This window comes from Peteryoungia rhizophila (genome assembly GCF_004912145.1).
GTDB classification, from domain to species: Bacteria; Pseudomonadota; Alphaproteobacteria; order Rhizobiales; family Rhizobiaceae; genus Allorhizobium; species Allorhizobium rhizophilum.
In genome coordinates, this window is record NZ_STGT01000006.1 from 170349 (window position 1) to 228019 (window position 57671).

The 57671-nt window shown below is 61.7% G+C and carries 54 protein-coding genes and 1 tRNA gene (2 of these 55 cut by a window edge); 30 read left to right on the plus strand and 25 right to left on the minus strand.

What is annotated here, in order from left to right:
* Window positions 1-911 carry the 3' portion of a lipid A biosynthesis lauroyl acyltransferase gene (locus E9677_RS22025; protein WP_408014771.1) on the plus strand. It extends 13 nt beyond the left edge of the window, so 911 of the gene's 924 nt are visible here — the last part of the coding sequence; the start codon falls outside the window, past its left edge; it ends in the stop codon at window positions 909-911.
* Window positions 912-1140: 229 nt separating this feature from the next.
* Complete coding sequence (locus E9677_RS22030) at window positions 1141-1872, plus strand: PAS domain-containing protein (protein ID WP_136560208.1); 732 nt, start codon at window positions 1141-1143, stop codon at window positions 1870-1872.
* 73 nt (window positions 1873-1945) lie between these two features.
* Here E9677_RS22030 and E9677_RS22035 read toward each other — a convergent pair whose 3' ends face one another.
* Window positions 1946-2446, minus strand: a complete 501-nt coding sequence (locus E9677_RS22035; RefSeq protein WP_136560209.1) for a hemerythrin domain-containing protein — start codon at window positions 2444-2446, stop codon at window positions 1946-1948.
* A 278-nt stretch (window positions 2447-2724) separates the two neighbouring features.
* On the opposite strand from E9677_RS22035, the gene ccoN reads away from it, so the two are divergent.
* The 11 genes from ccoN to E9677_RS22090 all read left to right on the plus strand — a co-directional run bounded on the left by ccoN (window position 2725) and on the right by E9677_RS22090 (window position 14599).
* Complete coding sequence (gene ccoN, locus E9677_RS22040) at window positions 2725-4368, plus strand: cytochrome-c oxidase, cbb3-type subunit I (protein WP_136560210.1); 1644 nt, start codon at window positions 2725-2727, stop codon at window positions 4366-4368.
* A gap of 14 nt (window positions 4369-4382) precedes the next feature.
* On the plus strand, window positions 4383-5114 hold the full coding sequence (ccoO, locus tag E9677_RS22045) for a cytochrome-c oxidase, cbb3-type subunit II (protein ID WP_136560211.1): 732 nt from the start codon (window positions 4383-4385) through the stop codon (window positions 5112-5114).
* A 10-nt stretch (window positions 5115-5124) separates the two neighbouring features.
* Window positions 5125-5277 (plus strand): cbb3-type cytochrome c oxidase subunit 3, encoded by a 153-nt coding sequence (locus E9677_RS22050; protein WP_136560212.1) that lies wholly within the window; start codon window positions 5125-5127, stop codon window positions 5275-5277.
* A 3-nt stretch (window positions 5278-5280) separates the two neighbouring features.
* Entirely contained in the window at window positions 5281-6147 is an 867-nt protein-coding gene (gene ccoP, locus E9677_RS22055; protein WP_136560213.1) for a cytochrome-c oxidase, cbb3-type subunit III, read from the plus strand.
* A gap of 169 nt (window positions 6148-6316) precedes the next feature.
* Window positions 6317-7903 carry a cytochrome c oxidase accessory protein CcoG gene (gene ccoG / locus E9677_RS22060; RefSeq protein ID WP_136560214.1) on the plus strand — a complete coding sequence of 529 codons (1587 nt, stop codon included), beginning with the start codon at window positions 6317-6319 and terminating at the stop codon, window positions 7901-7903.
* Window positions 7900-8388, plus strand: a complete 489-nt coding sequence (locus E9677_RS22065) for a FixH family protein (RefSeq protein ID WP_136560215.1) — start codon at window positions 7900-7902, stop codon at window positions 8386-8388. Before ccoG ends, E9677_RS22065 begins: the two co-directional genes overlap by 4 nt.
* A gap of 2 nt (window positions 8389-8390) precedes the next feature.
* On the plus strand, window positions 8391-10700 hold the full coding sequence (locus E9677_RS22070; protein WP_136560216.1) for a cation-translocating P-type ATPase: 2310 nt from the start codon (window positions 8391-8393) through the stop codon (window positions 10698-10700).
* Window positions 10697-10852 (plus strand): cbb3-type cytochrome oxidase assembly protein CcoS, encoded by a 156-nt coding sequence (gene ccoS / locus E9677_RS22075; protein WP_136560217.1) that lies wholly within the window; start codon window positions 10697-10699, stop codon window positions 10850-10852. The genes E9677_RS22070 and ccoS overlap by 4 nt, the downstream gene beginning before the upstream one ends.
* Before the next feature lie 96 nt (window positions 10853-10948).
* Window positions 10949-12370: an NADP-dependent phosphogluconate dehydrogenase gene (gndA, locus tag E9677_RS22080; RefSeq protein WP_136560218.1), complete on the plus strand. Its 1422-nt coding sequence runs from the start codon at window positions 10949-10951 to the stop codon at window positions 12368-12370.
* A gap of 75 nt (window positions 12371-12445) precedes the next feature.
* A complete protein-coding gene (locus E9677_RS22085) occupies window positions 12446-13297 on the plus strand; it encodes an MBL fold metallo-hydrolase (protein ID WP_136560219.1) in 852 nt (283 codons plus the stop codon).
* Between the two features lie 132 nt (window positions 13298-13429).
* Window positions 13430-14599, plus strand: coding sequence for a GGDEF domain-containing protein (locus tag E9677_RS22090; RefSeq protein WP_136560220.1), 1170 nt, complete (start codon window positions 13430-13432; stop codon window positions 14597-14599).
* Between the two features lie 49 nt (window positions 14600-14648).
* Here the strand turns inward: E9677_RS22090 and E9677_RS22095 are convergent, their stop codons facing one another.
* Window positions 14649-15680 carry a LacI family transcriptional regulator gene (locus E9677_RS22095; RefSeq protein WP_235883067.1) on the minus strand — a complete coding sequence of 344 codons (1032 nt, stop codon included), beginning with the start codon at window positions 15678-15680 and terminating at the stop codon, window positions 14649-14651.
* A 447-nt stretch (window positions 15681-16127) separates the two neighbouring features.
* Between E9677_RS22095 and E9677_RS22100 the strand changes: the two genes are divergently transcribed.
* From E9677_RS22100 to E9677_RS22140, 9 genes are all read left to right on the plus strand, one after another.
* Window positions 16128-17363, plus strand: a complete 1236-nt coding sequence (locus tag E9677_RS22100; protein WP_136560221.1) for an ABC transporter substrate-binding protein — start codon at window positions 16128-16130, stop codon at window positions 17361-17363.
* Window positions 17364-17532: 169 nt separating this feature from the next.
* The gene (locus E9677_RS22105; protein WP_136560222.1) at window positions 17533-18435 is read left to right on the plus strand and encodes a carbohydrate ABC transporter permease; all 903 of its coding nucleotides are present in this window, start codon (window positions 17533-17535) and stop codon (window positions 18433-18435) included.
* On the plus strand, window positions 18428-19372 hold the full coding sequence (locus tag E9677_RS22110; RefSeq protein ID WP_136560223.1) for a carbohydrate ABC transporter permease: 945 nt from the start codon (window positions 18428-18430) through the stop codon (window positions 19370-19372). Before E9677_RS22105 ends, E9677_RS22110 begins: the two co-directional genes overlap by 8 nt.
* Window positions 19373-19376: 4 nt before the next feature.
* Entirely contained in the window at window positions 19377-20465 is a 1089-nt protein-coding gene (locus tag E9677_RS22115; RefSeq protein WP_136560224.1) for an ABC transporter ATP-binding protein, read from the plus strand.
* Between the two features lie 63 nt (window positions 20466-20528).
* The gene (locus E9677_RS22120) at window positions 20529-22988 is read left to right on the plus strand and encodes a beta-mannosidase (protein ID WP_136560225.1); all 2460 of its coding nucleotides are present in this window, start codon (window positions 20529-20531) and stop codon (window positions 22986-22988) included.
* Window positions 22989-23051: 63 nt separating this feature from the next.
* Window positions 23052-23813, plus strand: coding sequence for a sugar phosphate isomerase/epimerase family protein (locus E9677_RS22125; protein WP_136560226.1), 762 nt, complete (start codon window positions 23052-23054; stop codon window positions 23811-23813).
* Window positions 23814-23839: 26 nt separating this feature from the next.
* On the plus strand, window positions 23840-24973 hold the full coding sequence (locus E9677_RS22130; RefSeq protein ID WP_136560227.1) for a Gfo/Idh/MocA family protein: 1134 nt from the start codon (window positions 23840-23842) through the stop codon (window positions 24971-24973).
* Window positions 24974-25145: 172 nt separating this feature from the next.
* Complete coding sequence (gene mgrA, locus E9677_RS22135) at window positions 25146-26198, plus strand: L-glyceraldehyde 3-phosphate reductase (RefSeq protein WP_136560228.1); 1053 nt, start codon at window positions 25146-25148, stop codon at window positions 26196-26198.
* Between the two features lie 198 nt (window positions 26199-26396).
* Window positions 26397-28004 carry a glycoside hydrolase family 43 protein gene (locus E9677_RS22140; protein WP_136560229.1) on the plus strand — a complete coding sequence of 536 codons (1608 nt, stop codon included), beginning with the start codon at window positions 26397-26399 and terminating at the stop codon, window positions 28002-28004.
* A 443-nt stretch (window positions 28005-28447) separates the two neighbouring features.
* Here the strand turns inward: E9677_RS22140 and fghA are convergent, their stop codons facing one another.
* The 10 genes from fghA to E9677_RS22190 all read right to left on the minus strand — a co-directional run bounded on the left by fghA (window position 28448) and on the right by E9677_RS22190 (window position 35706).
* The gene (gene fghA, locus E9677_RS22145) at window positions 28448-29281 is read right to left on the minus strand and encodes an S-formylglutathione hydrolase (RefSeq protein WP_136560230.1); all 834 of its coding nucleotides are present in this window, start codon (window positions 29279-29281) and stop codon (window positions 28448-28450) included.
* Window positions 29282-29306: 25 nt separating this feature from the next.
* A complete protein-coding gene (locus tag E9677_RS22150) occupies window positions 29307-29951 on the minus strand; it encodes a DUF1345 domain-containing protein (protein WP_136560231.1) in 645 nt (214 codons plus the stop codon).
* 49 nt (window positions 29952-30000) lie between these two features.
* On the minus strand, window positions 30001-30447 hold the full coding sequence (locus E9677_RS22155) for a YaiI/YqxD family protein (protein WP_136560232.1): 447 nt from the start codon (window positions 30445-30447) through the stop codon (window positions 30001-30003).
* Between the two features lie 4 nt (window positions 30448-30451).
* Window positions 30452-30709 (minus strand): BrnA antitoxin family protein, encoded by a 258-nt coding sequence (locus E9677_RS22160; RefSeq protein ID WP_136560233.1) that lies wholly within the window; start codon window positions 30707-30709, stop codon window positions 30452-30454.
* Window positions 30675-30974, minus strand: coding sequence for a BrnT family toxin (locus E9677_RS22165; RefSeq protein WP_235883075.1), 300 nt, complete (start codon window positions 30972-30974; stop codon window positions 30675-30677). Before E9677_RS22165 ends, E9677_RS22160 begins: the two co-directional genes overlap by 35 nt.
* Before the next feature lie 63 nt (window positions 30975-31037).
* Window positions 31038-31496, minus strand: coding sequence for a GNAT family N-acetyltransferase (locus tag E9677_RS22170; protein WP_235883068.1), 459 nt, complete (start codon window positions 31494-31496; stop codon window positions 31038-31040).
* Complete coding sequence (locus E9677_RS22175; protein ID WP_136560234.1) at window positions 31493-32620, minus strand: S-(hydroxymethyl)glutathione dehydrogenase/class III alcohol dehydrogenase; 1128 nt, start codon at window positions 32618-32620, stop codon at window positions 31493-31495. The genes E9677_RS22170 and E9677_RS22175 overlap by 4 nt, the downstream gene beginning before the upstream one ends.
* Window positions 32621-32721: 101 nt before the next feature.
* Window positions 32722-33339, minus strand: coding sequence for a GNAT family N-acetyltransferase (locus E9677_RS22180; RefSeq protein WP_136560235.1), 618 nt, complete (start codon window positions 33337-33339; stop codon window positions 32722-32724).
* Window positions 33340-33398: 59 nt separating this feature from the next.
* On the minus strand, window positions 33399-34670 hold the full coding sequence (locus E9677_RS22185; protein WP_136560236.1) for a zinc metalloprotease: 1272 nt from the start codon (window positions 34668-34670) through the stop codon (window positions 33399-33401).
* Between the two features lie 103 nt (window positions 34671-34773).
* Entirely contained in the window at window positions 34774-35706 is a 933-nt protein-coding gene (locus E9677_RS22190; protein WP_136560237.1) for a DMT family transporter, read from the minus strand.
* A gap of 279 nt (window positions 35707-35985) precedes the next feature.
* On the opposite strand from E9677_RS22190, the gene E9677_RS22195 reads away from it, so the two are divergent.
* Window positions 35986-36423 carry a helix-turn-helix domain-containing protein gene (locus E9677_RS22195; protein WP_136560238.1) on the plus strand — a complete coding sequence of 146 codons (438 nt, stop codon included), beginning with the start codon at window positions 35986-35988 and terminating at the stop codon, window positions 36421-36423.
* A gap of 10 nt (window positions 36424-36433) precedes the next feature.
* Here E9677_RS22195 and lipB read toward each other — a convergent pair whose 3' ends face one another.
* Window positions 36434-37150 carry a lipoyl(octanoyl) transferase LipB gene (gene lipB, locus E9677_RS22200; protein WP_136560239.1) on the minus strand — a complete coding sequence of 239 codons (717 nt, stop codon included), beginning with the start codon at window positions 37148-37150 and terminating at the stop codon, window positions 36434-36436.
* A gap of 214 nt (window positions 37151-37364) precedes the next feature.
* On the opposite strand from lipB, the gene E9677_RS22205 reads away from it, so the two are divergent.
* A tRNA-Leu gene (locus tag E9677_RS22205) sits at window positions 37365-37449 on the plus strand.
* A gap of 55 nt (window positions 37450-37504) precedes the next feature.
* Here the strand turns inward: E9677_RS22205 and E9677_RS22210 are convergent.
* Both E9677_RS22210 and E9677_RS22215 read right to left on the minus strand, forming a co-directional pair.
* Window positions 37505-38005, minus strand: a complete 501-nt coding sequence (locus E9677_RS22210; RefSeq protein WP_136560240.1) for a BON domain-containing protein — start codon at window positions 38003-38005, stop codon at window positions 37505-37507.
* A 67-nt stretch (window positions 38006-38072) separates the two neighbouring features.
* Window positions 38073-38567, minus strand: coding sequence for a peptide deformylase (locus E9677_RS22215; RefSeq protein WP_136560241.1), 495 nt, complete (start codon window positions 38565-38567; stop codon window positions 38073-38075).
* Between the two features lie 183 nt (window positions 38568-38750).
* Here E9677_RS22215 and mgtE point away from each other — a divergent pair, with 183 nt between their 5' ends.
* Window positions 38751-40163: a magnesium transporter gene (mgtE, locus tag E9677_RS22220; protein ID WP_136560242.1), complete on the plus strand. Its 1413-nt coding sequence runs from the start codon at window positions 38751-38753 to the stop codon at window positions 40161-40163.
* 108 nt (window positions 40164-40271) lie between these two features.
* Window positions 40272-40664: a MerR family transcriptional regulator gene (locus E9677_RS22225; RefSeq protein WP_040299962.1), complete on the plus strand. Its 393-nt coding sequence runs from the start codon at window positions 40272-40274 to the stop codon at window positions 40662-40664.
* Window positions 40665-40692: 28 nt separating this feature from the next.
* Here E9677_RS22225 and E9677_RS22230 read toward each other — a convergent pair whose 3' ends face one another.
* The 3 genes from E9677_RS22230 to E9677_RS22240 all read right to left on the minus strand — a co-directional run bounded on the left by E9677_RS22230 (window position 40693) and on the right by E9677_RS22240 (window position 42959).
* Window positions 40693-41169: a methyltransferase family protein gene (locus E9677_RS22230; RefSeq protein WP_136560243.1), complete on the minus strand. Its 477-nt coding sequence runs from the start codon at window positions 41167-41169 to the stop codon at window positions 40693-40695.
* A gap of 14 nt (window positions 41170-41183) precedes the next feature.
* Window positions 41184-42158 (minus strand): heparan-alpha-glucosaminide N-acetyltransferase, encoded by a 975-nt coding sequence (locus tag E9677_RS22235; protein WP_235883069.1) that lies wholly within the window; start codon window positions 42156-42158, stop codon window positions 41184-41186.
* Between the two features lie 108 nt (window positions 42159-42266).
* Window positions 42267-42959: a DUF599 domain-containing protein gene (locus E9677_RS22240; protein ID WP_136560245.1), complete on the minus strand. Its 693-nt coding sequence runs from the start codon at window positions 42957-42959 to the stop codon at window positions 42267-42269.
* Window positions 42960-43554: 595 nt separating this feature from the next.
* Here E9677_RS22240 and E9677_RS22245 point away from each other — a divergent pair.
* From E9677_RS22245 to E9677_RS22260, 4 genes are all read left to right on the plus strand, one after another.
* A complete protein-coding gene (locus E9677_RS22245) occupies window positions 43555-44955 on the plus strand; it encodes an L-serine ammonia-lyase (RefSeq protein ID WP_136560246.1) in 1401 nt (466 codons plus the stop codon).
* A 260-nt stretch (window positions 44956-45215) separates the two neighbouring features.
* Entirely contained in the window at window positions 45216-45653 is a 438-nt protein-coding gene (locus E9677_RS22250; RefSeq protein WP_136560247.1) for a DUF1489 family protein, read from the plus strand.
* Window positions 45654-45776: 123 nt separating this feature from the next.
* Complete coding sequence (locus E9677_RS22255; RefSeq protein ID WP_136560248.1) at window positions 45777-46868, plus strand: DUF1176 domain-containing protein; 1092 nt, start codon at window positions 45777-45779, stop codon at window positions 46866-46868.
* Window positions 46869-47106: 238 nt separating this feature from the next.
* Window positions 47107-48021 (plus strand): alpha/beta hydrolase, encoded by a 915-nt coding sequence (locus E9677_RS22260; RefSeq protein ID WP_136560249.1) that lies wholly within the window; start codon window positions 47107-47109, stop codon window positions 48019-48021.
* Between the two features lie 12 nt (window positions 48022-48033).
* Here the strand turns inward: E9677_RS22260 and E9677_RS22265 are convergent, their stop codons facing one another.
* The 7 genes from E9677_RS22265 to E9677_RS22295 form a co-directional block, all read right to left on the minus strand.
* Window positions 48034-50037 carry a CocE/NonD family hydrolase gene (locus E9677_RS22265; RefSeq protein WP_136560250.1) on the minus strand — a complete coding sequence of 668 codons (2004 nt, stop codon included), beginning with the start codon at window positions 50035-50037 and terminating at the stop codon, window positions 48034-48036.
* A gap of 176 nt (window positions 50038-50213) precedes the next feature.
* Window positions 50214-51845, minus strand: a complete 1632-nt coding sequence (locus tag E9677_RS22270) for an ABC transporter ATP-binding protein (RefSeq protein ID WP_136560251.1) — start codon at window positions 51843-51845, stop codon at window positions 50214-50216.
* Window positions 51838-52665, minus strand: a complete 828-nt coding sequence (locus E9677_RS22275) for an ABC transporter permease (RefSeq protein WP_136560252.1) — start codon at window positions 52663-52665, stop codon at window positions 51838-51840. Before E9677_RS22275 ends, E9677_RS22270 begins: the two co-directional genes overlap by 8 nt.
* On the minus strand, window positions 52662-53669 hold the full coding sequence (locus E9677_RS22280) for an ABC transporter permease (protein ID WP_136560253.1): 1008 nt from the start codon (window positions 53667-53669) through the stop codon (window positions 52662-52664). The genes E9677_RS22275 and E9677_RS22280 overlap by 4 nt, the downstream gene beginning before the upstream one ends.
* Before the next feature lie 102 nt (window positions 53670-53771).
* Window positions 53772-55355 carry an ABC transporter substrate-binding protein gene (locus E9677_RS22285; RefSeq protein WP_136560254.1) on the minus strand — a complete coding sequence of 528 codons (1584 nt, stop codon included), beginning with the start codon at window positions 55353-55355 and terminating at the stop codon, window positions 53772-53774.
* 117 nt (window positions 55356-55472) lie between these two features.
* Complete coding sequence (locus tag E9677_RS22290) at window positions 55473-56255, minus strand: carnitinyl-CoA dehydratase (protein ID WP_136560255.1); 783 nt, start codon at window positions 56253-56255, stop codon at window positions 55473-55475.
* Between the two features lie 4 nt (window positions 56256-56259).
* Window positions 56260-57671, minus strand: the 3' portion of a protein-coding gene (locus tag E9677_RS22295; RefSeq protein ID WP_136560256.1) for an acetate--CoA ligase family protein. Its footprint extends 649 nt past the window's final position; the window shows 1412 of its 2061 coding nt (coding positions 650-2061); its start codon lies beyond the right edge, outside the window; its stop codon occupies window positions 56260-56262.

Sequence of the window (57671 nt, forward strand, 5' to 3'; positions counted from 1 at the left end):
GCATCGTGCTCGCGCTGCGCAAGTTCTATCACTGGTCCGTGGCGCAGATCGCCTTCGGTTTTCTGACCGCGCTCAAGATCTTTCCGGCCCATGCCGCGATCAACTTTGCCGATAGGCTGATGCGCTGGTTGGGCCCGAAGACCAAGCGCCACAGGCTGATGCAGGTCAACCTGCGCAACGCTTTTCCGGAGAAATCCGAGGCCGAGCGCGAGGAAATTGCGCTGGCCAGCTGGGGCCATATGGGTCGGCTTGCCGCCGAATATGTCTTCCTCGACCAACTCTTCGACTTCGATCCGGAAAAGCCGGGCGAGGGCAGGGTGGAGGTCTCGGGCGTCGAACAGTTCCTCGACCTTCGCGACAATCCGCGTCCGTTCATCGTCTTCACCGGCCATACCGCGAATTTCGAGCTGCTGCCGGTTGCGGGTGCTGCCTTCGGCCTTTTCGTCACGGTGCTGTTCCGTCCGCCGAACAATCCCTATATCGCTGAAAAAGTCTTCGAATTCCGCCGCAAGCGCATGGGCAATCTCGTGCCGTCGCATGCCGGTTCGTCCTTCGCGCTCGCCCGCCAGCTGGAGCAGGGCGGTGGCGTCGGCGTGCTGGTCGACCAGAAGTTCTGGAAGGGCGTGGAAACACAATTCTTCGGCAATCCCGTCCGCACCAATCCGCTGCTCGCCAAGCTCGCCCGGCAGTTCGACTGCGAGGTCTATCCCGCCCGCTGCATCCGCTTGCCCGGTAACCGGTTCCGGCTGGAGATCGAGCAGAAGGTCACCCTGCCGCGTAACGACAAGGGCCAGATTGACGTCAACGCGACGGCACAGATGCTGAACGACAAGGTCGAAGCCTGGGTGCGCGAGTATCCGGAGCAGTGGCTCTGGTATCACGACCGCTGGGACATCAAGCGTACGATCTGATTCGCGTCGTTCCGCGCGCCAATTTCATCTGCTGAGGCAGCCGACGAGGTATGCCTGCGCGTGCCCCGATTTTTCATCTCTCATTTCATCCGGTCACGGTGGTATTTTTTGGGCTGAGCCGCAGCCGGACACCCGCAGCAATTGAAGGTGACGCGACCTCATGTTAGGGACGCCACCATGAGTGTGACGCGCTCGTCTCTTTTGTCACACCCCAGGGATGAGGTTGCTGATGTCTTTTGGCGAATTCCGTGATTCGAATCTGCGCGCGATGTTCGAAGCGGTTTCGGTAAAAAATCTTCAGTTGCAACAGGCGATCCGCAGCGGCAATGACCAGCTTGTCCGGGTGCTCGACCGCGAAATCGATCCACTGATCTCCGCATTGATCAGCTATCGGGCTGTCGATCTCGACGACATCTATCTGCAGATGCGGCTCCTCACCAAGTTCCTGCGCGAAGACGCCGACGACCGCTCCTGCGTGCTGCGTCATGCGTCGATGCTGTCCTTGCTGGTGGAGCGCTATTTCGGGCCGAAGCGGATGCACGAGACGCCGATGCCGCAGATCAGTGAGCATCATCAGCGATATGGCGGTGACGACGAGCAGCTGAACGAGGCGATCCTCAACAATCTGCCGGAACGCGTCGCGGTCGTGACCTGCGACTATCGCTACCTCTTCGCCAATACTGCCATGGCCGGCATGCTCGGAAAGCGGCAAATCGAGTTGATCGGCCGGAGCGTCTTCGACCTCGGGCTTGCGTCTGGCAACGAAGAGGGCCTGCGCCATGCGCTGGATGCGGCGTTCGCAGGACGGTCTGGTTCGTTTGTCACGAGAATGTCGGTTTCGATGGAGGTGTGCAGCGTGCCGGGCCGTTTCAGCCCCTTGCGTGCCGCAGACGGCAGCATCAGCGGTGCCATTCTCACGCTTGGTGAACCGGAAACCGTGTTCGGAGGCGTCGCCGCCTGAAGCGGCTGAAGAACCTGTGGTCATGGCGGGCTCAAGTCTGCCTTGAGGGCAACCAAGCCCTGCCGCTTGACTGTCAGTGGTCCGTGAAGCCCTGGAGCAGATGCTCCCTTTCAAATGCGATGTGGCGCCGCATGCCTTCGAAGAAGCCGCGCAACATGTATCCGACGGCCTCCATGTTGACGCGTTCGCCGGAGCCGAGCTTCAGAAGAGCATCGGTGAGCTCCTCGGCGAAACACTCGTCCTCGCAATGCTCGAATTTCAGGCGTTCGATCGTCGACCCAAGGCGTACGGTTGCGCCCGGATTGGCCTGAAGCATGGGGAAGAGGACGGTTTCCTCGTAGTGATGGATGCCCTTGATGAGGGGGCCGAGCGCCTTGGCTGCATAGATGCATTTCTGGCGGTTGATGTTCGCCGGCAGTGAGTCTGCGATCCCTTCCAGTTCCCTGCAGAGGGCGAGTTGCTCACCATGCGCGCGGTTGAGCCAGGACAGGTCGCGCTTTCCCGAGTCGAGCAGGAGGTTGCCCGTCTGGGTGGCGCCGCTGTCGGCAGAGCCGTTCTGAATATTCGTTAGCATGTCCGTTTTCTCCAACGGGGTCTCTGCCGTATGGCACCCCGGCACTCCTAGACACGCGCAGCCGGCTTTGCGCCATGCGGTTCCGAGTCTTGGTGCCCGACGTTTCGCGAACCCGATTGCTGCCCCGAACCTCGCGAATTTTAGAGGGCGCCGCATTGACTTGGATCAAGGTGGTTTGGGTGCCCCAATGCGATTGGTGCATTCGACGCGGGAGGACTCTTCCCCAGGGCCGGGCTCCCCCTCGCGATGAGATCAGCAAGCGTTGGGGGATACCAACAATGAATTATACGTTCGAGACACTGGTGATGGCGGTCTTAGCCTTTGCCGCGCTGCTCGGGGTGGCTTTTGCCCATGACAGCCTTTTCGCGGCCCATATGTGGGTCGCCTTTTTCGTGCTCGCGGGGGGCACGATCATCATGCTGCGCCGGATGCAGTTCGCATCGACCACGGCATCCTCCTCCTCTTCCGGCCAGTCCAAGGCAAGCCAGTCGGAGTATTTCGACGAGGTGGTGCGTTACGGCGTCATCGCCACCGTGTTCTGGGGCGTGGTCGGCTTCCTTGTCGGCGTGGTCGTCGCGCTGCAGATGGCCTATCCGCAGCTCTATATCGAGCCCTGGTTCACCTTTGGCCGGCTTCGTCCCCTGCACACCTCTGCCGTCGTCTTCGCCTTTGGTGGCAATGCGCTGATCGCCACGTCGTTCTACGTCGTCCAGCGGACCTCGCGGGCGCGCCTGTTTGGCGGCAATCTCGGCTGGTTCGTCTTCTGGGGATACCAGTTCTTCATCGTCATGGCGGCGACCGGTTATCTGCTGGGCATCACCCAGGGCCGCGAATATGCTGAACCGGAATGGTATGTGGATATCTGGCTGACCGTGGTCTGGGTCGCCTATCTGATCACCTTCTTGGGCACGATCCTGAAACGCAAGGAGCCGCATATCTATGTGGCGAACTGGTTCTATCTGTCCTTCATCGTCACCATTGCGATGCTGCATATCGTCAACAACCTGGCGATGCCGGTGTCCTTCCTCGGCGTGAAGAGCTACTCCGCCTTCTCGGGGGTGCAGGATGCGCTGACCCAATGGTGGTACGGCCATAACGCCGTTGGCTTCTTCCTCACTGCCGGTTTCCTCGGCATGATGTACTACTTCGTGCCCAAGCAGGCCGGCCGGCCGGTCTATTCCTACCGCCTGTCGATCATCCACTTCTGGGCCCTGATCTTCATGTATATCTGGGCCGGTCCCCACCACCTGCATTACACGGCTCTGCCGGACTGGGCGCAGACGCTCGGCATGGTGTTCTCGATCATGCTCTGGATGCCGTCCTGGGGTGGCATGATCAATGGTCTGATGACGCTGTCTGGCGCCTGGGACAAGATCCGCACCGATCCGATCATCCGCATGATGGTCATCGCCATCGCCTTCTACGGCATGTCGACTTTCGAAGGTCCGATGATGTCGATCAAGGCGGTCAATTCGCTCAGCCACTACACAGAGTGGACCATCGGCCACGTCCATTCGGGCGCTCTCGGCTGGGTCGGCATGATCACCTTTGGCGCCATTTATTACCTGACGCCCAAGCTGTGGAATCGCGACCGCCTCTACTCGATGCGCATGGTCAACTGGCACTTCTGGCTCGCAACGCTCGGCATCGTGGTCTACGCCGCCGTGCTCTGGGTCGCCGGTATCCAACAGGGCCTGATGTGGCGCGAATACGATGCCCAGGGCTTCCTGGTCTACTCGTTCGCCGAATCGGTCGCTGCGATGCATCCCTACTACGTGCTGCGGACGATCGGCGGTGCCATGTATCTCCTGGGCGGCATCATCATGGCCTACAACGTCGCCATGACCATTCTCGGCTACGAGCGCCAGGAAGCACCGATCGCCGGAGCGATCGTGCCGGCTGCCGCTCAGCCTGCTGAATAAGAAGGAAGGCTCACATGTCCATTCTTGATAAACACGCAATCCTCGAGAAGAACGCGAGCCTTCTCTTCCTCGGTTCGCTGGTGGTCGTGACCATCGGCGGTATCGTCGAAATCGCTCCGCTCTTCTATCTCGAGAACACGATCGAAAAGGTGGAGGGCATGCGGCCCTACTCGCCGCTCGAACTCGTCGGACGCAACATCTACGTCCGTGAAGGCTGCTATGTCTGTCACAGCCAGATGATCCGGCCGTTCAAGGACGAGGTCGAGCGCTACGGCCACTACAGCCTCGCGGCGGAATCGATGTACGACCATCCGTTCCAATGGGGATCGAAGCGCACCGGGCCTGACTTGGCGCGCGTCGGCGACCGCTATTCCAACGAGTGGCACGTCCAGCATCTCGTCAATCCACGCGACGTCGTGCCGGAATCGATCATGCCTGGCTATGCCTTCCTGAAGCAAACGCCGCTCAAGATCACGAGTATCGGCATGATGCTCCAGGCCAACCGCACCGTCACCGTCCCCTATACGGACGAGATGATTGCCGAGGCCGAAGCTGATCTCAACGCACAGGCCGATCCGAACGCCGATACGACAGGCCTCATGGAACGCTATCCGAAGGCCAAGGTCGGTGATTTCGACGGCGATCCTGCCAAGCTGACAGAGATGGACGCGCTCGTCGCCTATCTGCAGATGCTCGGCACGCTGGTCGACTTCTCCACCTATGACGACGCAAGCGGCTACCGCTGAGGGGGACATCATGGAAACCTATACCACCATGCGCCAATTCGCCGACAGCTGGGCTCTGCTCGCCATGACCCTGTTTTTCGTCGGAGTCGTCCTCTTCACATTCCGCCCGGGCGGCAAGAAATCCGCCGAAGACGCGGCCAGCATCCCTCTCAAGGAGGATTGAACAATGGCAGACAAGAAACACATCGACGAGATCAGCGGCGTCGAGACCACCGGCCATGAATGGGACGGCATTCGCGAGTTGAACAATCCGATGCCGCGCTGGTGGGTCTATACCTTCTACGCGACCATCGTCTGGGCCATCGGGTACACGGTCATGTATCCCGCCTGGCCGCTTCTGACCGAGAACACCAAGGGTTTGCTCGGCTATTCCAGTCGTGCGGAAGTCGTGGCGGAATTGACCGCAGCGAAATCGGCTCAGTCCGTCTACCTCGACAAGATCGCAGCCTTGCCGCTCGACCAGATCGTCGCCGACAAGGAACTGACCCAGTTTGCCGTTGCCGGTGGCGCTGCCGCCTTCAAGGTCAACTGCTCGCCTTGCCATGGTTCGGGGGCTGCCGGCGGAGCCGGTTATCCCAACCTCAACGACGACGACTGGCTGTGGGGCGGTGATCTGGAAGCAATCCACACGTCGATTGCCCACGGAATTCGCTACGACCAGGATCCCGACACCCGGTTCTCCGAAATGCCGGCCTTTGCCGACATGCTCGAGGCCGAGCAGATCAAACAGGTCGCATCCTATGTCGTCAGCCTGACAGGCACGCCACTTGATGTCGCCATGGTCGAGCCGGGCAAGCAGCTCTATGCGGACAACTGCGCCTCCTGCCACGGTGACGACGCCAAGGGCAATCGCGACTTCGGCGCGCCGAACCTTGCGGATGCCATCTGGCTGAAAGTCGATGGCGAGGCGCAGATCGCAGCCCAGATCCGCCAGCCGCGCCATGGCGCGATGCCGGGATGGGCCGCTCGCCTCGGCGACACCACCGTCAAGCAGCTGACCGTCTACGTGCACCAGCTGGGCGGCGGCGAATAAGCTTTGCCTTGCTGCCAGACTACAGGCCGCATCTCCGGATGCGGCCTTTTTTGTTCACGCATAGGGGTGGCGCTATGTGTTGCGACGCTTCGCCGCTGCTTGACTTAAGTCAAGGCGAGCTGGTCTGCGAGATGGGACAAGGCGAGCATCAGAAGAAGGTTCTCGTCCCATGAACATACTTTCCGAGCCACACCGAGCACCGGACGCGCCAGAGGTCGAGAGACTCGATGCCGAGGCCGTGATGTCGGCCAAGAGCCGGGGTCCGCTCTATGAAGCTCGTAAGAAGATCTTTCCCAAGCGTGCCGAAGGAGTGTTCCGCCGTTTCAAGTGGATCATCATGGCGATCACGCTCGGCATTTATTACCTCACGCCTTGGCTCCGCTGGGATCGTGGCGAATTCGCGCCAGACCAGGCCGTGCTGATCGACATCGCGCATCGGCGCTTCTATTTCTTCTTCATCGAGATCTGGCCGCAGGAATTCTTTTTCGTCGCAGGCCTGCTCGTCATGGCCGGGTTCGGCCTGTTTCTCGTCACCTCGGCCGTCGGCCGTGCCTGGTGCGGCTATACCTGTCCGCAGACGGTCTGGGTCGATCTCTTCCTCGTCGTCGAGCGTTTCATCGAGGGCGACCGCAACGCCCGCATCAAGCTCGAATCGGCTCCCTGGAGCTTTGACAAGATCCGGAAGCGTGTGAGCAAACACGCGACCTGGATCCTGATCGGGGTCCTGACGGGGGGTGCCTGGATATTCTATTTCGCCGATGCGCCTTCGCTTGCCATGGATTTTCTCACCGGCAACGCTGCTCCGGTCGCCTATATCACCGTCGCCATCCTGACCGCTACCACTTACGTCTTCGGTGGCCTGATGCGCGAACAGGTCTGCATCTACATGTGCCCCTGGCCGCGTATTCAGGCCGCCATGCTCGACGAGAACTCCCTGGTCGTCACCTATAATGACTGGCGCGGCGAGCCGCGGACCCGCCATGCCAAGAAGGCGGTTGCATCAGGCGAATCGGTCGGCGATTGCGTCGACTGCAATGCCTGCGTCGCCGTCTGTCCCATGGGCATCGATATCCGCGACGGTCAGCAGCTCGAATGTATCACCTGTGCGCTTTGCATCGACGCCTGCGACGGCGTCATGGATAAGGTCGGCAAGCCGCGCGGCCTTATCGCTTATGCCACGCTCGACGAATACCAGACGAACATGGCGCTTGCGACCAATGGCGGCGCGACCGCGATCGATCCGAAGAAGGTGCGCAATGCCGATGGCAGTTTCTCCGACAAGATCCGTCATTTCGACTGGCGGGTGATCTTCCGCGCTCGCACGCTCCTCTACATGGCAGTGTGGACCGCCGTCGGCATCGGCATGCTCATCGCCCTACTCGCTCGCGACCGTCTGGAACTCAATGTCTTGCACGACCGCAATCCACAGTATGTGCTCGAATCCGACGGGTCGATCCGCAATGGCTATACGATCCGCATCCTCAACATGATCGCCGTTCCACGCGATATCGAGGTGTCCCTGGAGGGCCTGCCGGATGCGACCATGAAGATCAATGGCATCAGCCAGTCGCCCGCCCGCCTGTTCACCGTCTCGGTGGAGCCGGACGAAGCCACCACGCTGAAGGTCTTCGTCACGCTTGCCGGTGACAAGGTCACCGACGCCAACCAGGAGTTCCAGTTCGTCGCCAAGGATGCGGGCAGCGACGAGCGGGACGTGTATGATGCAGTCTTCATGGGACCGGGAGCCAGGAAATGAGCACTCAAGCCAAGAAACCCTTTACCTTCACCGGCTGGCACATGCTGGCGATCATGCTGGCCTTCTTCGGCACGATCATCACGGTTAACTTCACCATGGCCTATCTCGCGACGTCCACCTGGAGCGGTCTGGTGGTGAAGAACACCTATGTCGCCAGCCAGCAGTTCAACGGCAAGACGGCCGCCATCCGCGACATGCTGGCGACCGGCATCGCCGGCGATCTCCAGGTCGATGGCAAGGGCATGCGCTACCGTCTGACCCTGCCGGAAAACACGCCGGTCGTCGCCGACGCAGTCACTGCCCATTTCAAGCGTCCGGTCGGCACTGCCCAGGATTTCGAACTGCAGCTGACACCGGCCGGTGACGGTCTCTATCTCGCAGACAAGGCCATCCTTCCCGGCAGCTGGATCGTCGAGATGCAGGCGACCAAGGACGGCAAGATGATCATGCATGAGGCCAAACGGATTGCCGTTTCGGGAGAATGACGATGAGTTGTTGCGCAGCAGGCACTGAAGGCGCCCTCGACCTGGAGCGGGCAGGGGTCTCCCTGCCGTCGGCGGAAGAGCTAAAGCTCTGCAGCCGTGCGGTCGGGCCCGGCCTCTGGCAGGTCGACATGAGCGTGCCCGCAGTCCATTGCGGCACCTGCATTTCGACAGTAGAGGGCGTGCTGAAAGCCTTGCCGGAAGTCGAGCGGGCCCGCGTCAACCTCTCGACCAAGCGCGTTTCCGTCGTCTGGAAGGAAGCCGTCGATGGTGTGGAAACCGACCCGGTCAATCTCGCGCGCGCCATTGCCTCGACCGGCTATTCCGCCCATCTCTTCACGGCGGCCGAGGAAGCCTCGGACGCGCTGCGCAACAAGTTGATCCGGGCGGTCGCCGTCTCGGGCTTCGCCGCCACCAACATCATGCTCTTGTCCGTTTCCGTCTGGTCCGGGGCGGAAGCCTCGACTCGCGATCTCTTCCACTGGATCTCGGCGATGATCGCCGCACCGGCGCTCATCTATGCCGGTCGCTTCTTCTACGAGTCCGCCTGGAACGCGCTGAAACACGGCCGCACCAACATGGATGTGCCGATCGCGATCGGCATCACGCTCTCCTATTTCGCCTCGCTCTGGGAAACCATCCATCACGGTGAACACGCCTATTTCGACGCGACGGCGTCGCTGCTTTTCTTCCTGCTGATCGGGCGCACGCTCGACCACATTATGCGGGACAGGGCGCGCTCGGCGATCAGCGGGCTCGCCCGCCTCAATCCGCGCGGTGCCATGGTGCTAGGGATCGACGGATCGCGTGAATATCGCGCCGTCGATGAAATCCGCGTCGGTGACCAGGTGGTCATAGCCGCTGGCGACCGTATCCCGGTTGATGGCCTCGTCGTCTCCGGCGAGAGTGATCTCGACATGTCGATCGTCAACGGCGAAAGCGCGCCGGTTTCGGTCCGGCCGGGTTCAGAAGTCCAGGCCGGCACGCTCAGCCTCACGGGCTCGCTTACCGTGCGCGCGACTGCCACGGCTCGGAATTCGTTCCTCTCCGAAATCATCCACCTCATGGAAGCTGCCGAAGGGGGCAGGGCGCGTTATCGCCGGATTGCCGACCGTGCGGCCCAATATTATTCGCCGGCCGTGCACTTGCTGGCCATCACCGCCTTCATCGGTTGGGGCCTCTATGATGGCGACTGGAAACACGCGATGATGGTCGCGATCGCCGTTCTCATCATCACCTGCCCCTGTGCACTCGGCCTTGCTGTGCCGGTCGTCCAGGTCGTCGCCGCTGGCCGCCTGTTCAAGGCGGGCGTCATGGTCAAGGACGGATCTGCCATGGAGCGTCTCGCCGAGATCGAGGCCGTCGCCTTCGACAAGACCGGCACGCTGACGCTTGGGCGTCCGCGTCTTGTCGATGCAGCCAAGATCGAACCGGTCGGCTTTGCCGTCGCCGCCGGCCTCGCCGCTCACTCCCGTCACCCGCTGTCTCGGGCACTCTGGGCCGCCTATGGCGGCCAGCCGCGCGGTTTCGACACCGTTCGCGAAGTCCCGGGTGCCGGTGTCGAGGCGGAAACGGAGGAGGGCGTCTGGCGCCTCGGCAATCGTCGCTTCGCCTGCGTGGCTGATACCGTTGTTGCGAGTGACAAGCCCTATTCCGAAGTCGTCCTCTCGCTCGACGGCTTTGAACGCGCCACCTTCCTGTTCGAGGATATGCTGCGGCCCCGTGCCCGCTCCTCGATCGAGGCTCTGAAACAGGCCGGCCTCGATCTCGGCATCCTCTCGGGTGACCGCGCGCCCGTCGTCGCCAAGCTCGCCGCCGATCTGGGCATCGATAATTGGAGCGCGGGTCTCACGCCGCGCGAGAAGGCGGAATCCTGCGCAGAAGCATCTGCCCGTGGCCGCCGCGTGCTGATGGTCGGCGACGGCATCAATGACGCCCCGGCGCTCTCGTCAGCGCATGTCTCGATGGCACCCGCCACCGCCGCCGATGTCGGCCGCCAGGCCGCAGACTTTGTCTTCATGCGCGACGGGCTCGAAGCCGTGCCGTTTGCGATCGAGGCTTCGCGTCGTGCCGGTCGGCTGATCCGCGAAAACTTCGTGCTCGCCATCGGCTACAACGTGATTGCCGTTCCGATTGCGCTCCTCGGTTATGCCACGCCGCTGATCGCGGCTGTTGCCATGTCGACCTCGTCGATCATTGTTGTCGCCAATGCGCTGCGCCTCAACCGGCTTGCGCTGGACGAGAATGCACTGGCGAGGAAGAGTGCCGTGACGGTCCCGGCAGGTGCCCCTGACAATGCGAGGATCGCCGCATGAACATGCTGATCTACCTCATCCCGATTGCGCTCTTCCTCGGCGGTCTCGGCCTGTTCGCCTTCCTCTGGTCGCTGAAAAGCGGGCAGTACGAGGACCTCGACGGTGCCGCCTGGCGGGTCATTTCGGAGAGCGACGACAAGCCCGACGCTTGATACAGCGTTTACCGAACGGTCAAACTTCGCTCTTGCCGCATGCCTTCGCGGATGCGAGAAAGCCGCATCCAAAAATTTGCATGCGGAGGCTACATCGTGCAGCAAGCGGAAATCGGACTGATCGGTCTCGGAGTCATGGGCTCCAATCTGGCGCTCAACATTGCCGAAAAGGGCAATCGGATCGCGGTCTTCAATCGCACGCCGGCGCGTACGGACGAATTCCTTGCCGAGGCCGGCGACCTGGCCGGCCAAATCATCGGTTGCCATACGATCGAAGAATTCGTCGCTGCCATCCGTCCGCCGCGCCCGATCATCATCATGATCAAGGCCGGTGAGGCCGTCGACCAGCAGATGGCGGCGCTGATGCCGCATCTCGCGCAGAACGACATCATGATCGATGCCGGCAATGCCAACTTCCGCGACACCGTCGCACGCTTCGAAAAGCTCGCCGGGACCGGCTTCACCTTCATCGGCATGGGTGTATCCGGCGGTGAAGAGGGTGCCCGTCACGGTCCCTCGATCATGGTCGGTGGCACTGAGGAAAGCTGGAAGCGCGTCGAGCCTGTGCTCACCTCGATCGCTGCCAAGTTCAACGACGACCCTTGCGTTGCCTGGCTCGGCACCGACGGCGCCGGTCACTTCGTCAAGACGATCCACAACGGCATCGAATATGCCGACATGCAGATGATCGCCGAGATCTACGGCATCCTGCGCGACGGTCTGAACATGTCGGCCGCCGAAATCGGCGAGATTTTTGGCCAGTGGAACAAGGGCCGCCTCAACTCCTACCTCATCGAGATCACCGAAAAGGTACTTAAGGCCACCGATCCCGAAACCGGCAAGCCGATGGTCGATGTCATCGTCGACGCCGCCGGCCAGAAGGGCACCGGCAAGTGGTCCGCCATTGAAGCGCAGAACCTCGCGGTTGCCGCCTCCGGCATCGAAGCGGCCGTTTCCGGTCGCGTGCTGTCGTCGCTGCGCGAAGAGCGTCTGGCCGCCGAAAAGCTCTTCGGTCTGCCGGCCCTCGCAGAGACCCCCAAGGACAAGGCCGCCTTCATCGCCGATCTCGAGAATGCATTGCTCGCCGCCAAGATCGCGGCCTATGCGCAAGGCTTTGCGGTCATGTCGTCCGCTTCGGAGGATTTCGGCTGGTCGCTGCCCATGCCGACGATTGCGCGCATCTGGCGCGCCGGCTGCATCATCCGCTCGCAGTTCCTCGACGAGATCACCTCGGCCTTCACCAAGGATCCGAACGTGCCGAACCTCGTCGTGACGCCGGCCTTCGCCGCCATGGTCAAGGAAACCGACGGGGCGCTGCGCCGCGTCGTTGCCCATGCCGCACTCTCGGGCCTTCCGGTTCCGGCGATCGCCTCTGCGCTCTCCTACTTCGACACCTATCGTCGCGGCCGTGGCACGGCGAACCTCATCCAGGCGCAGCGAGACTTCTTCGGTGCCCATGGCTTCGATCGGCTCGACGGCAAGGACTTGCATCACGGTCCCTGGGCCGGCCAGTTCTGAGCGCCGTGTAAGCCACATTCTGACCGAGGCCCGATATCCCGCGATGTCGGGCCTCACTTCTTTCGGAGGCTCACCATGACCCATGCGCTCACGCTTCTCGGCACCAAGGGCGGGCCGGCCATCCGCCCGGGCGGACCCAATCCGACCTCTATGCTGCTGACGCTCTCCGGACGCCGCATGGTGATCGATTGCGGGCTCGGCGTTTCGCGCGGTCTCGTCGAGACGGGCATGTCGCTGAAGGAACTCGACCTCATCTTCATCACTCATCTGCATTCGGATCACGTGCTGGAGCTTGGTCCACTGATCCATACCGCGTGGACGACCGGGCTCGACCATCCGGTGACTGTCTACGGTCCGCCGGGCACCCACGCCGTCTGGACAGGCTTCCTCGCCTCGCTCGCCTATGACATCGAAACGCGGATCGCCGACGAGGGACGTCCGGACCTCGCGTCGCTCGTCACCGTGACCGAATACGGCCCCGGAATAGTCCTCCAAGATGGCGACCTCGAGGTCGAAGCGTTGCGGGTCGATCATCCGCCTGTCACGGATTGCTTCGCGCTGAAGGTCTCGGGCTCCGGCAAGACGGTGGTTTTTTCGGCCGATACCGCGCCATTCCCGCCGCTTGCCGACTTCGCCCACCATGCCGACATTCTGGTGCACGAGGCCATGCTTCCGGAGGGGCTGGACAGCATCGTCAGGCGCACGGGAAACGGCAGCCGCCTGCGCGAGCATCTCGTTGCCTCGCATAGTTTCGCGGCAGATGCTGCCGGCATCGCGCAGGAGGCAGGCGTGGGCATGCTGGTGCTCAACCATCTCATTCCGGCCGATGACCCTGCCTTTACCGAACAGCACTGGCGTGCGGCGGTCACGCCCATCTTCGCTGGTGAGGTCGTGGTCGGTCGTGATGGGCTCACCATTTCCCTGTGAACAAGTCGCACCAGTCCGCCAGTCGCTTTCTGAGTGGTTAAAATTCTAATTCTTGTCTTATCACGGAGTTAAGAGGTGGGGCCTAGCGTGGCGCGATAGTTAATTAAACCGCTCGAATTTCAGGCTTTTCTGATGTTTTCCATCGATATTCAAACGGTCTACCTGGTCAGCTTCGCCGTTCTTGCCGTATTCGCCGTCGTCTTCCTTCGCCACTGGCGCGAGGATCCGGATCGCATCGAATTCGTGCTCTGGGCGGTCGGTGCGGGCGCGGGCTCGCTCGGTGCCTTCCTGGGGCTCGTCAGCGACAGCTATTTCATCGGTACGTCCTTCGCCGAGAGTTATCTGCTGCTCGCGGCAGCGTTTGGCTGGCAGGGCTTGAGGCTCTTCGATCACAGGAAGTTCGACCTGCGCCTGGCCATTGCCGGTCCTGGCCTCTTCTTCGTACTCACAGCATCCGCTCCGGTTTTCGAGCAGGATGCCAATGCCCGCATTCTGTTCCTGTCCATGCTCGGGGCGCTCTATTCGGCCCTGATCGCGTGGGAGCATAGGATCTCGGAGCGCGAAGAGCATCTGGCCAACCGGCGGGCTGCCCGTATCTGGTTCTCGCTGCAGGCCGGACTTCTGTTTTTGGCCGGGCTCGCCACCTTCATTGCGCCCGTGCCACAGGACGGTGTCTCGGCTGGGCTGCCTTTCTGGACCGCGCCTGCGGTGCTCGCGGTCTTCCTGCAGTCCATTGTTGCGCCGCTTTCCTTCCTGCTTCTGTTGCGCGACCGTCTCGTCGTCGAGACGCGGTGGGCGAGTGCCACGGATTCGCTCACCGGTCTCGCCAACCGATTCACCTTTCTCGACATGCTGCAGACGCTCTCGACCAAGGTGCGCGGGGAGGGTGCTTTCCTCTATGTCGATGTTGACCATGTGAAGCGCATCAATGATCGGTTTGGCCATTCCGGCGGAGACGAGGTGCTGAAGAATTGCGCGGAGATCATCCTGCGGGAACTGCCGGAACACGCGCTGCTCGGTCGCCTCGCCGGTGCGGAATTCGCAGCCTATGTGCCCTTCTGCAAGGTCGAGGAAGCGGAGAAACTCGCCCACATCATCCACGACAGCGTGGAACAGCAGATGTTCTTCCTCGACGAGGAACTCGTGCCGGTCACGGTCAGCGTCGGCGTCGCTCATGGCGCCATGCAGGTGACGGCGGATGAACTCCTGAAGCGGGCCGACGCGGCACTGCATACGGCCAAGGTCAATGGCCGCAACTCCGTCGTCGTCTGGACCGATGGCCAGCGGCCGTCTTTCGCCTGATCTTTCGCGATGACAACGGAAAAGCCGAGGGAGCTCAGCTCTCCCGGTCCTATTCCCAGCGGGGCTTGCTGACGCTCTGCAGAAGTTCCGCGTCGACACCGTCGATGCGGGCGATCACGGCCTTGGCGAGTTCTCGGCCGGTCTGGCGCACGTCCTCATAGACGGCAATGATTTCCGGGCGGATCCAGTTGAGGATCGGCGTGCTCTGCTTGGCGACGAGGTCCAGCTCGCGACCGACACGCTTGCCTGCGGCCTCGATCCCGGCATTGGCGGCGATCCCGCTGCTGCCGGATGACGAGATGATGCCATCCGGTGCGTCCGGTCCGCTCATCAGATCCTGGATCGTCGCGCGGATCTGCTCCAGCGAGGCGTCGATATTGATGTGTACCGGCACTTCCTCGGCACCGAAGGATTTCAGGCCCCGCATGAACCCGTCGAACGTATGCTGGTAGTAAGTGAGCTTGGCCGGTGGCGGCAGGAGCGCGATGCGCCTGCGCCCCCGCTGGACCAGCCGCTCGACCGCGGCATAGGCGAAAGCCTCGTTATCGAAATCGTGAAACGGGTGCTGGACGCCCATATTGGTGCGGCCATGGGTCGCGAAGGGCATGTTCTGTTCCATCAGCAACCGGACGCGGGCGTCATCGGGTTCGGTTCGCGAGATGATCACGCCATCGGCCGATCCCGTCTCCAGGATGTAACGCACCGGCAGCATCGGATCCTTGCTGTGAACATGCGGCGTTACGACGATGTGATAGGGAGTGCCGGCCAAGACCTCGGAAATGCCGACGACCATCTGATTGGCAAAGCCGAGGATCTCCTCGTCTATGCCCAGCACTAGCGCAATGACATTGGTCTTGCCCGTCCGCAGGCGAACACCTGCGCGGTTCGGCTGGTAACCCAGCTGCCGGGCGACCATGCGCACGCGTTCCTTGGTCTCTGCACCAATGTCCGGCGCGTCCTTCAATGCCCGCGAGACGGTGGTAATGCCGAGACCTGTCATGAAGGCGATGGTCTTGAGCGTCGGTCGCTCCTTCGTCGCCCCTGGACGGTCCATCAGTCCGCTGCCCTGCTGATCTGCCATGTCGTCCCCGCACTTCGAAAGTCTCGCTTATAGTGAGCTTTCATCTGCCTGCAAACAGTTTGCCCGGCACCCCCTCCCGGCGCGCTGAAACGAAAATCTGAAACGATACAGGTGTTTTGTCGAGCCTTTTTCCATGCTGCGCTGCGAAGGGATGCAACCCTGAGGTGATTGGCCGGGTTTTCCCCGCCTGTCCGATCGCGGCTTCGGCTAGATCTCGCAATTGCAGCATTAAATTCTCCATTTCAGCCTAAGGTACGGTCACTGCAACGATACAAGCGATGTTGCTGCGCAATATATGACTTTTCCAAAGCGATTTGAGAGACGGCGCTCCGCTGCACGCCAGCGCTGAATCGGTGTTGCAACAGAAAATTTACAATCGAGTAGGTTGCGCTCCAAAAATCTTTGACATAAGTTTTTCCGGCAACGTTTCAGTGAGGGAGGAGACTCATGAATTACCGTAGCTTCGCGGCAGCTTTGGCCGCAACCGTCGTCATGCCGTTCGCAGCGGCGCACGCCACCGATCTCGAAGTGACCCATTGGTGGACATCTGGCGGCGAAGCCGCAGCCGTCGCCGAGCTTGCCAAGGCATTCGATGCCACCGGCAACAAGTGGGTCGATGGCGCCATCGCCGGATCCGGCGGTACTGCCCGCCCGATCATGATCAGCCGTATCACCGGTGGTGATCCGATGGCTGCAACCCAGTTCAACCACGGCCGCCAGGCCGAGGAACTCGCCGAAGCCGGCCTGATGAAGGACCTGACGGCTGTCGCCGAGAAGGAAGGCTGGAAGGACATCATCAAGCCGGCAAGCCTGCTCGAAAGCTGCACGATCGACGGCAAGGTCTATTGCGCCCCGGTCAACATCCACTCCTGGCAGTGGCTGTGGCTTTCGAACGCAGCATTTGAAAGTGCGGGCGTCGCGGTGCCGAAGAACTGGGACGAATTCGTCGCAGCCGCACCCGCTCTCGAAGCCAAGGGGATTATTCCGCTCGCCGTCGGCGGCCAGCCCTGGCAGTCGGCCGGTGCCTTCGACGTGCTGATGGTCGCGATCGCCGGCAAGGAAACCTTCGAGAAGGTGTTCAAGGAAAAGGATGCGGACGTCGCAGCCGGACCCGAGATCGCCAAGGTCTTCAAGGCCGCCGACGATGCCCGCAAGATGTCCAAGGGCTCGAACGTCCAGGATTGGAACCAGGCAACCAATCTGGTCATCACCGGCAAGGCCGGCGGTCAGATCATGGGTGACTGGGCGCAGGGCGAATTCGCTCTGGCGAACCAGGTTGCCGGCAAGGACTATACCTGCCTTCCGGGCCTCGGCGTGAACGAGATCATCTCGACCGGTGGTGACGCGTTCTACTTCCCCGTTCTCGATGACGAAGAAAAGTCCGCTGCACAGGACGTTCTGGCAGCGACCCTGGTCGCACCCGCAACGCAGGTCGCGTTCAACCTGAAGAAGGGTTCTCTGCCGGTGCGCGGTGACGTCGATCTCGCCGCTGCCAACGACTGCATGAAGAAGGGTCTGGAGATCCTCGCCAAGGGCAATGTGATCCAGGGCACCGACCAGCTGCTTTCGGCAGACAGCCAGAAGCAGAAGGAAGACCTCTTCTCGGAGTTCTTCGCCAATGCGTCCATGACCGTCGAAGACGCGCAGAAGCGCTTCGCCGACATCATCGCATCCGCCGACTGATGTGACTGGTTGACACCAATCCGGCCGGGGCTTCAGCCCCGGTCGGTGACTTGCCAACTTCGACCGGGAATGCGGATTGCCGCAGGGCGTTTCAACGATCCTATCTGTGCTGTCGCGCAGTCGGATCGGTGCGCGACTTCTCCCGTGTCCAGGACGAGGAGACGGACCCATGGCACGCCAAGCCCATGCCGGTCGACCCAACAAACTGTTTCGCAATCTGAATGCCAAGATTGCATCCATACCCATGGTTCTGACCGCGATGGTCATCTTCCTGGGTGGTACCATCTGGACGGTCGTCTATTCCTTCACCAATTCGCGGCTTCTGCCCCGCGCCAATTTCGTCGGCTTCGAGCAATATGAGCGCCTCTGGGACGCGCCGCGATGGATCATCTCGATCCAGAACCTGGCGATCTACGGCCTTCTGTCGCTGGTCTTTTCGATCGTGATCGGTTTCCTGCTCGCAGCCCTGATGGACCAGAAGATCCGCTTCGAGAACGCGTTCCGGACGATCTTCCTCTATCCTTTCGCGCTGTCCTTCATCGTCACCGGCCTCATCTGGCAATGGATCCTCAACCCTGATTTCGGGGTGCAGTCGATCGTGCGGTCGCTGGGTTGGGAAACCTTCACCTTCAATCCGCTCTACAATTCCGAGATCGTCATCTACGGCATCTTGATCGCCGGCCTCTGGCAGGGAACGGGTCTTGTGATGTGCCTGCTGCTGGCCGGTCTTCGCGGCATCGACGAGGATATCTGGAAGGCCTCGCGCGTCGACGGCATTCCGATGTGGAAGACATATCTCTTCATCATCATCCCGATGATGCGCCCGGTCTTCATCACCACGCTCGTCATCATCACGTCTGGCATCGTCCGTCTCTACGACCTGGTCGTCGCCCAGACCAGCGGCGGTCCCGGCATCGCATCCGAAGTGCCGGCGAAATACGTCTACGACTACATGTTCCAGGCACAGAATCTCGGCCAGGGCTTCGCTGCATCGACCATGATGCTGCTGACGGTCGCGATCATCATCATCCCCTGGGCCTATCTCGAATTCGGAGGAAAGAAGCGTGGCTAATCCCGGTTCCCTCAACACCACTGCCGCCGGTTTCGACGCCGTTTCCGATCATGTCGGGTCGGGCCCACGCGGGGCCAAGCCGAAGCGCACCTTCTCGGGTCGCAACATCATGCTCTATGGATCGCTGATCTTCTTTGCGATCTATTATCTGATCCCTCTCTACGTAATGATCGTCACCTCGCTCAAAGGAATGCCGGAGATCCGTCTGGGCAATATCTTTTCGCCGCCGATGGAGATCACCTTCGAACCCTGGGTCAAGGCCTGGGCGACCGCCTGTACCGGCCTCAATTGCGATGGTTTGTCACGCGGCTTCTGGAACTCGGTTCGCATCACCGTTCCCTCGACGCTGATCTCGATCTTGATCGCCTCGGTGAACGGCTATGCGCTGGCCAACTGGCGCTTCAAGGGTGCGGAGCTGTTCTTCACAATTCTCATCATCGGCGCCTTCATTCCCTACCAGGTGATGATCTATCCGATCGTCATCGTGCTCCGGGAAATGGGCATCTACGGCACGCTGACCGGTCTCGTGCTCGTGCACACCATCTTCGGCATGCCGATCCTGACGCTGCTCTTCCGCAACTACTTTACCTCGCTGCCGGAAGAGCTGTTCAAGGCCGCGCGCATCGATGGGGCAGGCTTCTGGCAGATTTACTTCCGGATCATGCTGCCGATGTCGCTGCCGATCTTCGTCGTTGCGATGATCCTGCAGATCACCGGCATCTGGAACGACTTCCTGTTCGGCGTGGTCTTCACCCGGCCGGAATATTACCCGATGACCGTGCAGCTCAACAACATCGTCAATTCGGTCCAGGGCGTGAAGGAATACAACGTCAACATGGCCGCAACATTGCTCACCGGCGCCGTGCCGCTGTTCGTCTACTTCGTTTCCGGACGTCTCTTCGTCCGGGGTATCGCCGCCGGCGCAGTCAAGGGTTAAGCTCATGTCGCACAGTGTATCGATCAAGGACCTCTCGTTGAGCTTCGGCGCCGTCAAGGTGTTGGAAAACCTCAATCTCGACATCGTCGATGGTGAGTTCATCGTTCTCCTCGGCTCATCCGGCTGCGGCAAGTCCACGCTGCTCAACTGCATCGCAGGTCTGCTCGAGCCGACCGACGGTCAGATCTTCATCAAGGGCAAGAACGTGACCTGGGAAGAGCCCAAGGACCGCGGCATCGGGATGGTGTTCCAGTCCTATGCGCTTTATCCGCAGATGTCGGTGAAGAAAAACCTCTCCTTCGGCCTGCAGGTCGCCAAGATGCCGAAGGACGAGATCGAAAAGCGTGTCCAGCGGGCCGCCGACATCCTGCAGATCGGGCCATTGCTCGACCGCAAACCCTCGGCACTCTCGGGTGGTCAGCGGCAGCGCGTCGCCATCGGCCGAGCACTGGTGCGCGACGTCGATGTCTTCCTGTTCGACGAGCCGCTCTCCAACCTCGATGCCAAGCTTCGTTCGGAACTGCGCGTCGAGATCAAGCGCCTGCACCATAATCTCAAGAACACGATGATCTACGTCACCCACGACCAGATCGAGGCGCTGACGCTTGCCGACCGAATCGCGATCATGAAGAGCGGCGAGATCCAGCAGCTCGCCGATCCGAATACGATCTACAACCAGCCGAGAAACCTCTTCGTCGCCGGCTTCATCGGTTCGCCGTCGATGAACTTCCTGCATGGCGACCTCGTCAATGAGGGCGGCGAGATCTTCTTCCGCACCCATGATGTGCTGTTCTCGGTGAAGGGGTATCGCTCGGAGGAGCCGCTTGCTGGTGGCCGCAAGGTCGTGCTCGGTGTCCGGCCGGAGCATATCAAGGTCGATGAGGAAAACGGCATCGCGGAATTGCACGAGGCGGTGGTCGACATCGAGGAGCCCATGGGTGCCGACAACCTGCTCTGGCTCAAGCATGCCGGTCATACCATGTCGGTCCGCATCAGCGGCACGCGCCGTTATGCACCGGGCGCCAAGGTGCGCCTCGGCTTCGACATGGAAGTGGCCTCGCTCTTCGATGCGCAGACCGAAGAGCGCATCTGACATGTTCCCCCCTGCGCCCCGGGCTGTGACCGGGGCGCCTTTTTCTTCTGCAGGACGAGTATCATGACTGAGAGTGCAAACGGCGGCGTCATCGATCTTCACGGCGAATGGCATCTCGCTTGCGTCGATGGCGCACACGAGGCGGCGATCACGCTGCCCGGTGACGTGCATTCGGCTCTCCATGCGGCTGGTCTGATCCCCGATCCCTATTTCGGCCGCAACGAGGAAGTCGTGCAGTGGGTCGCCGAACGCGACTGGTCGATTGAGCGGAGCGTCGTGATCCCGGATATTTCCGGCAGTTGGTATCTCGACATCGACTATCTCGACACAGTGGCCGTCGTGTTCGTCAACGATATCCCGGTGCTATCCGCCGACAACTGCTTCCGCCGCTATCGCCCCGATGTCAGCCACGCGCTGCAGCCGGGCGAAAACACGATCCGTATCCTCTTCCATTCGAGCATCACGGCCGGCGCCGAGCGGCAGGCGCGCCAGCCCTTCTACATTCCCTATTCCACGGCCAATTCGCCGATCCCCAACGGCAATATGCTGCGCAAGCCGCAATGCCATTTCGGCTGGGACTGGAACATCGCGATCGCGCCGCTCGGGATCTACGGCACGCTGTCGCTGAAAAAGCTCGATCCGGCGCGCATCGAGCATGTGGAAACCGAGCAGGTCCATCACGCTGATGGTCGCGTCGAGCTCAAGGTTACCGCTACGATCCACTCCGTTGAGCCGGCCGTCGTGCCCGTTCATTTCGACCTGGACGGCGAACGCGTGCGTCTCGATGTCGGCATCTCCGCCGGTGAGACCAAGGTCGTGCATGTCTTCGAGATCGAGAGCCCGCGCCTCTGGTGGCCGGCTGGTTCCGGCGAGCAGGCGCTGTATACGCTGACCGTTGACCTGCCGACCGAAACCGTCACGCGCCAGATCGGTCTGCGCACAGTCGAACTGATCACCGATCCGGACGAGGCCGGCAGCCGCTTTGCGCTCAAGGTCAATGGCCGCGAAATCTTCTGCCGTGGTGCCAACTGGATCCCGGCGGATGCGCTCTTCTCCCGCTCGTCGCAAGAGAAGACGACTGATCTCCTGAATTCCGCCGTCGCCGCGCATATGAACATGATCCGCATCTGGGGTGGTGGTTTCTACGAGGCCGACTGGTTCTACGACCTCTGCGACCGGCTCGGCCTGATGGTCTGGCAGGATTTCATGTTCGCCTGCAACCTTTACCCCTGCACCGAAGACTTCCTCGACAACGTCGCGCACGAAGTCGAGTATCAGGTCAAGCGGCTCTCCAGTCACGCCTCGATCGTCATATGGTGCGGCGACAACGAACTCGTCGGGGCGCTCACCTGGTTCCCGGAATCCCGCGACAACCGCGACCGCTATCTCGTCGCCTATGACCGCCTCAATCGCACCATCGAGCAGGGCGTGAAGAAGTCATTCCCGCAAGGAATCTGGTGGCCGTCGAGCCCGGCTTCTGGCTATCTCGACTACGCCGATGCTTGGCATGCCGACGGCTCCGGCGACATGCATTACTGGTCGGTCTGGCACGAGAATAAGAGTTTCGATAATTACCGAACCGTCAAACCACGCTTCTGCTCGGAATTCGGCTTCCAGTCCTATACCTCGCTGCCGGTCATAGAGAGCTTTGCCGACAAGGCCGACATGAACATCGCCTCGCCGGTGATCGAGTTGCACCAGAAGAATGCCGGCGGAAACGAGCGGATCGCGGGCACGATGTTCCGCTATTTCCGATTCCCCAAGGATTTCGCCAACTTCGTCTATCTGAGCCAGATCCAGCAGGGCCTTGCCATCAAGACGGCCGTCGAATACTGGCGGTCGCTCAAGCCCCATTGCATGGGCACTGTTTACTGGCAGCTCAACGACACCTGGCCGGTCGCCTCCTGGTCCAGTCTCGATTACGGCGGCAGCTGGAAGGCGATGCATTACATGGTGCGTCGCTTCTTCCAGCCGGTCGCGGTTGCCGCCATTCCGTCCGAAGACGGTAGCAGCATTGTGCTCTCCATGGTCAACGATACGCTCGATACCGTTACGATCGACGCCAACCTTTTCGTCCTGACGTTGTCGGGGGAGCGCATTCCGCTCAAAAGTGTGCAGGGCGATTGCGGTCCTGACGCCGCCGACGTGCTTGTTACCCTCGATGCCAGCGAGATCCCGGCCGATGGCCTGCTTGCCTGGAGCTTCACGGTTTCGAACGGCATGACCGGGGAGGGGCATTTCATCAACGGCACCTACAAGGCCCTCGACCTGGAACCGTCCCGTCTGGATATCTCCGTTTCCCCAACCGGCGACGGTGCGTTCGAGGTGACGGTCACGTCCCAGGGCTTGGCACTCTTCGTCATGCTCGAAAGCGCAACCCCCGGCCGTTATTCCGATAACGCCTTCGACCTCTCGGCAGGAGAGAGCCGCCGCATCACCTTCAAACCGGAGGCCGTGCTGCCCGCAGGCAACGTGCCGGACTTCCGCATCTACGATCTCTACACCTGCCAGTCGGTGGACTGACAGGCGATACCAATAAGGCCCTGGGCGCCCGATCCAGGGAAAAACGAGGAGGAGACTACCCCCATGACCAAACTCGGCTTTCAGCTTTACAGCGCCCGCAATTTCCAGCCCTTCAGCGGCATCTATCCGAAACTCCAGGCCGCCGGTTACAGTGAGGTCGAAGGCTACGGCGCCCTCTATGCCTCGCTTGCCGATGGCGAACTCGACGCCTTCCGCAAGGAGCTTGATGACAACAGCCTGGCCATGCCGACCGCCCATTTCGGCCTCGACATGATCGAGAACGATCCGTCCCGTGTGATCAAGATCGCTAAGACGCTCAGCATCGAGGCGATTTACTGCCCCTATTTGATGCCCGACCAGCGTCCGACGGATGCGAGCGGCTGGTTCGCTTTTGGCCAGCGCCTGCAGGCTGCCGGCAAGCCGCTGCGCGACGCCGGCCTCGTCTTCGGCTGGCACAATCACGACTTCGAATTCGTGGCGCTACCGGACGGCTCCACCCCGCAGGAACAGATCTTCGCCGGCGGTCCCGAACTCGACTGGGAAGCCGATATCGCCTGGGTCATCCGCGGCAAGGCCGATCCCTTCGCCTGGATTGAAAGCTACGGCAAACGCATCAGCGCCGTGCACGTGAAGGACATCGCGCCTGCCGGCGAGAATACCGACGAGGATGGCTGGGCCGATGTGGGCCACGGCACGGTCGATTGGAAGGGCCTGATCGCGGCGCTGAAGAGCACCCGCGTCAAGCATTTCGTCGTAGAACACGACAATCCCAAGGATATCGACCGGCTGATCACCCGCTCGATTGCCGCCTTCAACACCTACTGAACCCATCGCAGAAGCAGGATATCCCCATGGCACGCGAACTCGGCGTCGGCATCATCGGATGCGGCAATATCTCCACCACCTACTTCTCGCTGGCGCCGCTATTTCGCGGCCTGAAGGTCGTCGCCTGCGCAGACATCAACATGAATGCAGCGCAGCTGCGTGCCGAGGAATACGGCGTCAAGGCGCAGACGATCGACGAACTTCTCGCCAATGACGAGGTCGACATCGTCGTCAACCTGACGATCCCGGATGCGCATTATCCGGTGTCGAAACAGATCCTCGAAGCCGGCAAGCACGTCTATTCGGAAAAGCCGCTGGTGCTCTCGCTCGAACAGGGCGAAGACCTGCGTGCGACTGCAAAGGCCAAGGGCCTCTCGGTCGGCTGCGCGCCGGACACCTTCCTCGGCGGTGCACACCAGCTGGCGCGTGCCTATATCGACAAGGGCGGCATCGGCCGCGTCACCTCGGGCACCTGCCATGTCATGAGCCCCGGCATGGAGATGTGGCATCCGAACCCGGACTTCTTCTTCCTGCCCGGCGGTGGCCCGATCCTTGACCTCGGCCCTTACTACATCGCCAATCTGATCAACCTGATCGGCCCGGTGAAGCGCGTGGCGGCCTTGACCTCCATGGCGAACGAGACCCGCACCATCACCAGCCAGCCGCGCAGTGGCGAAACGATCCCGGTCAAAACCCCCACCAACATCCACGCGCTCCTGGAATTCCAGAACGGCGCGACCATCACGCTGTCTGCCAGCTGGGATGTCTGGAGCCACCGCCACGCCAATACCGAACTCTACGGTACCGACGGCTCGCTCTACGTGCCGGATCCGAACTTCTTCGGCGGTGTCGTCGAGGCCTCGGGCCGCAACAAGGATATCCAGCCGCTCGAAGCCTGGGACCATCCCTTCGGTCGCAACAACCAGGAAAGCCCGCAAGGTCCGCGTGCCAACTACCGCACGGCGGGGCTCGCGGACATGGCGGTCGCGATCCTCGAAGGTCGCGATGCCCGCTGCTCGCTCGACCGCACCCTGCACGGCGTCGATGTCATGGTGTCGATCCTGAAGTCGGGTGAGACGGGTGAATTCGTAACTCTGTCGACAACCTGCACTCAACCGGCGGCACTGGGTATCGACGAAGCGCAGGCTCTGCTTAGATAAGAGGAGTGATGTTGTCTCCCCCTCATCCCGCTGCCGGGACCTTCTCCCCGCAGGCGGGGAGAAGGGGGCACGCGGCCGCCGCATCGGCCTTCTCCCCGTTTGCGGGGAGAAGGTGGCGGCAGCCGGATGAGGGGCAGCATCGCTCAACAGACCTCCCGGGAGACAACCATCCATGACCTATACCCCCGCCGAAAACCGCTATGAGCGGATGACCTATAATCGCTGCGGCAAGAGCGGGCTGAAACTGCCGGCGATCTCGCTCGGCCTCTGGCACAATTTCGGCAATGACACGCCGCATGCCACCAAGCAGGCGATCTGCCGCAAGGCCTTCGACCTCGGCATCACCCATTTCGACCTCGCCAACAATTACGGCCCGCCGGCCGGCTCCGCGGAAGAAGCCTTCGGCGAAATCCTCAAGACCGATTTTCATGGGCTTCGCGACGAGCTGATTATCTCGTCCAAGGCCGGCTACAACATGTGGCCCGGTCCTTACGGCGAGTGGGGCAGCCGCAAATATCTGATCGCCTCCTGCGACCAGAGCCTGAAGCGCATGGGCCTCGACTATGTCGACATCTTTTATTCGCACCGCTTCGATCCCGATACGCCGCTCGAAGAAACCTGCGGCGCACTCGACCACATCGTCCGGTCGGGCAGGGCTCAATATGTCGGGATTTCCTCGTACAATTCCAAGCGCACCCGCGAAGCCCATGCCATTCTGAAGAGCCTCGGCACACCGCTGCTTATCCATCAGCCGAGCTATTCGATGATCAACCGCTGGATCGAAGAGGATGGCCTGATCGACACGCTCGAAGACCTCGGCGTCGGCTCGATCGTGTTTTCGCCGCTCGCCCAGGGCATGCTGACGTCCAAATATTTGAACGGCATTCCGGAGGGCGCCCGCGCGGCGCAGGACAAGTCGCTCGATCCTGGTTTCCTCAACGACCGCAACATCGAGAATATCCGGGGTCTCAACAAGATTGCCGAGAAGCGCGGCCAGACGCTGGCGCAGATGGCGCTGTCCTGGGTGCTGCGCGGTGGCCACATCACCACCGCCCTGATCGGCGCGTCGAAGCCGAGCCAGGTCGAGGATTGCGTCAAGGCGATCGAGACGCCTGATTTCACAGCGGAAGAGCTCGCCGAAATCGACGTCTTCGCCAAGGACGCCGACATCAACCTCTGGGCGGCCTCTGCCGAACGCAAGGGCCCGCCGCGGAAGAAGAAGTAGAAACCCATCTCCCCCCTTGCGGGGGAGAACGGGATTTCAGCAGCTTAGCGTGAGCTAAGTGCTAGAAATCCCAAGAGAGGGGCTTGTCAGTCGGGCAGCCCCTCTCCTGAAGAATCTAGGGCTTGAGGCTTCGGCTAAGACCCTGATTTTTCTTCCTCTCCCGCAGGGGGAGAGGTAATCACGGAGGAACCACACGCCATGATCATCAACCCCATCCTGCCGGGTTTCAATCCGGACCCGTCGATCTGCCGCGTGGGCGACGACTACTATATCGCCACCTCCACCTTTGAATGGTTTCCGGGCGTGCAGATCCACCATTCGCGTGATCTCGCCAACTGGGAGCTCGTCTGCCGCCCGCTCAACCGGAAAAGCCAGCTCGACATGCGCGGCAATCCCGACAGCTGCGGCGTCTGGGCGCCATGCCTGTCCTATGCAGGTGGCTTGTTCTGGCTCGTCTATACCGACGTCAAACGCTTCGAGGGATCGTTCAAGGATGCGCACAACTACATCGTTACGGCGCCTGCGATCGAAGGCCCCTGGTCCGACCCCATCTATGTCAATTCCTCCGGTTTCGACCCCTCGCTCTTCCATGACGATGACGGCCGCAAGTGGTTCCTCAACATGCATTGGAACCATCGTCCCGAGGCGCGCAACACCATCGGCCATGCCAAATTCGACGGCATCCTGCTGCAGGAATGGGACCCGAAGACGAAGACGCTCACCGGCCCGATCAGGAACATTTTCGAGGGCAGCAGGCAGGGGCTGGTCGAGGGGCCGCATGTCTTCAAGCGCAACGGCTGGTATTATCTCACCACTGCGGAGGGCGGCACAGGCTACGACCATGTCGTGACCATGGCACGGTCGCGGTCGATCGACGGTCCCTACGAGATGCATCCGAACACGCATCTCATCACCTCGAAGGATGACCCGGACGCCGTTCTGCAACGCGCCGGCCACGGGCAATATGTCGAGACGCCCGATGGCCAATTCTACCACACCCATCTCTGCGGCCGGCCGATGGCGCCGAAGCGCCGCTGCACGCTGGGTCGCGAAACGGGCCTGCAGAAATGCGTCTGGAAGGACGATGGCTGGCTTTATCTCGAACAGGGCGGTGTCGTGCCGGCGGTCGAGGTTCCGGCCCCCGGTGGTGCAGTAAAACGCGAGGAGCCTGTCGAGATCGTCAGAACCTTCGACAGCCCGAACTTACCGAAGGAATTCCAATGGCTCCGCACACCGCAGCCGGAGCGCCTTTTCAGCCTGACTGAGCGGGCAGGGCACTTACGCCTCTTCGGTCGGGAAAGCATCGGTTCCTGGTTCGAACAGTCGCTCGTTGCCCGCCGCCAGGAGCATCACAGCTTCCGCGTCGAAACACGCCTCGACTTCACCGCCGACACCTACCAACAGGTCGCAGGCCTGACCCATTACTACAATCGTTACAAGTTCCACGCGCTGGGGGTCTCGACGGACGAAAAGCTCGGCCGCTCGCTGATCATCCTGTCCTGCCCGGGTGACTATCCGTCGGGCAGCCTCGAGTTCCCAATCGGCATGGGCCAATCGATCCCCGACGGCGCCATCGATCTCGCCATGGAGATCATCGACAACGACCTGCAATTCTCCTGGCGCCTAGCGGGTGAGGTTGACTGGCAGCCCATCGGCCCCGTGCTCGATGCGGGCGTCGTCTCCGATGAAGGCGGCTTCGGCGAACACGGCTCCTTCACCGGCGCCTTCGCCGGCATGTTCTGCTTCGATATCACGGGGCAGGGCAAACCTGCAGACTTCGAGCGGTTCGTCTACCGGCGAGGCTAAGGCGGCGCGCACCTTTTCCCCGAACGTCGTCCTCGGGCTTGTCCCGAGGATCTACTGAGCCTTCATCCAACTCAACTGCAGCGGATGCTCGGGCCAGGCCCGAGTATCACGGCACCGCAATGGGTGTTGTACGGATCATTATCCGAATAGGACGATTGCCACCATGAGCAGAGAGAGCGGACTGGTAACGCCGAAGAGAATGAAGCCGACGACCGTCAAGATAGCCCATATGAGCCAGAATGGTCGATAATGCCCGTTGCGGTAGCCGAGATAACTCACGAACAGGTTTGCACCCCACAGAGCGAGAGCCAGACCGTTCGAGGCTATGCCAATTCTTGGCAACAGGAACGCTATCGCAGCAAGGCCTACTGCCGTCAGCAGCAAATGTCTGTTCTGCGTCAACCCCGTTGTGCCGTTCTCTTGGGTTCAACCATAGGCGCCGCTTATCCCAGCCGCTCTGCATGCCACTTCAAATGATCCTCCATGAAGGTCGAGATGAAGTAGTAGGAGTGGTCATAGCGCTCATGCATGCGCAGCGTCAGGCCGATATCCGTGCCCTTCACCGCCTCCTCGAACTTCCAGGGCGCAAGACCCGTCTCCAGGAAGCTGTCGGCCTTGCCCTGGTCGATCAGGAATTCCGGGAAGCGCGCGCCGTCCTCGACCAGCGCGCAGGCATCATACTCCCGCCACTTCGCGCGGTCGGCGCCGAGATACTTCTCGAACGCGTCCTGCGTCCAGTCGGCGGTTAGCGGATTGACGATCGGGGCGAAGGCCGAGCAGCTCTTGAAGCGATCGGGGTTCTTGAGCGCAATCGTCATCGCGCCGTGGCCGCCCATGGAGTGGCCGAAAATGCCCTGGCGGGACATGTCGGCGCGGAACTGTTCGGCGATCAGCGCCGGGAGTTCCTCGATAATGTAGGAATACATCTGGTAGTGTTCGGCCCAGGGTGTTTCGGTGGCGTCGAGATACATGCCCGCACCCTTGCCCATCTTCCAGTTGGTCAGTTCGTCGGGCACGTCATTGCCGCGCGGGCTGGTATCCGGGCAGACCACGATCAGGCCGAGTTCGGCGGCCATGCGGCGATATTCACCCTTTTCCATCACGTTGGCATGGCTGCAGGTGAGCCCTGAGAGATACCAGAGAACGGGGCGCTTTTCCTGAGTGGCCTGGGGCGGCACGAAGACGGCGAAGGTCATCTCGGTGCCGGTCACTTCGGACTGGTGCGAAAAGACGCCCTGCATGCCGCCGAAGGCAGTGTTCTGGGAGAGAATGTTCATCGGCGCTTTCCTTCTGTGAACAGGTTCAGCCGGCGAGCGATACCGCCGCATTGACGGCGGCCGCGATGAGCACGGCATTGAAGAAATAGGAGACGGTGGCATGCAAAAGGTTGAGCTTGCGCATGGCCGTCGAGGTGATCGAGACGTCGGCCGTCTGCGCCGTCATGCCGACCACCAGCGAGAAGTAGAGAAAGTCGTAGCCGCAGGGCTGCGGCGTTCCGGGAAAATCGAGCCCGCCGCGCCGCCCGTTTTCGTGGGTCCGCGATGGGCGCCAATAGACATGGGCGTGATGCATCGCCGCCATGGTGTGGATCGTCAGCCAGCCGAGCACGACGGAGGCGAAGGCGAGAAGCAGTTCCACCGGATTTGCCGAGCCGTGGCTGTTGAGCGCGAGGAAGAGTGCGCCGATGGCGACGATGATCGCCAGCGTGGTGACCGACAGGATGATGAAGGTCGGCGCGTCCGCGACATCTGCATGCTGTTTCAGATAGGCAGGCGTCAGGCGCCTCAGCCGCAGGAAGGCCAGCCCGAGATAGACGGTGAAGAACAGAATGGCAGGCACTTCGATCGCGACTTGCGGCGCGTAGACGAGCACCAGCGGCAAGCTGGCGATTGCCAGGGCGCCAGCGATCAAAACAGAGCGATAGCGATGGTCGAGCACCGAATTCATGAGGGCATTCAAAGCGTCGCGCCCGTCCCGTGGTGGCCTTGCCGAAGGCTCACTTCTTGATCCGGCGGCAGAGCCTGTCAAGCGTTTCGAGGAAGGCCGAACGATCCCGCGGCGAAAAGGCGGCATTGTAGCCCTTGCTCTCGCCGGTCTCGCGCAAATGCGCGCCGAGATCGCGCATCGCCGTCGCCATGCCGATATTGGCCTTGTCGAAGATCCGCCCCGTCGGTCCGGTCACCTGCGCACCGGCGGCCACGCAGCGCCCGGCAAGCGGCACGTCGGCCGTGACCACGATATCGCCTTCGCCGCAGCGCTCGGCGATCCAATCGTCGGCCGCGTCGAAGGCGCCCGAGACGATGATGTTCTTGACCATCGGATCGCGCGAGGGGCGAAGACCGGAATTGGCGACGAACGTGACGGGCAGATCATGCCGCTCGGCGACTTTCAGGATCTCCGGCTTTACGGGGCAGGCATCAGCATCGACATAGATTTCGGGCATACTCTTACTTTTTCAGGCTGCGGGCATAGGATTCGAGTACGGCATTCATGCGGGTCTGATACCCCTTGCCCGTCGCGCGAAACGCCTGCAGTACGGATTTCTTAACCCTGAGGGTGATCTGCTCCGTGCCTTCTGGCTCAACAATCACCGCGTCCTGCCAGAAACGGTCGTCGAGTTCAGGAATATCGCTCGTATCAATTGCGTCGTCGTCGAGGTCAGCGAGTTCCTCAAGGCTGAGTTCTTTGTCGAAGCGCTTCTGCATAACGCTCCCTTTCTCTTCGTTTGGCCGGTCGGGCCGAGATCAACCGGATGCGCCCATACCTGTCCGTATGTGTGACGACGATGACGAATAAACCGTCGATCCTGCCGATACTGTTTATCCGCGCCTCGCCATAGTCACGTCGATGATCTGGCGCACTGATTACGACATCGTCGAATATGCGGCGAGCTCGATCGAAGCTCAGACCGTGTTTGGCGACGTTCGCCGCATTCTTATCGTCATCCCATTCGAACGAAATTGTAGCCACAAAAGTACCTACCGGCAAGGAGTCCCCCGGGGCAGTGTGCCGCAAATTCCACAGCGCGAATACCTATCCCCGCCTCAGCATATCCACGTGCGGAATCTCATCCTCCAGATACCCTTCCGAGATCACCTCGAAGCCGAGAGACCCGTAGAACTTCTGCAGATGGCTCTGCGCTGAAATCTCGATCGGTTCTCCCGGATGCCGCTTCTCCACCTCGGCGATTGCTTCGCGCATCAGAGCCTCGCCCAGTCGCTTGCCGCGATGGTTTGGCGAAACCGCGACACGGCCGATGCGGGGATGATGCTCCGGCGTCGGCCGCCACAGCCTTGCACAGGCGAGCAGATCGGCTCCATCGATCAACCGCAGATGCAGGCAGTCGATATCGTTGCCGTCGAGTTCCGGATAAGGGCAGTGCTGCTCGACGACGAAGACGTCAACGCGCAGCTTGAGCATCTCGTAAAGCTCGACGGCGGAGAACTCTTCGAGCCTCCGCACATCGACAATGTAGGCAGGCCCCGTGCTCAATAGACCACGACGCCCCGGATGCTTTCGCCCTTGTGCATCATGTCAAAACCCTTGTTGATGTCTTCGAGCGGCATGGTGTGGGTGATCATCGGGTCGATCTGGATCTTGCCGTCCATGTACCAGTCGACGATCTTCGGCACATCCGTGCGGCCGCGTGCGCCGCCAAAGGCGGTGCCCATCCAATTGCGACCGGTGACCAGCTGGAAGGGGCGGGTCGAGATCTCCTGGCCGGCACCCGCGACGCCGATGATGACCGACTTGCCCCAGCCGCGATGCGAGGCTTCGAGTGCCTGGCGCATGACCTTGGTGTTGCCGGTGCAGTCGAAAGTGTAGTCGGCGCCGCCGATCAGGTCGCCGTTGCGTTTGGTCATGTTGACTAGATAGGGCACGATGTCGCCCTCGACGTCCTTCGGATTGACGAAATGCGTCATGCCGAACTTTTCGCCCCAGGCCTTGCGATCCGGATTGATGTCGACGCCGATGATCATGTCGGCACCGGCAAGGCGCAGGCCCTGCAGCACGTTAAGACCAATGCCGCCGAGGCCGAAGACGATCGCGGTTGCACCGATCTCGACCTTGGCGGTGTTGATGACAGCGCCGATGCCGGTCGTCACGCCACAGCCGATGTAGCAGATCTTGTCGAAGGGCGCGTCCGGGTTGACCTTGGCGACCGCGATCTCCGGCAGAACCGTGTAGTTCGCGAAGGTCGAGCAGCCCATGTAGTGGTGGATCTTGTCCTTGCCGATCGAGAAGCGCGAAGTGCCATCCGGCATCAGGCCCTGGCCCTGGGTGGAGCGGATCGCGGTGCAGAGATTGGTCTTGCGGCTGAGGCAGGAATAGCATTCGCGGCATTCCGGGGTGTAGAGCGGAATGACGTGGTCGCCCTTCTTCACCGAGGTGACGCCCGGGCCGACATCGACGACGATGCCCGCACCCTCATGGCCGAGGATCGCCGGGAAGAGGCCTTCCGGATCGGCGCCCGAAAGGGTGAAATCGTCGGTGTGACAGATCCCGGTGGCCTTGACCTCGATCAGCACTTCGCCTGCCCTCGGGCCTTCCAGCTGAACGGTCATGACCTCGAGCGGCTTCCCAGCCTGAACGGCGACGGCGGCGCGGACATCCATGGTTTTTCTCCCTGACAAATCGTTGGGCCGGACTTTCGCACGGCTGAGGCATCCGGCTCAAGGGGTGATCCGGATTTTATCAATAGTCTGATTTTTATCGGCTATTTTGAATGAAGCGCGGGAAAATGCGATGCGGCATCCGCCCGCAGCTGGCCGGTCTGGCGCGGGTCCTCGAAGATCTCGACCATGCGCTTATAGGGCGTGAAGCCGGAGCGCTGGTAGAAGGCCAGCGCTGCCGGGTGGTCGAGATGGCAGGTGTGCACCCAGAACCGGGTGATGGGTTTTTCCCAGGCCTTGTCGAGCGCGGCATTCATCAGGATTCGCCCGGCACCGGAGCCGATCAGGCTCTTGTCGAGACCGAAAAAGGCAAGCTCGCATTGGCCGGCTTCGCGAAAATCGAGTTCCAGCAATCCCAGCCGTTCGCCGTTGCGCATCAAGGCATGGATCTCCACGTCCGGATCCTGGATGATCGCCATGAGCTTGTCGTCGTCCATGACGGCGCGGGAGACCCAGAGCCAGTCCTCACCGACGCGGCGGTAGAGCGCGCGATACTCTTCGAGCGAGGGTGACGGCCAGCGCTCGACTGTCAGGCCTTCAGCGGGCGGGTTCGGGCGCGGCGCGGGTTTGGCAGACATTTCGAGGCATGTGACGATCGTTGCGAGCATGTTCGCGGGGACGTCGTAATAGCCGGCGGGCAAGTGAGCGTTTTCAGTGTCCATGCGTCTTTGGACCGCGTCATCGGCGAACTGTCAAGCGGGCAGGAGGACGGCGGCTGGCTTCAGTCAAAAAGCCTGTCGCAGGCATAGACGACGGCGTAGACATGCATGGCGAGCGCGGCATAGTAGCCAAAGCCGGTCATCAGCCGTTCCGGCGCATTCATCGGCGTCAGTGCCTCGCGTGGCTTCACGGATTTCGTGCGGATCATGCTGAGCAGGGTGAAGAGTGCGACGCCAACGATGAGGGATGGCGCACCGAGCCCGATCCGCCATCCCGTCCAGATCACGCCGCCGGTGACGAGAAAGCTGGTGATGGCGAGCAGACGCTGTTCTTCAAAGACCTGTCGCAAGACCTGGCCGCCATCGAAGCGATAGGTGGGCAACAGATTCAGCAGATTGAAGGCTCCGAGGATCACGAGAAAGACGAGGATGGGGCCATCTGCCGCGAGCGGGTGGGAAATCTCCATTGCCGATTGGTGGGCCGCGACAAGGATCGGAACGAGCAGAGCCGAAAAACCCGCGCCCATGAGCGCGCAGGTCGCGACCTCGAAACGGCTATTGTAGGGGCGCCCACCGATCGCGATGCCACCCAGCATTGGCACGAAGAGCATGCGTGTCGTCGCATGGCCAAAAGCGCGATAGGCGACCATGTGGCCGAGTTCGTGCAGCAGGATGACAAGAGTCAGAAAGATCGAGATCATCAGGCCTTGCGCATTCATGCCGAAGAAGGGCCAGAGGATAAGGGTCGAGAGAACGACGAGCATTGTCTGCCAGGCCGGATGCTCGAAATGCAGAAGCGTCGATCTCGGGCTCTCCTCGACATGGTCCCGGAGTGCGGAGAGCTCGCGGGCGAGCGCCACGCGCCGGAACAGATAGAAGGCAAGGCCGCGAAAATTGTCGGTCTGCTCGAAGGTCACGCGGCTGCCGAGCGGGGCTCGTTCGATCTTTCGGCTCTCCTGGTAACCCTCCCAGAAAGACTGGTCGAGCGTGCTGTCTCCGACGACCCTGAGGTGGCAGGAAAAGCTCCCGGCCGATGTCATGGCCGTGCGATCAACGATCATGGTGCGGCGGCTGGGCTGTCCGTGGCGATCGGGATGGCGGTAGGCAAATTCCACGAGGTCGGGCTTGCCGTCGACCGGTTCCACGGCAATCACATTCGGATGCCAGACCGTCTGGTCTCCGGCGGGACGGGTGATGTTCCACAATTCTTCAGGTCGTTCACGGATGATCCGGCTGATGCGGATCGTCCTGCGCCCGAGGGGGGCTGCCATCAGTAGCCACAAGAGACCCAGATTGAAGGCGGCCAGAAAGATTGCGGCCTGATATGTCGCCAAGACGCCTCTCCCGGTGATGCAGTTGAATGCGCCCAAACTAGGGGAGAAGCCTTATGATTTGATGGCTGGAACCGTTAAAATTCGATCGGTCTCGACGTTCGTCTCAGCCTGCCTCGGCAATTGATTGCGCCGGTGATGCCCGCCTCTGTTCGCGCCACAATATGAATAACCCGGAGCCAACGATGATCATGATTCCCAGCCATTTCGAGGGCGTTGGGAATTCGTCGAAGAGGAAATATCCGAGCGCCACGGCGGCGATGATCTCGAAATATTGAAACGGCGCCAGGACCGACAAGGTGGCCATGCGGAAGGCTCGCACCACGAGAAGATGGATATAACCGGAAATGGCGCCGAGCAGGACCAGCAAGCCGAGACCGAGGGCCGCGTTCGGAAGCGAGATTTTGAAGTCTGCCTCTCCGGCCGAGGTCCCGATGATGAGGGCTGCACCCATGAACAGCGTGCCGCCGATGCCGGCCATGGTCTGCATGGTCATCGGTGTATCGGCTTCACCGATCGCCCGGTTGAGAAACATGTAAAGCGCATAGAGGAAAGCGCAGGCGACCGGCAGCAGGGCCGTGAGGCCGAAGACCTCATAGCTCGGCTGGATGACGATCATGGCACCACTGAAGCCGACGGCAATTGCGAGCCAGCGGCGCCAGCCGACCTTCTCCTTGAGGAAGACTGCCGACATCGCCGTCAGGATGAAAGGTTCAACGAAATAGATCGCGAAGACGTCCGCCAGCGGCATGTATTTCACCGCCATGAAGAACATCAGACTGGCTGCCCCGTGTATCGCTCCACGCAGCAGGTTGACCCAGGGACGCTTGGCGGAAAAGGCCGCCATGCCATTGAGGGCGATCAGGACCGGCAGCACCGAGGCGAGCTGGAAGAAGAAGCGATAGAAGGTAATCTGGCCGGGCGACATACCGCCCACGGTCGCCATGTATTTCGCGATCGCATCCATGACCGGCAGCACGAACATGCAGCCCGCCATGAGAACCATGCCGCGAAGGGGATCGGAGGACGAGTTGTGCATATGGTGGGACTCGAAAGGAGAAAGCGATCGCGCCTGCGTGAACAAGCATGACGCGTCCGTGCGATCAAGCAAAAGAAAAATGGGAACCTTTTGCGGCGGCGTGCGTTTACTGCTCTTTGCCTGCATCTTTCTGCGGGCGCCGGACGGCGTTTTCGTGCCTGTCCGTGGCGTCACCGGAAAGATGCGGGACCTTCCGCTCCGCTAATATAGATGCAACGGATCGGAGTAGAGCAACCGTCGCCCTTCGGGCCGGCGAAACTGGACGATCAGGAGGTGCTGATGCCGGCGCGCAATGACTTTTCCCGCATGACCGATTCGAGCGACGATACGCTGGGAGGTCGTCTTTCGGCCGCTCGTGACGCTTCGGGCCTGTCACTTCCCGATGTGGCAAACCGCATTGGTGTGAAACGGGAAAACCTGCTCGCCTGGGAGGCCGATCGTTCGGAGCCAGGCCCTTCGAGCCTCATCGATCTCGCCGGCATCCTCGGCGTTTCTCCGATGTGGCTGATGACGGGTGTGGGGTCTGGTCCGATCCAGGAAACCGGCGATCTACCTCTCGAAGCGCTCAAGCTGGATCTTCAGCGCCTGACCGACGCCCACAGTGAATGCGGTCGTCTCATCGACAAGATCGCCCGCCAGATCGAGACCTATGAGGAGCGCCACGAGCGGCGGCGCAATGCCGGCGATCTCGACGGGCCGGTGATGGGACGCGCCTGAGCCGCCCGCGCTAGCCTTCGTTGATCGTCGGTCCGAAGACGTCCTCGAAGGCCTCGCGCAAGCGCATGTCGACATCCGCCATCATCACGGGCAGGCCGAGGTCGACGAGGCTCGTCACCCCATGGGCCGAGATCCCGCAGGGCACGATGCCGGTGAAATGCGCCAGGTCGGGATCGACATTGATCGACAACCCGTGAAAACTCACCCAGCGCCGCAGCCGAATGCCGAGTGCTGCGATCTTGTCTTCAGCAACCGTGCCGTCCGGCAGGGTGGGCTTTTCCGGACGGCGCACCCAGACACCGACGCGGTCCTCGCGGCGCTCGCCCTTGACGTTCATGGCTTCGAGCGTGCGGATCACCACTTCTTCGAGCGCCGCCACATAGGCGCGCACGTCCTGGCGGCGGCGCTTCAGGTCGAGCATGACATAGGCGACCCGCTGGCCGGGACCGTGATAGGTGTATTCGCCGCCGCGACCCGTCGCAAAGACGGGAAACCGGTCTGGTTCTATCAGGTCCTTCTGATTGGCACTCGTACCGGCCGTATAGAGGGGAGGGTGCTCCACGAGCCAGACCAATTCGTCCGCTTTTCCATCGGCGATCAGGCCCACCTGGAGCTCCATTTCTGCGACGGCATGCTCATAGCCGACGAGGCCTTCGGAGACTCGCCAGCGCACCGGCGGACAGTCTTCGCTGGCATGCATGGAATGGTCGAGATCGGTGCGGAGCATGAAATCTGCCTTCGACTGTGGATTGGCGAAAAGCCTTGTTTTCCCTGTATTTGGCAAGAAAAGCCCGGGAGTTCAAGGGCAGCAGCCACCGCCTTGTCGAGGGCTTATCCACTGCCTCCGACGAATTTTCAAAAATCTGTCATGGCGGGCTTGTGGACCCGGAATGCTTTTGCTACATGCAGCCCCGCCGGAGCAATTCGGCGCCTACCACGATGCGGTCGTGGCGGAATTGGTAGACGCGCAGCGTTGAGGTCGCTGTGGGGCAACCCGTGGAAGTTCGAGTCTTCTCGACCGCACCAAAAAAGAACCCGGCCTTCGCGCCGGGTTTTTTGTTGCCGAAAATTCAAAGACTTCTCAATCGCCGTCATCCGGGATGTGGCTGTCCACGCCGAGCGTGGTGATGAAATTCTTCACGTCACTCACGCCCTTGACGCCGAGTACCTTGAGCTCGATCGCGCGCCGTTCTTCGGCGGTGTCGACGGCGCCGCGCAGAGTTACCAGATGGCCATCGACATGGATGTCGAGGCCGTTCAGCACCGTGTCGTCGAAACCTTCGAGAGCAACCGAAACATCCGATCCGAGCTGGTCGTCGTTTTCGCGACCATCGGTGGTCGGTAGATCCGAGGCCGCCGGTGCTGGTTCGAAACCGTCAGCGTCGACGCCCTCGACGCTAAAACCCTGATTGCGTTCCTGATCGAAATTGGCGCTCGTCTCGCCATAGCTGCGATTTGCGACGGGCGCGGCTGCCGCACCTTCTCCGTCGGCATAAGGCCAACCCTCGACGATGTTGCGCTGGTCCTCGTCGCGGAATTCTTCTTCGGTGGAGAAGTCGGTCTTGCGGTCGTCCTTGGCCATGATGGGCTCCTTCGTCACTGTATGAGACGGATAACGCCCTGCATCGGCCTTTGTTCGGAGCTGCGTGTCAGCGCCCTGCCTTTTCCCATTTCTTCAACAGTCGTTCGCGTTTCAGCCGCGACAGTTTCTGGATCCAGAAAATCCCTTCGAGCTGGTCGATCTCGTGCTGCATGCAGATCGCGGCAAACCCTTCGAGCTTTTCCTCCACCACTGTGCCGTCGAGGGTTTGGTAACGGATGCTGACCGCCTTGGGCCGCGTCACATCCTCGGTCAAGCCGGGCATTGAGACGCTGCCCTCCATATGGGTCATCAGTTCGTCCGACATCCAGAGGAGTTCCGGGTTCACGTAATCGCGGCGGCCGCCGATCTCCGGAAGCTCGATGACGGTCAGGCGCTTTGCGATCCCGCAATGCGGCGCGGTGATGCCTATCCCCGGGGCCGCCTTCATGGTGTCGTAGAGATCGTCGGCCAGTTTTCTCAGATCGGGTCCGAAATCGATGACGGGTGCAGCCGGTGTCTTCAGGGCGACGTCCGGATAGCGGCATATGATCAGGCGGGTCACGGTAATTCTCGTTCTTTCATGGGGCGGGCGGATGGCCGGCTGTGGCTCAAGGGACACGCTAGCAGGAAGCCTTAGCCTTTGAACAGATCCAGCTGATTTTCCGCTATCTGCTTGTTGACTTGAGGGTTTTTGCGGCCATTCTCCGGACTTCGAAGCATTGGGTACCAGAGGCGAGGGCAGGTCATGGGTGAGATCGACGACGATGGTCGCGACCGCGCTGCGCCAGAGGGGCAGCAGGCCGACATTTATGACGAGGAAGGCTCGATCCGCCACGACTTCCTGACCATGGTCGGTGCGGCGATTGCCGATCGCGACGTGATCTTTCTGCGCCAGCATGTCGCCAAGCTGCACGAATCGGAACTCGGTCACCTGATCGAGGCGATACAGCCCGACCAACGGCTGGCGATGATCCGCCTGCTCGGTTCCGATTTCGACATGACGGCGCTGACCGAGGTCGACGAAGCGATCCGCATGCAGATCGTCGACCAGATGCCCAACGCGCAGATCGCCGCTGCCATCGGCGATCTCGATTCGGACGATGCCGTCTACATTCTCGAAGACCTCGACGACGATGACCGCGAGGAGATCCTCGCGCAATTGCCGTTTACCGAGCGGGTGCGTCTGCGCCGCGCGCTCGATTATCCGGAAAGCTCGGCCGGCCGGCGCATGCAGACGGAATTCGTCGCCGTGCCGCCGTTCTGGACGGTCGGCCAGACGATCGACTACATGCGCGACGAGGAAGATCTGCCGGAGAGCTTCACCCAGATCTTCGTCATCGATCCGACCTTCAAGCTGCTCGGCGTCGTCAATCTCGACCGGATCCTGCGCACCAAGCGCCAGGTGAAGATCGAAACGATCATGCATGAGACCAACCACCCGATTCCGGCCGAAATGGATCAGGAAGAGGCGGCTCAGCTCTTCGAGCAGTATGATCTTCTGTCCGCCGCTGTCGTTGATGAAAACGAGCGGCTGGTCGGCGTGCTGACTATCGACGACGTGGTCGACGTCATCCAGGAAGAGGCGGAGGAAGACCTTTTGCGCCTCGGCGGCGTCGGTGACGAAGAACTGTCCGACAGCATTGCCGAGACCTCGCGGTCGCGCGTGCCGTGGCTTGCGGTCAATCTGGTCACGGCTTTCCTCGCGGCCTCGGTCATCTCGCTGTTCGAGGCGACGATCGAGCAGATCGTGGCGCTCGCGGTCCTGATGCCGATCGTGGCGGGCATGGGCGGTAATGCCGGATCGCAGACCATGACAGTGACCGTTCGGGCGCTCGCCACCCGCAATCTCGACATTCACAACGCGTTCCGCGTCGTGCGGCGTGAAGCGGGGGTCGGCCTGCTGAATGGCGTGGTCTTCGGCATTTCGATCGGTGTCGTGGCCGGTTTCTGGTTCCAGGATATCAGTATCGGCGGCATCATCGCGACTGCCATGCTGATCAACATGATGGCTGCTGCCATCGCCGGCATCCTCATTCCACTGGCGCTCGACCGATTCGGGGCTGATCCGGCCGTTGCCTCCGCCGTCTTCGTCACGACGGTCACCGACATAACCGGCTTCTTCGCCTTCCTCGGTCTCGCCACCTGGTGGTTCATGTGACGCGTGGCCTGGCGCGGGAACAGTGACGGTATAGGCCATATCCTTCGGAAGGGCGAAAAATTGACTTGTACGTAAAAGTCAATATCATGCGTTTCGATACAGGATCGGATGGCCGTGAAGAAATACTATAGCATAACAGAGCTCACGCGTGAATTTGGTGTCTCGACGCGCACCCTGCGTTTCTACGAGGACGAGGGTCTGCTGCATCCCGAACGCCGCGGTCGCACGCGCCTCTACCGCGCCGCCGACCGTCGCTTCCTGCAGGAAATCCTGCGCGGTCGCCGTATCGGCTTCACGATCGCCGAAATCCGCGAGATCGTCCATGTCTACAAGGAGCCGCCGGGCGAGATCGGTCAGCTCAAGCTGATGATGAAGAAGATCGACGAGAAGCGCGATGAGCTTCGCCAGAAGCGCCGCGACATCGACGAGACCCTGTCCGAACTGGACCAGGCCGAAGAAGCCTGTCTCACCCGCCTGGTCGAAATCGGCGTCGGCACCTGACGCCCAGCCAGCCCCTTTCCCGTCCGAATCAGATCCAGCGCCGCGTCCGTCTTCGGTAGCTTTCGTAATCGAATCCGAAGCGGGCTTCGAGATGGCGTTCTTCTCTGGGGATCGCGATCAGACGCGTTGCAGCGAGTGAGACAAGTGCCGCGACGAAAAACCAGCTATTGCCCGAGATCAGGCCGAGCGCGACGGTGAATAGCGTATAGGCGAAATAAATCGGGTTGCGGCTGAAGCGGAAGGGACCGCAGGTCACGAGGTGGCGGGCGCAGCGGCTGTCGAGAACCGGCGTCTGCCTTTCCATCAGCGTGCGCACGGCCCAGATATCGAGCGTCAATGCGGCAAGCCCGATGGCCAAGCCGATGGAGGGCAACAGGAAGCCGTTGGGCGAGGGGATCGGCGCTAGTGCCGCGATCCGGCCGGCCAGCATGGCGGTCAGGATGCTCACGAGATAGAGCATCGGGGGCCAGGGATATTTCAGAGGCTTCGCGCGGTAGGCATTCATTGAAGAACTCCCCCTTACGGCGCTGACTGACTCCGTAATGTGCATTCGTTGGCCAGCGTCTGGATGCGTGCATCCTGATCCGGCAATATTGCGCCAGACTGGAGGGGCGCAAAGAGGTTCTCCGCCTGCAGGCGCTCGAGAGTGCAGCCGCAGAAGCGCTCGCACAGGCCCGCTTCGTTACCTTGTTCGGCACAGCTCGCCTGGCAGCTTCCGATGTAGGATGCGACCGGATCCACGGCAGGCGGCGGAACGACGTAACTCGCGAGATAAAGACCCGCAATCAGCACTGGCTGATGCAGCAGATAGACGGTCAGCGAATGGCGGCCGCCCCAGCGCAGCCATTTGGGACCCGCCGGCAGCCTGGCGATCCAGCCGAGCCTTTCGCGATCGACGAGGAAGCGTGCCAAGGCGATACCGGTCAGCAGTGCACCGATCCAGGGCAGCAGCGGCACATAGTCGTTGGAGCGCGGAAGCGTTTCCGAAAGCCCTAGAAACCAGAAATAGGGCGCATCGAAGCTCGGCGAGCGCAAGACTGTCGGCAGCGCGAAGGCAACCGCGGCGGTGACCAGTGTGACGATCGGCGGGGCCTTGAGGAAGAGAAGGCCGATGACGCTCGACAGCGCGATCGCATGCAGGATGCCGAAGAAGATCCAGCTATCGGGCGTAAACCAGTAGGTCGCGACCGAAATTGCGGCGGCGGCTGCAACGATGACGCCGAGCCTGCGCAGGAAGGGCTCGAGCTTGAGCTTCGGGTACTGGGCGAGTACGAGGCTGAAGCCGGCGAGGAAGAGGAATGTCGAGGCGATCAGACGGGCATAAATCCGCAGAAAGCCTTGCGTCGACGTGCCGGGTTCCAGGTAGCCGAAAAATTCGAGATCCCAGCTAAAATGATAGGTCGCCATCGCGATGAGCGCGAGGCCGCGCGCCGCATCGAGGGCGGGCAGGCGCGGGCGGCTGGGAGGGGTATGGGGCTCGGTTTGCTCTGCCACGCAGTCTTCCTTCACGTCTCCACCGACTGCAGACAAGCAGCGTGGGTCATGGGTCGGCGGTCGCTGCCAAAGGCGGCAAATTCAAGGCCCGTCTCGCATGTCCTGCTTTCAGGTATCGCGCGTGTTCAGGAGGGCAAGCCTGGCTTCGGAGAAAAACTGGCGGCGCAGCAGCACGATGAAGACGAGCACCGTGGCGATCATGAAGATCCAGGGGCTGACGAACCAGCCGAGATAACCGATCGAATAGAAGATGGCGCGCAGCCCCATGTTGAAGTGACTGGCGGCTATGATGTTCATGCGGATCGTGCGCTCGGCCGCTTCCATGGCACGCGCCGGGTCGGCCTTCGCTTCGTCCATCATGGGGATCGCGCCGAAGAGAATGGTGCAATAGTTGAACAGCCGGTAGGACCAGCCGAACTTGAAGAAGGAATAGGCGAAGAGGCCGATCAGCCCGCAAACCTTCAATTCGAAGATCGCCCGTCCGCCCTGCACGATGAAGGGTATGTCCCTGAGGATAGCATCGACCTGTTCCGTTGCGCCGAGCAGCGCGAAGCAGCCGCCGATGGCGAAGATCGTGGTCGAGGCAAAGAAGGCCGTGCCGTTCTGCAGCCCGCCCATGATCTGCGTGTCGATCATCTTCAGGTCGCGCTTCATGGAATTGAGGATCCATTCACGTCGGCGCTCGGCCATGGCCTTGGTCAGGCTGGTCCTTTGCCAGATCACCTGGTTGCCAGTGATTCGCGCATAGGCGAGCCAAAGGAGGATGAAGAGGGCGAGGGCGATGTAGTCCGTCATGGTCATGGCTGCGATTCCTGCGAGCACTTCTTGTCACGCATTATCCTTGAGCAGCGGTGTCCCACAACGGAAATTAACCAGCTCTAAGACTTTGGGTCGAAATGGGGCATGTCGTTAGCAACGGGTTCAACCTGCATCCCATTGAAATATAACACATCCATGCGCAGAGCGCATGTCTGATGCGCGAAATACGCCTTGCTTTTGCCATTTTTGCAATTGCGAAAGGCGCAGGATTTTAATAGACATCTCGGCAGAAAGCGGTCGGGGGACGGCTTTCCACGAATGAGTGGTCACGCTTGGAGTATCCATGGAAGGCAATGTTCAGCCGTCGTGCTGGGGCGTTACTATCCGTGCTTTGGTAGGATTTGCCGGCGTTCTCTGCCTGGCTTATCTCTTCGGCGCGGTTTGACAGCCCATATTAAACGGATTTTGCAAACAGCGCGGTCATCGACCGCGCTGTTTGCGTTTCGGGGTGTCGCGCACCATCTGTGCCATGCGACGGTCATGTCGCGGCCATGAAAGCCGATGTCGATTGCGATGCGCATTCGTGTTAGGCGATGCTCTAGCCTTTGCGCTTTCAGTCCCGCATGCGAGGAGCCCCATGTTTCTTTCGGTTTTCGACGTTTTCAAGATCGGCGTCGGCCCCTCGAGCTCCCACACCATGGGACCGATGACAGCGGCCAACCGGTTTCTCGACCTCATCCTTTCCGACCAGTGGCCGCGCCCGGCCGGCGCGCATGTCGCAGCGCTGAAGGCCAGCCTGCATGGCTCACTCGCCTATACCGGTATCGGCCACGGCACCGGCAATGCCGTGATCATCGGCTTGATGGGCGAAGCGCCCGATAGCATCGATCCCGATCGCATGGAGGGCATCATCGCCGAGGTCGAACGATCAGGCCGCGTCACGCCGCCCGGCCATCCCGCCTATTTCTTTCAGCCCAAGGACGATCTCGTCTACGACAAGAAGACCCCACTGTCTGGCCACGCCAATGGCATGCGGCTATCCGCACTCGACAAGGACGGCCGGGTCCTGCTCACCCAGATCTACTATTCGATCGGTGGTGGTTTCGTCGTGACCGACACCGAGCTTCTCGCGCTGCAGAAGCAGAAGAAGCAGGCGTCCAACCACAAGGTGCCCTATCCCTTCGCTTCGGCGAAGGAAATGCTCGCCATGGCCGCGTCGTCCGGCCTGACCATTGCCCAGATGAAGCGGGCGAATGAAGAGGTTGTGCGATCTCGGGAGGATCTCGATGCGGGTCTCGACCGGATCTGGGATGCCATGCTGAGCTGCATCGACCGTGGCCTGCGTCAGGAAGGTCAGCTTCCGGGTGGCCTGAAAGTCCGTCGCCGCGCCAAGTCGATCCACGACCAGCTGCAGGAAGAATGGCGTTCAAACCGCCTCAATCCGGTGCTCGCCAATGACTGGCTCTCCGTCTATGCCATGGCGGTCAATGAGGAGAATGCGGCCGGCGGCCGCGTCGTGACCTCGCCGACCAATGGTGCCGCCGGCGTCGTGCCCGCCACCGTGCGCTACTACCTGCATTTCCACCCCGATGCCGATCAGGAGGGGATTCGCGACTATCTGCTGACGGCTGCCGCCATTGGCGGCATCATCAAGCACAATGCCTCGATCTCCGGCGCCGAGGTCGGCTGTCAGGGCGAAGTCGGCTCGGCATCCGCCATGGCCGCTGCGGGTCTCGCCGCCGTCATGGGTGGCACGCCGGAGCAGATCGAGAATGCCGCGGAAATCGCGCTCGAGCATCATCTCGGCATGACCTGCGACCCCGTCGCCGGCCTCGTCCAGGTGCCCTGCATCGAACGCAACGCGCTTGGCGCCGTCAAGGCCGTCACCGCCGCCTCGTTGGCGCTGAAAGGCGACGGCGTGCATTTCGTCCCGCTCGACGCCTGTATCGAGACGATGCGTCAGACCGGCAACGACATGAACGAGAAATACAAGGAAACCTCGCTCGGAGGGTTGGCCGTCAACGTCGTCGAATGTTGATGCGGGCAGGGGCTGTGCTCCTGTCCTGACACGTCTCGTCGTCAGCCTCGGGCTTGTCCCGAGGATCTACTGCCGCATCGAAATGCGCGACCTTGGGTGCCTTCTCCTTCGCAACGCCTCCATGCTTGCTCACCCTCGGCGGATCCTCGGGACAAGCCCGAGGATGACGGTGCGGCCAAACACGTCGAAACTGTTGAGCAACCGCCGCCTGCGACACCCGTGCCCTTGACCCGCCGCGGGGACAGGTTATCTCCGGTGTCATGGCACTGCATCTCCTCAAGCTCTGCGTCGGAGCCGACTCCATCGACGACCTGCGCGACTGGGTCGCCGAGCGCTGCCTCGTGGCGGTCGCGGCGGGCCTTGAGCCGCATTCCACGCATGTCACCCGCATGGTGCCGAAGCGCGTGGAAGAGCTGCTCGACGGCGGCTCGCTCTACTGGATCATCAAGGGCCAGTTGTCCGCTCGCCAGAAGCTGATCGACATCAAGACCTTCACCGGCGGCGATGGTATCTCGTGCTGCGAATTGATCCTCGGCCCCGAAGTCATCGAGGTGGCACCGGCGCCGCGTCGACCGTTCCAGGGCTGGCGTTATCTCGATGCCGATGTCGCTCCCCGCGATCTCTCTGCCTCCGGCGCCAATATCGAGGATATGCCCGACGACCTGAAGCGCGAGCTGGCCGAACTCGGACTGCTGTGACGTCAGGGTTGGCCGACGTTCCGGCTTGTGGGACCGCCTATCTGAAGATACCCTGATTTTCGGGTGGGTCGCGCTGTCATAGGGGCAGCAAGCCGATCGGGGTCCGGGGGAAACATGCCGTCATTGAAACTGCCATTTTTCGCGTTGGCCTTGGCCGTCACCGCGCCGCTTCCGGTTGTCGCGGACAATGCCTCCATTGATCTGAAGCTGTTCGGTAGACACGAGATCGAGGGAGGCTTGAGCACCTGCCATCTCGCCTTCTGGCAAAGCAACCGAGACCCCGAAACGGACCAGTATGCCTACCTCATCTACATGCCATATGATGAGAACGGCATGCCGACAAAGGCGATGATCGAGATCGGCAAGGAGCGCATCGCGCTCAGCGAGAGTGCCCGCGGCGATTTCGATCCACCGCCGCAGCTGGGCTATCGATTGTATTCCAGTGCCGACCACGCGACGCATGTACTCGTTCGGATCGAGGAGGCGGTCGTCACTGGCTCGCTGCAGACGATTGCCAAGGCGCAGGTGACGGTCGTCCGAGAGGACCTGCCGCCCTTCGTTGCCGGCGCCAAGGGCGTGATCGGATGCCCCGGGCCGTCGTCCGTCTCATCGAGCGAAGCGCCGCCTGCGCCGGCTGAACAACCGCCAGTGGCGTCGATGCCGTCGCCCTCGGCTCCCGCATCTTCCTATGCAGGCCCGGATGGGCTGTCGCTCGGGCCGGCCGTGCTTCTGACTGCTGCCAGCGAGGTACCGGCTCCGGTGCGCAACGAAATCGCGACCTATGCGCCCGACCAGTGCAGTGAGCCGGAGATACTGGCCTATCCCGGGCAGCGCTATGCGCTGGCCGAGAGCTTCATTCTCTGGGAGGTGCCGTGTTTCCTGGGCGCCTATCAGGGCACCAGCATCTTTGCAATCACGCAGGATCCGCCAGGCGATTGGGCCACCATGCTCAGCCTGCCCAATCCGCCGGCCCTGGAGGGCGAGAACAATGCGCAGATGATGAACCCCGAAGTGCTGCCTTCTCGCGGGCTCTTCGTGACGACAGAAGTCGGGCGGACCGAAGGCGACTGCGGCGTCTACCGGGTCTTCCGCCTGATGGATGCGCCGGGCGAAACTTTCGAGTTTCAGCTGATGGAGTATCGAGAGAAGATCGCCTGCGATGGCGTGCAAAGCGAACCGTCATCCTGGCCCCTGCAATTCAGCGCCGGCGAATGACGTGAGCGAGGGCGCGGCCCCCGCAGAACTCACGGTCGTGCATGCGGTCCGATCGGTGGCACGCAGTCGGCTTGAGCCAGACCACGACACGGGCGGCGAAGGGACCCGCGATCGATACGCAGCTTGTCAACGAGCCTCGACTATGTGCCGTAGGTCTGATCTGAAGACTTCAGCTGTTTGATATTCGAAACAAGTCGCCACGAGGCTTCGGGTCTTCGCGCGATGGTGGAAGCACGACATGCCCCAATCTCTCATGCCGGCGGAGCCAGAGATCCGTCAATTCCTGAAGATCTGTTCCGAATTTTATCCCGACGATGCGGTTGGGGCGCCGATTGCGCAGCAGAGACGCTGGTATGATGCGCTGTGTGCCCATTTCGACCGGGCGTTGCCGGCGGGGATCGTGACGGAGGACGTCATGATCGTGGACTGCGTCCCGGTCCGTTGGTATCGACCGGCGGAGGTCCGGACCGAGACCGTCCTCTACTACATCCACGGCGGCGGCTTCGTCGTGGGATCGCTCGACAGCCACCATGCAATCTGTGCGGAACTCGCAGACCATGCCGGGGCGGAACTGGTCTCGGTGGATTATCGGCTCGCGCCGGAGCATATCTGGCCGGCAGCGCATGACGACACCTTCACAGTGCTGACATCCCTGCTCGGAGGTGGGCGCAAGCTGGTGTTGATCGGCGACAGTGCCGGTGGCAATCTTGTCGCTGGACTGGCGCTTCGGGCGCTGGCCGAGGGCCTGAGTGGTATCGTCGGGCAGGCGCTTGTCTATCCGGCCCTCGGCGGCGATCTCGTCTCGGGCTCCTATGGCGAGATGGCAGAGGCGCCGGGCCTCTCGACATCGGACGTCGCCTATTATCGAACCGTGTTGCAGGCACCCGCCGACAGCGGAATCGCCCATCCGCTGTTGGCGCAGTCATTGGCCGGACTGCCGCCGGCCTTCATCACGGTCGCCCACTTCGACCCATTGCGCGACGACGGCCGCGCCTATGCGAGCCGTCTGGCCGAAGCCGGCGTGGAGGTCTGGTTCCGGGAGGAGCCTCAGATGGTGCATGCCTGGCTCAGAGCCCGTCACATGAGCGAAGGCGCACGCGTCGGATTTGCGGCGCTCTGCGCGGCTGTCTCCCGTTTTGCCGCGCAGGACTGAAGGCAAGGCTTTCTACATGAGATCGCGTCGGATGGCTTTTTCGGGGAAGGTCTTCGCGAACACCTTTGTTTCCCCCTCGTAAGCAACGACCGACGCACTGATCAGCCAGTGCGTCTCGGTGCAGGCGATGCGCGAGGTGGAAATGGTGCGGACGAACCAGCCGGAACGCTGCATGTCGCAGGTCCAGACCGAAGTTCCTGTCATCGATAGTGGATCGCCAGGCGAAATCGACCAGACCTCGTCGCGGACCTGGCGGGTCGATAGCCCGGTGCCCTGATGCTCGAACAGGCCGGTATCCTCATAGATGACGTAATCCGTGCGATTGGCCTGGAGATCGCGCAGCACCTGGCGGCGGGTCTCGGAAGGTGCGTGTTCGATATAGGCCGGCAGCGGACTGGGGTTGTCCGGCTGCTTCATCTCGAAGGTTTCGTGCGCCCCGAGCTTCGGCAGGGCAAGGCCGAGCGAGGCGATGTCGAGCGTCAGTTCCGCATCGGTTGGGGCAGGCAGCACCATTGGCCAGTAGGCGGAAGACAGCGACAGGCGGATGCGGTGACCCGGTCGGAAGCGATAGCCGCAGGCATCGAGCGTCAGCCGGATCGGTGTCCGCTCACCCGGCACCATCGGTTGCGGCTCGGCATTGCCGTTGCGATGGGTCAGGTTCAACACACCGAAGGCGACGCGTGTGGTGGATCCGTCAGGATGCACGTCGACGATGCGGGCGATGAGATTGGCGACCCGCGAGTCGCTTGCGAGCATCACAGAGAGTTCCGGCCGACCGAAGATATCGAGCGCGTGGGGGAGAGGTGCTGTCTGGAAGGTAAGCGATCCCGCATCGTCGCCGCGTTGATCGCCGGCCAGTTCCGCATCGGGCTTCAGGGTGAACCATTCGCCGGAGGCAGTCCCCGTGTCGAGCGGCGACTTCAGCGTAACGGGATGCGCGGGCGCATGCGGAACAGGATGGCCTTCCGTCAGGGAGCCGAAGGCCTCGACGTAGAAGTTCGCCATTTCCGGCTTTTGCCAACGGTCTTTCGCGATCCAGAAACCCGGATCGGCATCGCGGCGCGGGGCGGGCTTCACGGCGTCGAGGATATAGGCGCGAACCTGCGGGACCGTGTCCGTCCCATTTGCCTCGCCGCGCAGCCAGCGGTTCCAGAAGGCGATGGCCTCGCCGTGGAAATCGGCACGCGGCTTCGGCCAGGCGAAATGCGGATATTTGTGGATCCAGGGGCCGATCAGCGCCTTCGACCGGTCTGGCATGCCTTCGACCGCAAGAAGCGGCGTGTTGCGGTAGCCGTCCGCCCAGCCGGCGATGACGAGCGACGGGATCGCGACGGCGGAGAAATCTTCGCCGATCGAGCCATGTTTCCAGAAAGCGTCGCGGCGCTGGTGCGCCAGCCATTCCTCCAGGAAGAAGGGCTCGTTTTCCAGCCGCTCCATCCACATTGCGCGCCAGCGATCGCCAACGATTTCAGGGTCTGGCGAGCGTGACTGATAGGCGAGCATGGTGGCGGCCCAGGAGAGCTGGGCCGAGAGGTGGCAGCCGTTCTTGTAGTGGATGTCGTCGTTGTAGCGGTCGGTGGTCGAGGCGATTGAGATGACCGCTTTCAGCGCAGCTGGTCGAAGGGCTGCGACCTGCAGGCAGTTGAAGCCGCCCCAGGAAATGCCCATCATGCCGACGGAGCCGTTCGACCAGGGCTGGGCCGCAATCCAGGCGATGAGCTCACAGGCATTGGCGAGTTCCAGTTCTGTATATTCGCCGTCAATGACGCCGTCGGATTCGCCCGACCCGCGGATATCGACGCGCACGCCGGCGATGCCGGCAGCCGCAAACACAGGATAGGTGGATTCGTCGCGCGGGCTCGTTCCGTCCCGCTTGCGATAGGGCAGGAATTCGAAGACGGCCGGAACGGGATCGGCTTCGGCACCCTCAGGCATCCAGATGCGGGCGGCGAGCCGCGTACCGTCGGCAAGGGTGATCCACTGGTTTTCGATGGTGGTGAATGGACGGGATGTCATGCTGTGCCTTCGGGTGATGAATTCGAGTGTATGGTTTTCCCCTCACCCTGACTCTCTCCCCGCAAGCGGGGAGAGAGGAGAGCAGGCGTTGAGGGTGCGGCCTTCTCCCCGTTCACGGGGAGAAGGTGCCGGCAGGTCAGGCGCAACGCGTTGCGCCGGGGATGAGGGGCACCCCCTCAGTGCCCCCCACTCTCCATGCGTCGGGTTGCAAGTGCCCGCTCCAGCCAGCCGAGTTCCATCTCGGGCACGGACTTGAGCAGCAGGTCGGTATAGTCGTCGAAGGGCGGCGACAAGACTTGTGACTTCGGCCCGAAGCGGACCAGGCGGCCGCGATGCATGACGGCCACGCTGTCTGCGATGGCGCGGACGATGGCAATATCATGGGTGATGAACAGGTAGGAGACCTGCGTTTCCGCCTGCAGCCGCATCAGGAGCGACAGGATGCCCTCCGCCACCAAGGGGTCGAGCGCCGACGTCGGCTCGTCGCATAGGATCAGCTCGGGTTCGGCGGCAAGGGCTCGCGCAATTGCCACGCGCTGCTTCTGACCGCCTGATAGCTCGGCCGGATAGCGGTCGACGAAGCCGGAGCCCATCTCGATCTGGTCCAGGAGTTCTTTGACGCGGGCCGTCTTCGCCGCACCCCGCAGGCCATAATAGAAGGTGAGCGGCCGGCCGATGATGTCACGCACGGTCTGGCGCGGGTTCATCGCCGTGTCGGCCATCTGATAGATCAGCTGAATGCGCCTCAGGTCATCGCGGCTACGCTGCTTTAGGGCCGGTGTCAGGACCTTTCCGTCGAAGGTGACTGTGCCGGACATGGGCGGCAGCAGACCGGTGATGACGCGGGCCAGGGTGGACTTGCCCGAGCCGGACTCGCCGACCACTGCCAATGTCTGCCCCTTCGGCAAATGCAGGCTGACATCCTCCAACACTTTGAAGCCATTCGAATAGCCGGCAGACACATGCTCGACCGTCAGCTGTCGATCGCTCTGATCGACGGCTTCGTCCTTGCGTGCCTGACGCACGTTGACCAGCGCACGGGTGTAATCCTGAACAGGCTCTTCGATGATCTGCTGTGTCGTGCCGTATTCCACGGTCTTTCCGTGACGGAGCACCATGATGTCGTCCGAGATCTGCGCGACGACTGCGAGGTCATGGGTGATGTAGAGTGCGGCGGTATGGGTCTCCTCGATCGCATGCTTGATTGCGGCCAATACGTCGATCTGGGTTGTGACATCGAGTGCTGTCGTTGGCTCGTCGAAGATGATGAGTTCCGGGTTGGAGCAGAGCGCCATGGCGGTCATGGCGCGCTGTAGCTGGCCGCCGGAGACTTGATGCGGATAACGCTCGCCAAACGTCTTCGGGTCGGGCAGGCCGAGCACGCCGAACAGATAGGTCGCGCGGGCGCGGGCCTCCTCTACGGTCATCAGTTTGTGTGAGACGGTCGCCTCGATCACCTGGTCGCCCAGCCGATGGGCCGGGTTGAAGGCGGCAGCTGCCGATTGCGCGACGTAGCAGACCCGGTCGCCGCGCAGCTTGCGAATGCCGGATTTTCCGAGTTTCAGAATGTCCTCGCCATTCAGCAGCACCTCGCCACCGGTGATGCGGACACTACCGCGACCGTAAGCCAGTGCCGACAGGCCGATCGTTGATTTGCCAGCACCGGACTCGCCTATCAGGCCGAGCACCCGGCCCTTGGGCAGGCTGAAGGAGACGCCTTCGACAATGGTGATGTCCTTGGGCGGTTCGCCCGGTGGATAGGACGTGGCTTCGATCTTCAGATCGCGGACGGTGAGGAGTTCAGACATCGCCACGGCCTCCCTTCAGGCTGGATGTACGTCCAAGCAGCCAGTCGACCACCAGGTTGACGGAGACGGCCAGCGCCGCGATCGCCGTGCCCGGAACCAGGGCGGCGGAAATGCCGAAGATGATTCCGTCCTTGTTGTCCTTGACCATGCCGCCCCAATCGGCGGCCGGCGGCTGGATGCCGAGGCCGAGGAAAGAGAGGGTTGAGAGGAACAGGATCGAGAACGCGAAGCGCAGGCCGAATTCGGCGAGCAGTGGTGAAAGCGTGTTGGGTAGGATTTCGCGGAAGATGATCCACATCGTGCCTTCGCCGCGCAGTTTGGCCGCCTCTACGAATTCCATCACAGCGACATCGAGCGCGACCGCGCGGCCCAATCGATAGACGCGGGTGGAATCGAGGACTGCCATGACCATGATCAGCACGAAGAGGTTCTGCGGCAGGACCGCCAGCACCACGAGCGCGAAGATCAGCGTCGGGATGGACATCATCAAGTCGTTGAAGCGCGACAGCGTCTGATCGATGATGCCGCGCGAGACGGCGGCGGTGAAGCTCAGGAAGATGCCGAGGGAAAACGAGATGATGGTGGCAGCGAGTGCCACGGTCAGCGTGGTGCGCGTCCCGTAGATCATCCGGGAGAGCAGGTCGCGGCCGAGATTGTCCGTGCCGAGCAGATAGGTGCCGCCCATCGGCTCCCAGACGCTGCCGACGATTTCGCGCTCGCCATAAGGCGCGATGAGCGGAGCGAAGACTGCGCAGAATATGGCAAGCGCGATGCCGAATATGCCGACCCAGGCACTGATGGGGATCTGTTTCAATCTCATCTCGGATGCCTCAGTCTCGGATTGGCGACAATGGCGATGATATCGGCCAGCATGTTCAGGAGAATGTAGACCGCCGCGAAGATCAGACCGCATGCCTGGACTACCGGCATGTCGCGCACGGTGACCGCATCGACCATATACTGGCCCATGCCGGGATAGACGAAGACGACTTCGACCACGACGACGCCGACCACGAGATAGGCGAGGTTCAGCGCGACCACATTGACGATCGGTGCAATCGCATTGGGTGCTGCATGCTTGACGATGGCGCGCAGTGCCGAGAGACCCTTGAGTTCCGCGGTTTCCATATAGGCCGACGACATCACAGACAGGATTGCCGCTCGCGTCATGCGCATCATGTGTGCCAGCACCACCAGCACAAGGGTGGCGGTGGGCAGTGCCATGGCTTTCAGCCGCTCCATGAGTGCCATGCCGTCATGCACTGTCGATGGAAAGGTCGCGATATTGAAGTTGATGGCGAAAACCAGGATCAGCAGGTAACCGATGAAGAATTCTGGCAGCGAGATGGCGGCCAGCGAAATCACATTGATCACCCGGTCGGGCATACGGTTTCTAAAGTGTACGGCAAGCATGCCAAGGCCGACCGCAAGCGGCACGGAGATCGCGGCCGCAAGCGCTGCGAGAGACAGCGAATTGCCGAGCCGCCTGCCGATCTGCTCCGTCACGGAATTCCGGCTGGCCCATGAGGTGCCGAAATCGCCCTGGATGGCACCACCCAGCCATTCGAAATAGCGACTGACGATGGGGCGGTCGAGGCCGAGTTCACCGCGAATGTTGGCGACGGCCTGCGGGGTTGCCGATTGCCCCAGATAGGTCGTGGCGAAATCACCGGGGAGAGCTTCGACGCCGCCGAAGATCAGCACGGAGACGGCAAGCAGAAGCAGGAAGCTCAACATCAGCCGCTGCATGATCAACGTCGCCAGCGGGTAGCGCAGCAACAGGGGAAGGGGCGGGGTGCCGCCGGTATCGGTTGATTGGGTCATGGGCTCCAGCCGTCATGCGGGAAACGGGCATGGCCCGCGGGTCGAAACCCACGGGCCGTTGGACCTGAGCAGCGCCTTATCGGCCTGCTCCTTGCCGATCCGTCAGGCCTCGAGCCAGACCCGGGTCGCGACATAGCCGTTCGACATGTCGTTGCCGATGTCATGGACATAGCCCTTGACCGACTTCTGGGCCGCATTGACGAAGTCGTTGAACATTGGAAGGATCAGACCACCCTCGTCGCGCACCATCATCGCCATGTCGCGATACATGTCCTTGCGCTTGGCCTCATCCAGTTCCGCACGCGCCTCGAGCAGGACCTTGTCGAAGTCCGGCCGCAGGAAGCGGGTGTCGTTCCAGTCCGCCGTCGAGAGATAGGCGGTGGAATACATCTGATCCTGGGTCGGGCGGCCACCCCAGTAGGAGGTGGAGAATGGCTGCACGTTCCAGACGTTCGACCAGTAGCCGTCGCCCGGCTCGCGCTTCACTTCGACGTTGATGCCGGCCTTCTTGGCGCTTTCCTGATAGAGCACGGCTGCGTCGACCGCACCCGGGAAGGCTACTTCCGACGTCCGCAGCAGGACTGCGCCATCATGACCCGACTTCTTGTAGTGGAAGGCGGCCTTGTCCGGATCATAGGCGCGCTGTTCGATGCCTTCGGGGAATAGGGCATAGGTTTCGTTGATCGGGAAGTCGTTGCCGACCTTGCCGTAACCACCCAGCACCGTCTCGACCATCGTTTCGCGGTCCATGGCGTATTTCAGTGCAAGCCGCAGATCGACATTGTCGAAGGGGGTCGTGTTGCAATGCATGATGAACACGTAGTGGCCGCGACCGGATGTGCTGAGGATTTCGACATTCGGCGAGCGCTGCAGCATCGAGACCGTCTTGGGGTCGACACGGTTGATGTAATGCACCTGGCCGGACGCCAGGGCGGCGATGCGGGCCGTGGCGTCGTTCATGTTGATGATCTCGATGCTGTCGACGAAGCCGCGGTCCGTACGCCAGTCGTCCGTGTTGCGCTCGAAGGTCGCGCGCACGCCGGGCTCGAAGCTCGTCATCTTGTAGGGGCCGGTGCCGATCGAGGCGAGCGGGTCGTCATAGCCGCCGTTCGGCTGGATCACCAGGTGGTAGTCGGTGAGGAGCAGTGGCAGATCCGCATTGCCTTCGGTCAGCACCAGGACGAGATTGTCTCCATCCGCCTTGATTTCCTTGATCGATTTCATCACGCCGAGCGCACCGGATTCGGACTTCTCGTCGGTGTGGCGCTGCAGGGTTTTCACGACGTCTTCAATGGTCAGATCCTTGCCGTCATGAAACTTCACGCCCTTGCGGATCTTGAAGGTCCAGGTCGCAGCATCAGCAGATGGCTCCCAGGATTCGGCGAGCGCCGGTACCGGCTGCCCGGTCAAGGGTTCGGATTCCACCAGCATATCGCCCCAGCAGCGGCCGATGCAGAACATGACCTGGGAGAGGAACTTCGCCGGGTCCTTGCTGTCGGTGGCCGATCCACCTTCGAGGCCGAGTTTCAGATTGCCGCCGCGCTTGGGCTCCTGGGCCGAGGCGCTGGTCGCGTAGAGCGTGCTTGCTGCCGCCAGCGTCAGGCCGGCTGCCATGGCGCGACCCATGAATTCACGCCGGCTCAACGCCGAGGAGGTCAGGTTGGAGAGGTATTTGTCGTTGCTCATCGTCTGTTCCCTTGTTCTGGTTGGTCAATCGTCCGGCATTCTTGGCCGTGACGTTGGCGGTCGTTTAAGATCGCAATCGGGCCGACCGCAGACGCCCTCACGCGCTGGCTTGAAACCTTATCTCCCTTGCCAAACGGGGTCGCGTTTCTCGGCGAAGGCGCGGGCGCCCTCCAGCTGATCCTCGCTTCCGTAGAGAGCATCCACCGTGCGGTATTGCCGCTTGGTGACCTTGTTCATCGTCGACTGGAAATCCCGGCCCTCGGCGTCCCGCACGATCTCCTTGATTGCGGCATAGACCAGTGGCGGGCCGCTCTCGAGCAGACGTGCCAGAGCCCAGGCGCGGTCCATGAGGGCGGTGGCCGGCAGGACTTCGTTGACGAAACCCCAGCGATGGGCTTCTTGCGCATCGAGCCAGCGACCGGTCAGCAGCATCTCCATGGCAATGTGATAGGGGATGCGCTTCGGCAGCTTGATCGAAGCGGCATCGGCAACCGTGCCCGAACGGATCTCGGGGAGGGCAAATGTTGCATGGTCCGCGGCCAAGATCAGGTCGGCCGAGAGGGCGATCTCAAATCCGCCGCCGCAACAGATGCCATTGATCGCCGCAATGACCGGCTTGTTCAGGTCGCGCAACTCCTGCAGTCCGCCGAAGCCGCCGATGCCGTAATCGCCATCGACGGCATCCCCATCAGCGGCAGCTTTCAGATCCCATCCGGCGCAGAAGAATTTGGAGCCGGCGCCGGTGATGATCGCCACCCGCAGCGTCTCGTCGTCGCGGAAGGAGGCAAAGATCTCGCCCATGATGCGGCTGGTGGCGAGATCTATGGCATTGGCCTTGGGGCGATCGATCGTCACCTCCAGAATGGCGTTTTCGCGACGGGTGCGGATCGAATCGGTCACACGTTCAGCTCCTTGTCCGGATGAAGGCATCGACGGCGATCACGCCTTCGCCTTCCGGCAACACCAGAACCGGATTAAGGTCCAGTTCTTCCAGTCTCGTTGCGTTGTCTGCGACATAATCTGCGACAGAGGCGACGAGTTGCACGAGCGCGTTCTTATCGCCTGCTGGCGCTCCGCGATACCCCGCGATCAGTTGCGAGACCTTCAAACCGTCAATTGCTCTGCGTATTTCGGCCGGGTTAGTCGGAAGCAGGAGTATCGCACTGTCATCGATGAGATCGACGAGAACCCCTCCTGCGCCGAGGGTTAGGACCGGCCCGACGACGGGGTCGCGCAGTGCTCCGACAAGAAATTCGGCCACCGGTTTCGGTGCCATAACTTCCACAAGAAATCGATCGGCGACCGCCATGGCTGTGGCGGCAGCGTAGACTTCGGATGCGCTGCGGATATTGAGACGGACGGCACCGACGTCACTTTTGTGCGCGATACCGAGCCCCTTGAGGGCCACGGGATAGCCGAGCCGCTCGGCAATGGCGATTGCCTGTTCGGCACTGTTGGCCACCATGCCATAGGGGATTTTCACGCCATAAGCGGCGAGCGTCGGTTTGGCCCGCTCTTCGTAGAGGCAGATGAGTTCAGATCCGGCTGGGCGGGACGAAAGAAGTGGCGGCGGCGCCGGGTCCGCCCAGGCGGCATGAATGCTGTGGGCGATGCCGATGGCGGCAAGCGCCTCGTCGATCCCGCAGAAGGGCACGACGCCTTCTGTAACGAGGCGGTCGGCGACGGTTTCGGGCATGGTTTCCCCGAGGCTCGAGACAATGCCGGTTGCCGCATTTGTCATCCGCTTTGCGTCGATCACGGCATCGACGGTGGTGGTCCAGTCGGTCGCGTCGCAGCGGTCGCCACGGGGGAAATCGAGAACTACCAGATTGATGGCATAATCGCCGCGCATGATGGTGGAAAAGGCCTGCGCCTGCCGCGCGCGGTTGCCCCAGACGAAGGTGTGGTAGTCGAGCGGATTGGAGAGCGTGACCATGCTCCCCAGTGTCTCTCTGAGTGCCAGCAATTGTTCGGGTGCAAGGTCGCGGAATTCGATCGCCTTGCCGACACCGGCATCCGCCATCAGCGAGGCCTCGCCACCCGAACAGCTCATCGCCGAGACCGTGTTGTCGGACAGAGGGCCGCAGACATGCAGAAGTTTCAGCGTTTCCAGCATCTGGGGAAGAGAAAACACGCGTCCGATGCCGAGGCGTTTGAGCAGGGCCGAGGACACCCGGTCGTTGCCGGCAAGCGACGCGGTGTGCGACAGCGCCGCGCGCTGGGCACCGACCGATCGGCCGACCTTCAGCGCCACCACGGGTTTGCGCAACGCCCGGGCGCGGGTCGCGAGATGCTGCAGGGCGTCCAGATCGTCGA

Bases quoted from the DNA above. Each gene is read 5' to 3' on its own strand.
- E9677_RS22130 (WP_136560227.1), top strand. From the start codon at position 23,840: ATGGCACGCGAACTCGGCGTCGGCATCATCGGATGCGGCAATATCTCC.
- E9677_RS22030 (WP_136560208.1), top strand. From the start codon at position 1,141: ATGTCTTTTGGCGAATTCCGTGATTCGAATCTGCGCGCGATGTTCGAA.
- E9677_RS22100 (WP_136560221.1), top strand. From the start codon at position 16,128: ATGAATTACCGTAGCTTCGCGGCAGCTTTGGCCGCAACCGTCGTCATG.
- E9677_RS22260 (WP_136560249.1), top strand. From the start codon at position 47,107: ATGCCCCAATCTCTCATGCCGGCGGAGCCAGAGATCCGTCAATTCCTG.
- E9677_RS22225 (WP_040299962.1), top strand. From the start codon at position 40,272: ATGGCCGTGAAGAAATACTATAGCATAACAGAGCTCACGCGTGAATTT.
- E9677_RS22270 (WP_136560251.1), bottom strand. From the start codon at position 51,845: ATGTCTGAACTCCTCACCGTCCGCGATCTGAAGATCGAAGCCACGTCC.
- E9677_RS22160 (WP_136560233.1), bottom strand. From the start codon at position 30,709: ATGCAGAAGCGCTTCGACAAAGAACTCAGCCTTGAGGAACTCGCTGAC.
- E9677_RS22085 (WP_136560219.1), top strand. From the start codon at position 12,446: ATGACCCATGCGCTCACGCTTCTCGGCACCAAGGGCGGGCCGGCCATC.
- E9677_RS22250 (WP_136560247.1), top strand. From the start codon at position 45,216: ATGGCACTGCATCTCCTCAAGCTCTGCGTCGGAGCCGACTCCATCGAC.
- lipB (WP_136560239.1), bottom strand. From the start codon at position 37,150: ATGCTCCGCACCGATCTCGACCATTCCATGCATGCCAGCGAAGACTGT.
- E9677_RS22175 (WP_136560234.1), bottom strand. From the start codon at position 32,620: ATGGATGTCCGCGCCGCCGTCGCCGTTCAGGCTGGGAAGCCGCTCGAG.
- ccoS (WP_136560217.1), top strand. From the start codon at position 10,697: ATGAACATGCTGATCTACCTCATCCCGATTGCGCTCTTCCTCGGCGGT.
- E9677_RS22240 (WP_136560245.1), bottom strand. From the start codon at position 42,959: ATGACCATGACGGACTACATCGCCCTCGCCCTCTTCATCCTCCTTTGG.
- E9677_RS22140 (WP_136560229.1), top strand. From the start codon at position 26,397: ATGATCATCAACCCCATCCTGCCGGGTTTCAATCCGGACCCGTCGATC.
- mgtE (WP_136560242.1), top strand. From the start codon at position 38,751: ATGGGTGAGATCGACGACGATGGTCGCGACCGCGCTGCGCCAGAGGGG.
- ccoG (WP_136560214.1), top strand. From the start codon at position 6,317: ATGAACATACTTTCCGAGCCACACCGAGCACCGGACGCGCCAGAGGTC.
- ccoN (WP_136560210.1), top strand. From the start codon at position 2,725: ATGAATTATACGTTCGAGACACTGGTGATGGCGGTCTTAGCCTTTGCC.
- E9677_RS22210 (WP_136560240.1), bottom strand. From the start codon at position 38,005: ATGGCCAAGGACGACCGCAAGACCGACTTCTCCACCGAAGAAGAATTC.
- E9677_RS22125 (WP_136560226.1), top strand. From the start codon at position 23,052: ATGACCAAACTCGGCTTTCAGCTTTACAGCGCCCGCAATTTCCAGCCC.
- E9677_RS22105 (WP_136560222.1), top strand. From the start codon at position 17,533: ATGGCACGCCAAGCCCATGCCGGTCGACCCAACAAACTGTTTCGCAAT.
- E9677_RS22265 (WP_136560250.1), bottom strand. From the start codon at position 50,037: ATGACATCCCGTCCATTCACCACCATCGAAAACCAGTGGATCACCCTT.
- E9677_RS22155 (WP_136560232.1), bottom strand. From the start codon at position 30,447: ATGCCCGAAATCTATGTCGATGCTGATGCCTGCCCCGTAAAGCCGGAG.
- E9677_RS22195 (WP_136560238.1), top strand. From the start codon at position 35,986: ATGCCGGCGCGCAATGACTTTTCCCGCATGACCGATTCGAGCGACGAT.
- E9677_RS22190 (WP_136560237.1), bottom strand. From the start codon at position 35,706: ATGCACAACTCGTCCTCCGATCCCCTTCGCGGCATGGTTCTCATGGCG.
- E9677_RS22245 (WP_136560246.1), top strand. From the start codon at position 43,555: ATGTTTCTTTCGGTTTTCGACGTTTTCAAGATCGGCGTCGGCCCCTCG.
- E9677_RS22090 (WP_136560220.1), top strand. From the start codon at position 13,430: ATGTTTTCCATCGATATTCAAACGGTCTACCTGGTCAGCTTCGCCGTT.
- E9677_RS22095 (WP_235883067.1), bottom strand. From the start codon at position 15,680: ATGGCAGATCAGCAGGGCAGCGGACTGATGGACCGTCCAGGGGCGACG.
- E9677_RS22150 (WP_136560231.1), bottom strand. From the start codon at position 29,951: ATGAATTCGGTGCTCGACCATCGCTATCGCTCTGTTTTGATCGCTGGC.
- ccoO (WP_136560211.1), top strand. From the start codon at position 4,383: ATGTCCATTCTTGATAAACACGCAATCCTCGAGAAGAACGCGAGCCTT.
- E9677_RS22065 (WP_136560215.1), top strand. From the start codon at position 7,900: ATGAGCACTCAAGCCAAGAAACCCTTTACCTTCACCGGCTGGCACATG.
- E9677_RS22230 (WP_136560243.1), bottom strand. From the start codon at position 41,169: ATGAATGCCTACCGCGCGAAGCCTCTGAAATATCCCTGGCCCCCGATG.
- E9677_RS22280 (WP_136560253.1), bottom strand. From the start codon at position 53,669: ATGACCCAATCAACCGATACCGGCGGCACCCCGCCCCTTCCCCTGTTG.
- E9677_RS22070 (WP_136560216.1), top strand. From the start codon at position 8,391: ATGAGTTGTTGCGCAGCAGGCACTGAAGGCGCCCTCGACCTGGAGCGG.
- E9677_RS22120 (WP_136560225.1), top strand. From the start codon at position 20,529: ATGACTGAGAGTGCAAACGGCGGCGTCATCGATCTTCACGGCGAATGG.
- mgrA (WP_136560228.1), top strand. From the start codon at position 25,146: ATGACCTATACCCCCGCCGAAAACCGCTATGAGCGGATGACCTATAAT.
- E9677_RS22115 (WP_136560224.1), top strand. From the start codon at position 19,377: ATGTCGCACAGTGTATCGATCAAGGACCTCTCGTTGAGCTTCGGCGCC.
- E9677_RS22035 (WP_136560209.1), bottom strand. From the start codon at position 2,446: ATGCTAACGAATATTCAGAACGGCTCTGCCGACAGCGGCGCCACCCAG.
- E9677_RS22050 (WP_136560212.1), top strand. From the start codon at position 5,125: ATGGAAACCTATACCACCATGCGCCAATTCGCCGACAGCTGGGCTCTG.
- ccoP (WP_136560213.1), top strand. From the start codon at position 5,281: ATGGCAGACAAGAAACACATCGACGAGATCAGCGGCGTCGAGACCACC.
- E9677_RS22180 (WP_136560235.1), bottom strand. From the start codon at position 33,339: ATGGACACTGAAAACGCTCACTTGCCCGCCGGCTATTACGACGTCCCC.
- fghA (WP_136560230.1), bottom strand. From the start codon at position 29,281: ATGAACATTCTCTCCCAGAACACTGCCTTCGGCGGCATGCAGGGCGTC.
- E9677_RS22285 (WP_136560254.1), bottom strand. From the start codon at position 55,355: ATGAGCAACGACAAATACCTCTCCAACCTGACCTCCTCGGCGTTGAGC.
- E9677_RS22275 (WP_136560252.1), bottom strand. From the start codon at position 52,665: ATGAGATTGAAACAGATCCCCATCAGTGCCTGGGTCGGCATATTCGGC.